The following is a 57,293-nucleotide window of genomic DNA, read 5'->3' as shown; positions in this document are numbered from 1 at the left end:
TAAGCACCGCGCGGCGAGACAACATTGACCTGCTTGTCCTGGAAAAACTCGGAGGCTCCTCCGCCGTCCCACCACAGTGCGTCCTCGCCTCCTCCGGCGCCACCGAGCAAGTAATAGGTCGGGCGGGGCTGAGTATTCTCCAATCCACCCGGCGGGAGAATGATGTCGTTGGTGATGACGCGGTCCATGGATGGTGAGTAGGCCTTGAACTGCCACACGTTGTCCTGGATGTGCTGCAGCTCGCGCAGCTGTGCCGGCGCGGCGGTGGCCGGTGGGCGCGTGGCTTCCGGCGCCACGACGGGAATCTTTAACAGCTGGAGTAGCGGTCCCCATACGGGAAAGATGTTCTCCGCGAAGAGCACCGGCGCCAACGGACCCAGCGCGATGGGATCGAGAGCAGAGGAGTGCTGATCAATGTTGGTGACCTCGCTGCTCAGCGAGTCTGCTGAGTGTGCGGAATCAACTGAAGACTGCGCGTGTGCGAGATGAGTGTGGGGAGGAGAAAGAATCAGCCCCACCGAAAGAATGCCCGCGAGCGCGGTGCGAGAGGAAAGCATTATCTCAGAATATCCAACAAACATTGCATCGACTGCATTAGTGCATTAGTACATAACAGCGCTAGTGGGGCTGGGCGCTCCAAACCGGAGAAACGTAAACCCCCGACCGCATGGGGGCGGTCGGGGGTTTACGCACTCTCTCGCAGCCGGACTAAGCGCCGGCGTGCTGCACACTCGTTATGTAGAGGAGGGGGCTGTTATTTAGAACAGGCCCTCAGCCTTCTTGCCGGTGTCCTTGACGGTGATCTCGCGGGAATCAACGTTCTGGTCGTTGTGGGTGGACTTGTCACCGTCGAGGCGGGAAATCTGGGTGACCTCGATGTAGTTCTTCAGGCGGCCTTCCTTGGTGTTGCCGTCGCCGAAGTCCAGGTTGGCAACGCGAGCGGACTCGCCAGCGTTAATCGGGTTGGCCAGGGTGACCTCGAAGGAGCGGGTGGAGGTCTTCTCGTCGAAGCCAAGGTCGCGGATGTGCGCACCATTGGAGGAACGCGGGGTGATCAGGCGGTCAACACCCTTCGGGCCCTCAGCGGTCTTGACGTCAACGCGGTACTGAACTGCCGGGTAGTTGCCGTAGTAGCGCTCGGTGCCGACGTTCTCCAGGCGGAGAGCAACGGTGCCTGCGAAACCTGCGTGCTTAGCGCCAGAGGTGGTCAGAACCGGCTTCAGGTCCAGCTTCTGCTTAGCCTCATCGGTCTTGCCGTTCTCGACGTCCTCCTGGACCTTCTTGTCGGCTTCCTCTTCCTTCTTGCCTTCGGCCTCGGAGACAACCTTCTCCTCCGGAGCAACCTCGTTGTCCTTGATGACCTCAGCGTCAGCCTCCGGGGACTTCTCCTCCTCAACAACCTTCGGGTCGTTGACGTCGGTGGTGTTCTGAGCGTCCTTGTTCGGAGCGTAGGAATCAGCGATGTCGTCGTAGAGCTTGACGCGAACCTCGTTCTTCATCGGCTGCATTGCGGACCAGAAGGTCGGGGTGGACCAGGTGCCGTTCGGCTTGCAGTACTGCTGGGTACCGGTCATGTTCAGAACGCGGAAGCCGTAGGTGGCCTCACCGGTGTGGTTCGGCGGAACATCGTACGGGCCGATGGACTGGCCAGCCTCCCAGGACAGGGAGTAGGACGCGGAGGCGCCGAGCTTGGTGGCGATCTGGTGGGAGATGCCGAAGGAGCCCTCGGAGTTCTTGCCGGAGCCCTTGCCGCCCGCGTTCATGGAGGTGGTCTCAGTGCGGTCACCGTTGACGGACAGGGTGATGGACTGGGACTTGGACAGGTCCTGCTGCAGCGGGATGTCCTTCTTGGTCTGGTTGGTGGTGGAGATGGTGCCTGCCGGCATGAAGTTATCGGTCACCTTGTAGACCACGGTGCGGTGGTCCTCCCACGGGTTGCAGACCGGACGCGGGTTGAGCACGTTGGCCTTCATGTGGTCGGAGCCGTGGCTGGTGTGGACGATGGGGAGCTTGGCGTTGACGGCCGGGGTCTCCGGGTAGGACTCGGTGTGGGTTGCTGCGGATGCAGCCGGTGCGATGAGGGCGGTGCCCGCAATCGCGAGGCCGGCGATGAGGCCGGCGGTACGACGACGCTTGGTCATGGTTGTTCTCCTGGATGAAAAAGTTTGGGGCAATATGGTGACGCACTGTGGTGGCGCTGCGTATGCGCTGTAGCGCTCAGTGCGTGACGTGAAGCAACGATAAGGTGACTTTCAGGATCGCGCACCCTAAGGATTGTTTATATTTTTGGAGAGCGAAGTATATGTCGATAGGGTGACGCGAAGGTGAACAATTGGCTAAGAAATTTGCGCCGACCTTGGTTTTGTCCAACTAGACCGTATTCTGGGAAAACGTCTCTTTGACCATTTGGCCACAAACTAAAGAATGACCCCATACGGGGTAGGAAAAGGTTGCGTGCAGCGCTTATTGCCAGGCCATTTTTAGCCCCAGAGGTGCGCGCGGGATTGCATGCAGGCCCGCGGCTTACTTAAAAAATTCTTAGGGATGGCGCGTTAATCTTCTTCAATTTCCGGATCTTCGGCGCGCGCTTGCTCGAACACCTCAGCCGCTGCGCGCAGGTTAATGGTGCCGATGATGAGGCCCACCACGATGTCCGGCCACGGGCTTGCCCACACCAGCATGAGTAGGCCGGCGCCGAGAATGAGGATATTGGCGGCGACATCATTGCGTGCCGCCAGCCATGCGCCGCGCGTAAGCGCGCTGCCGTGGCGAAGTTGTATGAGCAGCACCGCGCAGAGCAGGTTGATGAGCATCGCCGCCACGGCCGTGCCCGATAACGTAAGTGGCTCAGGTACGGCGCCGGTGATGATCTTCCAGAGCGCCATGCCATAGGACGCCAATGCCGGAATCAGGATCAGCCCGGCTAGGCCATAGCTTGCTTTGCGACGTCCCTCCGCCGACCACCGCAGCGCGAGCAGGACGAGCGCATTGATGAGAAAGTCCTCGAGGAAATCGGCGGCGTCAGCAAACAGTGCGGCCGAGCCGATGATGGCGGCGATGATGAACTCGCCGAAGAATCCGAGGAGGTTCAGCGCGGCGACCCAGGCGACAATGTGCCGGGCGCGCGCGTTCAGGGTAGAGGAGGAGAGTTCTTGAGACACGGCACCTGAGCTTAGTGGGCTGAGGTGCCGTGTCCTAATTTGTTTTTCTTATGAACCGTTTCGGATTAGTCGACGATGGCGACGTCGTCTTCTCGGCGGTGTTTCTCGCCAGCGAAGCCGCCGAAGGCTGTGATGAGGGCGGTCGCGGCCAGGATGATGATTCCCGGTGTGGAACTGGGGGTCTCGTTGGAAGCGTTCAACGCGGTGGCAAGGAAGGGGAGCAGCCCCGATACTGCTGACGCGATATTGGCGGAGATGGCCACGCCGGAATAGCGGACGTTGGCGGGGAAGACCTCTGAGAGCAGGACGTCTGACACGGAATAGGTGATGGTGACCAGGGACAGCCCAATGCAGACCGCAAGCGTGAGGAGAACGGCATTGCCGGTATCGATCATCGCCCACAGCGGCCACGCCATGATAGCGGTGGCAAGCGCGCCGTATCCGATAACACGACCCGGGCCAATCTTTTCACCGATGCGTCCGAAGATGATGTTGATGAAGATTTGGCACACAGCGCCGAGGAGGGTGGCGTTCACGACGGTCTGGCGTTCGAAGTCCAGCGTGGTTGTGGCGTAGGAGAGGACATAGGTGCTCATGACGAAGAAGCCGCCGATGCCGAGGAAGGCGGCCGCGGAAGCAAGGCACAGTTGTGGGAAGTGCTGCGTGAAAAGTTCCTTCAGTGAGCCTTGGTGCGCAGCCTCGTCGGCCTCAGCTTCCTCTTCGAGGGCTTTGTAGACAGGAGATTCTTCAGCCTTTGTGCGAATCCACAGTGCTACTCCAAGGAAGGGGAAAGCGATGAGGAAGGGAACACGCCAGCCCCAGGAGCTCACCGCGTCATCATCAAGCATGAGCACAAGCGCGAAGGCGCCGGAGGAGAGCAGTGTGCCGGCGGGGGAGCCGATCTGCACGCAGGCCGCGTAGCGGCCGCGCTTTTCAGCCGGTGCGTGTTCGATAGCCATGGTCGTTGCACCGCCCCATTCGCCGCCGACGGCGATTCCTTGAAGCAGGCGCAAGATGACGAGAGCGATGGGTGCCCAGATGCCAATGCTGTTAAAGGTGGGCAGAAGGCCGATGATTCCGGTGGCCACACCGATGACAACGATGGAGATGATGAGTGCTGGTCGGCGGCCCATCTTATCGCCAATCTGGCCGAAAATGACTGCACCGAGAGGGCGGGCAAGGAAGCCCACGCCGAAGGTGGCGAAGGAGGCTAGGGTGGCGCCGGTGCCTGACATTCCCGAGAAGAAGAGATCGTTGAAGACGAGCGCGGCCGCGGTGCCGAAGAGGAAGAAATCATACCATTCGAGGGCTGTGCCAACGAACGCGGAACTGGCGATACGGAAGACATCTTTTGACTCGACCTTGATTTGCTCGGGGTCAGATTGGACCGGGGCAGCCGGGGGTGGATTGGTAGTCATATCCAGGTGCTCCTTGTGTGAAGTGCGTTACCTTTCCTGGAAACGATAGGTGTAGGTCACCTGAAGGGGGATGTTCTGGCAGCATTTATATGCATCACCCCATCGACTGGGCGGCAGAAGTGTGCGGTTGCACAGGACTTAAGGTGTCGCGCGGTGCAGTGCGAGCAGCACTCGGGCCGCGTCCTTGGGCCGGGTGATATCAAGGCCGGTGAGCTCAGTAACGTGTCGCAAGCGGTTGAGTACGGTGTTGCGGTGGCAGTTCAGCGCTTCGGCGGAGTCCTTGATGGAGCCGCAGTCCAGGTAGGTGGTGATGGTTCGGTACAGCGGCGCGTTCTCAAGGCGCATTTGGGCAATGGTCTGCGTCAGCTCCGTCATGCCGCTGGCTGTGAAGTCTGCGAGGGCATCTCCTGCGACAGCCCAGAGTGCATCCGCCGCTTCGGTGAGTTGGCTCAGCGGGCCGGTGGAGTCGAAGATGCGCGGCGCTTGCTGCGCCGCCGCGCGAACTCCGGCTAAGCCGATGACGTCGCGGAAAAGTATGCCCGAGATCGTCGTCAGCCCTGCGCCGGTGTCCTTTGCGGTCTGTTCGCTGGGCCTTTGGTCTCTAGGCCAGAAGGTAACGAACATCCCGCGCACAGGGTGGCCGAAGGCCTCGCCGGAGGAGATGGGGGCGTCGAGAAGCGCGCGCAATTCCACCGCCGCGGTGGGGTGCGCCACCACGACGTCGAAGTGGGTGCCAGCATCGATGTTGAGTGCGCGGGCGATCTCCGCGATGCCGAGCGTGCCCAGGGACTCGGCAGCGAAGAGCCGTTCCAGGTGCCGGGCGTGAGCGCGGTGCACGTTGTGCTGCCCGCGCGCCTCCTCCAAGCGGTAAGCATCGCGCACCACGAGGTTGTACATCGTCACAACCGAATGCACCTGCGCCACGTGGTCGATGAGCACCTCCTGGTCCACGCCGGCCGCGCGGCGGAGGTGTTCCCAGAGGACCGTGAAGTCGAGCTGGATGGCGTCGATCAGTGTGGCTAGTTCCACCCCCTGGTGCGCGCGCCGCCGGCCGAGGCTTTGCGCATGGGCGCGAAGCTCCTCCTCATCCATCGCGCCGACCAGCACGTCAGTGATGCGCGCAAAAACCTCGAAGGCTGTCAGGCGCAGCTCATCTTCGCTCACTAGGGAGTCGCCGTAGCGTCCGGAACGAGAAAAAGCGGCGAGGAAGTCCTCCACCAGCCGGGGGATGGTGCCGTGGACCTCCGCGACGATGTCGCGCCAGCGTTTTTCGTGCATATGCACAACGCTACACGCCTAGCGGTGGTGGATTGCCCTGCAGGTAGCGAGGTGGCTCACCGATCTGGCTAGCATGTGGTGACAAACACAGCACGGTCCCCGTGCAGTTCGTCAGAGAAGCAGGAGGACGCATGATCACGCGCATCGACAACGCCCATATCCTGACCCAAGACCCCGCGCGGCCGGTCACGGATGCGGTGGCCTTTGCCAACGGGTGCATCCTCGCGGTGGGGGAGGACGCCCGCGCGCTGCCCGCCGATGAGACGTGGGACGCCGGTGGCCGCACGCTGACCCCGGGCTTTAATGACGCGCATTCCCACACCGTGTGGTTTGGCCAAACGCTGCTGGAGGTGGATCTATCCCGGGCCACAACGCCAGAGGAGGTCTATTCAGCGTTGCACGATGCTGAGCCAAACCCCGATGGTTGGGTGGTGGCCGCAGGGTTCCGCCCCTCCGGGCTGGATGCGCCGGTGGAGATTGCGCAGCTTGACCACGCCACCGGCGGGGCTCCGCTGCTGATTAAGCACAACTCGGGCCATGCTTACACGGTCAACACCGCGGCACTGCGCGCGGCGGGCGTCGATCCCGCCAACCCACCCGAGGTCGAAGGCGGCGAGTTCGTTCGCGATGCCGACGGGCACTGCACCGGGCTGCTCGATGAAAACGCCATGCGCGCCATCCAAGAGGTAACCCTGCCGGAATCGGGCGAGGAGATCGCCCGCGCCCTGGAGCTGGCCACGCGCCGCTACCTAGAGCGCGGACTGACCTCCGTCACGGATGCCGGGGTGGCTGGCGGCTGGATCGGGCACAGCCCGCGCGAGATTGCCGCCTATCAGAACGCCACCCTGCATACCCGCATGCAGGTGATGGTGACCATGGATGTGCTCCACGAGATCTCCGGACACGCCTCCGACGGCCCCGGCTGGGGCCTGGATGGTGGCCTGCGCACCGGCTTCGGCGATGAGTGGCTGCAGATCGGCCCCATCAAGATCTTCAGCGATGGCTCCCTACTAGGTACCACCGCCGCACTGACGGAGAATTACGCCTGCTGCTCCCATCACGGATACTTCCAGGGTGACCCGGAACAGATGCGCACCCGTGCGCTGCAGGCGGCGAATTCCGGCTGGTCACTGGCCATCCACGCCATCGGCGATGCGGCGGTGGATTTTGCGATAGAGACGCTGGAGGAGGCCGTCGACAAGCATGGCGTGCCCGCCATGCCACACCGCATCGAACACGGCGGCGTGGTGCGTCCCGATCAGATTGAGCGCCTGCGCGGCCAGCCCATCGTGGTGGTGCCGCAGCCGCTGTTCATCCGGGCTTTCGGCGACGCGATGGCGGATGCCCTCGGCCCGGAGCGCACCGCGTGGAGCTACCCGGGCAAGCGGCTTCTCGACGCCTCCCTCATCCTCCCCGGCAGTTCCGATCAACCCGTGGCACCCGGGGTACCCCTGGAGGTCATGCAGGCCTTCGTGGAGCGGCGCACCGCCTCGGGCCGGGACTATGGGGCGGAGGACCGTTTGACCCCAGCCGAGGCTCTCTATGCCTACACCGCAGGTTCGGCCGCGGCGACGGGCTGGGCCGGGCGCAAGGGGCAGGTGATGCCGGGGCAGCTGGCGGATTTCGTGCTGCTTTCCCAGGACCCGCTGAATACTGACGATCTATCCACCATCGACGTGGCCGCCACCATCGTGGGCGGCGAGCTGCGCTACGGAAGTTTTTAAGGAGTAGAAATGCGAGCAACCACCAACGAACAATTCCTGTCAGATTTCCAGGCCATGTCCGCCAACGGCGCCACACCGGGCGGCGGCGTGGAACGTCAAGCGGCGAGTGCCGGCGATAATCTCAACCGCGCCTGGTTCCACGAGGTTCTAGAGTCCCTCGGGGCGCGCGTCATCTACGACGAGATTGGCAACCAGTACGGACTTTTCGAGCTTGCCCCGGGCGCCGAGTACGTGGGCCTGGGCTCGCACCTGGATTCGCAGCCCTTGGCCGGGCGCTTCGACGGTGCCTATGGCGTGTTGGCCGCAGCTCATGCCGCCGGGCGCGTGGCGCAATCGGGTGCCAAGGCGCGCTATAACCTGGCGGTCATCAATTGGTTCAACGAGGAGGGCTCGCGCTTTGCGCCTTCCATGATGGGCAGCTCCGTGTTTGTGGGAACGTTGGCGCTTGACGACGCCTACTCCGCCACCGATCTCAGCGGCGTCACCGTCGCGGAGGCTCAAGAAGAGGCCGGCTGGGCCCCGCGCGGTGAAGCTCCGAAGCTCGCGGCCTATGCGGAGATCCACGTCGAGCAAGGCAAGGAACTCGAAGCCGCCGGCAACACGATTGGTTTGGTCACCGCCACGTGGGGCGCGAAGAAATTCCAGGCGGTGGTCTCCGGTGAACAGGGCCATACCGGCTCTACTCTGATGGCCGATAGGAAGGATGCGCTCTTCGGCGCCTCCCTTATTATCTCTTCCGTGGAGCGCCTGACCCACGAATTCGCAGCAGGCCAGCTGCAGGCCTCGGTCTCGCAGCTGACGCTGGAACCGAACTCGCCGGTAACCATCGCGCGCGAGGTGCGCTTCAACGTCGATGTGCGCTCGCCCTCCACGGAGGTGCTGGACAAGGCCCAAGCACGCCTGCAGGAGATCATCGCTGCGGCGGAAGAGGAGTCCCGCACCTCAGTCGAGCTATCCCCGACGCATGAGTGGGCTCTCAACCCCTACCCGGCGGCCGGCGTCGCGCTGGCCCGCGAGGTAGTAGAGGAACTGGGCTACTCGCACCAGGAGATCTATACGGTGGCCGGCCATGACTCGACCAACCTCAAGGAGGTGGTGCCGACGGTCATGCTCTTCATCCCGTCCGTCGACGGCATCTCGCACAACGAAAAGGAGTTCACTACGGCGGAGGACTGCGTGGCCGGCCTAGACGTGCTGACGCACGTGGCGCAGCGCCTCGTGGAATCCGGGTGCGGGGAAGGCTAGGCGCCCAGCGCGCCGCCGCGCAAGACGCGCTAGTTGCTATCGGTCTTAGTCGTTATCGCTCCACGGCTCGTAGCCAAAGGCCTGTAGTGCGACCTCGAATCCGCGCTTCATCGCGGTGAGCTCTTCCTCGCTGAACTCGTAGGTGCGTAAGCGCACTGGGCCGGTAAGCGGGACATGGAGCAGGAAGCGACGGCCTTCTTCGGTGATGTCGCACAAGCGGCGGCGCAGGTCCTCCGGATCGTCGTTGAGCGCAATGAGATCATCACGCACTAAGCGCTTGACAGCCTGCCCGATGGTGGCGGGCTGCCATCCCAGTTCCTTGCGCAGCTGAAGGATCGGGATGGGGCCCTTCTTATCGATGAGCCGCAGAAGCGAAAGATGGGAACCGGTGATTCCGTACTCGCGGCGCGCTTCTGTGTCGAACCTAGCCCGGGCGCGTTCGAAGCGGCGGTACTCCGCGATGGTCTCAGCGATTGGATCAATATCTGTCACGTAATCAAGCGTAAAAGTTCGGGGAGGGAATCTGCAACCGAGTTCCAAGAACACACTTTTAGCCACCTTATTGGTGTTAGGCGGGGGTAATATAAAGGAAATTTATGCCGCTAGTCGAAAGAGTTTGATCCATCCAGCGGAAGCGGCGGTAAATAGCAGATGAAAAGGACTTTTATCGGGTTCGGAATGCAAGAGGCGGCTGTATTCTTTGCCCGTCCGCGGGGGTGAGTTTAAAAACTGGTGACACGAGACGCAAATGTGACTATTGTTAACGTGCAGTCAATCTTTGGCTCCCTACATTTTGTATGACTCCTAAGGAGAATCCATGAAGATTTCCCGTTCCCTTGCAGCAGTAGCCCTGTCCGGTACCCTCCTCCTCGGCGGCACCACCGTTGCAATCGCCCAGATTCCGGACGCAGCAGACAGCATGGAAGGTATTCCGCTGCCGGAAACTTTCGACGTTGATGGTGTGACCTACATCAAGAAAACGAAGACTGGCAGCAATGGCGAAGCGGAGGTGTACTACGAGTCTGCAGATGGCAAGCAGCTCACTGCTTTGCAGGTAAAGGATCTCCGTGACAAGCGTGATGCTGCAAAGGAGTCAGACTCCGAGTCCTCCACCTCTGAGACGACGAGCGCCGAGGCTTCCGCGTCGGACACGACCACCACTACCAAGGCCACTGACCCGGCGGGAAGCGAGACCTCTAAGACCTCCGAGCCGAAGGAATCTCCCACCAGCTCGAGCGCGACCTCGTCCTCCAAGCCTGCTGACAATTCCGAGAAGTCCTCTACCTCCGCCACCACGACTAAGACTGCAGAGCCGTCTACTTCCAAGACCGCGGAACCAGGCGACAAGAAGAGCTCCGCTGAGGGTGTACTGTCCTCCAAGGACGGCAAGCCGACTCCGCTGGCTATCTTCGGCATCGTTGCCGGCGTTCTCGCTGCCGTTGCTGCTGCCTTCCCGGCTATCGCGAAGGCCCTGAACCTCAATATCAAGCTGCCTTTCTAGGCTAAGTAGCTTCTAGGTTCTTTTTGCCCCTGCCTCGTTGAGGCAGGGGCTTTTGTCTTGGGTTAAACCGGCGCGGTTTCCTGTAATAAGAACTTCAGCGCCCGGGCCGCTCACACTGAGGGCCACAGGGCGCTGAAGTCTCTCTATCTCTCTCTGTGTGCGTTCTCTCCAACGCACGACATACAGTATGCAACTGATCGGCAGACAATGTGAAGCTTAGACTCGCCTAAAAGGCAGAGGTGAGCTGTGAGTCTGCTGTGCTGGTTGAATTCCGCTGGTTATCGCCACCAAGACGCAATGGAATCTGTGCGGGGAGTTGCCCCCGGGGTTAATAATCGGGGTTATGGAGAGCCAAAATCGGACGGATTAATGGGGCGTTGTGAGCGGGGGAGCTTTTCCACCACAAGGCGGTAGGAGTCCGTTACAAGTTCGTTGAGTAGCTGCGGGGTGAGGTGGGGATCTGGGTGAACAGAAACCCAGTGTCGCTTGTTCATGTGGTAGCCGGGTGTGATGAAGGCGTGCTCGCTGCGCAGTGCTTCGGCGTCTAGGGGCTCAGCTTTGAGGATGGCCTGCTGGCGGCCAGTTGCCGCGGTGAGAAGGAGGAAGACCTTGCCGCGTACCTTGAACACGTCCCAGTCAGGGCCGAAAGGGTGCGTCAACATAGCGCCGGGGAGTTCGGCAGCGCGGGCGCTAGCGCAGGCGTGGAGATCCAGTGGAGAAGAAGAATCCATGTGAACCAGGCTAGGTGAAAAACACCGCTGGGCCCCTCCCGCGATTCCTCGGGGAAGGGCCCAGCAGCGTCTCTATCAAGTTCCTCCGATTATCAGCCACTGGCCGCCCTCCGGAGGATGAGGGGTTCTCTCTCTCGCATGCGCTCTCTCAAACGCACAACACAGAGTATGGCGGCCAGTGCTGGCACCGCCATGAACTCCGCCTGGCAGTTTTCTGCTAGTCGATTTTTTGCTAGTCAAAGCGCGCGGGGCGCTTCTCCAGGAAAGCAATGACGCCCTCCTTGTGGCCAGCTGAGGCCATCTGCGCGTACTGCGTCGGCTCCTCCCAAGCCAGCTGCCCATCGAGCTGCCCCAGAGCCGTGCGGTTGATGGCCTCCTTTGCTTTGGCCAGGGCATCGCGCGGTGCGATGTGCAGGCGCTGTGCTACCTCCAGTGCAGTGGCCAGTGCGTGGCCCTGGGGCGCGCGTGTGGCTACGAGACCTGCAGCCTCGGCCTCGGCAACGCCGAGCTTGTCTTGTAGCAGTGCCAAGGCGAGCGCGCGGTGGCGCCCCACGGAGGCCAGCGCAGTGAGGCTCACCCCGCCATCAGGGATAAGTCCAATCTTGCCGAAGGGCAGCGTGAAGTAGGACTCTTCGCCGGCCACGATGAGATCGCAGGCAAAAGCCAGCGAAGCACCCGCGCCAGCGGCCGCACCTTCGACTGCGGCGATGACGGGAATTTCGGCGGCCTGAATCTCAGTCACCAGTGCGTTGAGCTGGGGAAGCATGGTGGACTCGGCCGGGTTGGGAGTCTCGCCCGCAGCTTGCGCGGCGGCTGCCTCTTGCGCGGCGACAGATCGCTCCGGACAAACGTCTCGATAGAGTGATGAGCGCGTGGAGGAAGGCGTCGCAAGCGCGGCGAAAAACCGCAATGGTCCTGGCAATGGCGTTGCGGCGCGCGGAGTTATTGATGCGTGCGACGAGGACGGAGCCTTCGCGGCGGGTGAGGATGGCATCGGTCATGGTTTAGTCCTTAACAAGCTCGGTGAGGGAGGAAATGATGCGCTCGGCCTCAGCGGAGATGCGGGAGACGATTTCGGAACAGGGTGCCACATCGTGGATTAGACCCTGCGACGTTCCGCAGGTCCACACGCCTGCATCCAAATCACCGGTTTCGTAGACTGCACGGCCGCGCTTGCCTGCAACGAGGTGGCGGATATCCCCAAACTCGGCGCCCTGGGCAAGGCGCTCGGCAACCTCATCGCTGACAGCGTTCCTGGCCACGCGGGTGGAATTGCGCAGCTCGCGGAGGATGAGCTGGGTATCCAGCTCGCTGCGCTCCACGATGGCCTGCTTGACGTTCTCGTGCACTGGGGCTTCCGTGGAAGCCACGAAGCGGGTTCCCATGTTGATGCCCTCGGCGCCCAGTGCCAGGGCGGCAGCGAGCCCGCGGCCATCCGCGAAGCCGCCTGAGGCCACGATGGGGATGTCCAGCTGGTCCGCGGCGGCGGGAATGAGCACGAGTCCCGGAATGTCATCTTCGCCGGGGTGGCCGGCGCACTCGAAGCCGTCGATGCTCACGATGTCGACGCCCACCTTCTGTGCGCTCAGCGCATGCCGCACGGAGGTGCACTTGTGGATGACAGTGATGCCAGCATCCTTGAAAGCCGGCATGTGGTCCTTGGGATTGTTGCCGGCGGTTTCTGCAATCGTGACGCCTTCCTCAATGATGACGTCGCGGTATTCCGCATAGGGCGGTGGGGTGATCGCCGGCAACATGGTGAGGTTGACGCCAAAGGGCTTGTCGGTCAGCTCGCGCGTGCGGCGAATCTCGTGGCGCAAGTCTTCCGGGGTGGGTTGCGTAAGCGCGGTGACAACGCCGAGGCCGCCGGCGTTAGATACCGCGGCGGCGAGTTCGGCGCGGCCGACCCACTGCATGCCGCCTTGGATGATGGGGTGAGTGATGCCGAGCATGTCGGTGACGCGGGTGGAAATCATGAGTGTTGTGCTCCTTGGTGGTGCGAAATTATGGGGGAGGAGGGTGAATGAGAAGGTGAATGGCTATTCGGAAAAATGGGCGTGCAGGCGGTCCTTGAGGTCATCGGGCAGGGCGATGGGGCGGCGCTCAGAGGTATCGATAAGCACCAGTGTCGCTGTTGCGAACACGCACGACGTTCCGTCCTGAATCAGTTCGTGGGAAACCTGGTAGGAGGTGGTTCCGATGCGCGAAATCCATACCCGTGCCTCGATGGAATCGGTGTAGGTGAGCTCGGCGTCGTACTGCACTTCGAGGGAACGCACCACGTGAGCATAGGAATTGGTGGCAATTGGGCCGCTCAGTTTGGCGGCCGCACGGACGCGCGCTTCCCCTAAAAGCGTGACCATCGTGGCGTTATTGACGTGGGCGTTCGCGTCCTGGTCGGACCACCGCAAGGCAAGGGTTATCGGGATGGCGTTGGCGGGCGCGCGCATTGTTCCTCCTGGGGCGAGCGGGTAGAGTGATGCGTATTACTATACATACGAATTGTGGTTCGTTGCTCGAATCGTGAGGAGAATGCCATGACAGATCTTCTGGGGATCGATGCTCTGCTGAGCGAAGAAGAAAAAGCTACCCGTGACCGCGTCGCCGCACTGGTGGATGAGCACATCCGCCCGCACGTGGGGCAGTGGTACGAGGACGCGGTGCTGCCGGAGTCCATCTTCCCGGTGCTGGCGGAGGCTGGCCTGTTCGGGATGCATCTGGAAGGCTATGGCTGCGCCGGGCGTTCCGCGGTGGAATACGGGCTGGCCATGCAGGAGCTGGAAGCAGGGGACTCCGGTATCCGCACGGTGGTATCGGTGCAGGGCTCGCTGGCGATGTCGGCGGTTTATAAGCATGGTTCGGAGGAACAGAAACAGGAGTGGCTGCCCAAGATGGCAGCCGGTGAGGTCATTGGCTGCTTCGGCTTGACAGAGCCGACCGCCGGTTCGGACCCGGCAAGCATGGTGACGGTGGCGCGCTACCGCTCCGGTGAATGGGTGCTGGACGGTGCGAAGCGCTGGATTGGCCTGGCGAGTGTGGCCGGGGTGGCCATCATTTGGGCCAAGGTTTCTGAGGAGGACGCGGCGGCTGCCGGGGTGGAGGCGGGCGTGCGCGGGTTCATCGTGCCGACGTCCACGCCAGGCTTTAGTGCGACCCCAATTACCCGCAAGCTGTCCATGCGTGCGTCCATCCAATGCGATATTGAACTGGAGGGCGTTACCTTGCCAGCCGACGCTCTACTGCCCAAGCACGCGGGGCTTAAGGGGCCGTTTATGTGTTTGAACGAGGCGCGCTTCGGCATTAGCTTCGGCGCTTTGGGCGCTGCCCGTGATTCTTTGGAGGTGGCTCTGGAGTACGCCAAGGAGCGCAAGCAATTCGATCGCTCGCTGGCGTCCTTCCAGCTCACCCAGCAGAAGCTGGTGGATATGGCGGTGGAGCTCAATAAGGGGCAGCTGCTGGCGCTCAACCTGGGCCGCGCCAAGGATGCGGGCACCCTGGAGCCCTACCAAATCTCGGTGGGCAAGCTGGCCAACTGCCGCACCGCCATCGACATTTGCCGCCAAGCCCGCACCATCCTGGGCGGCAACGGTATCACCGCGGACTACTCGCCGCTGCGCCACGCCGCCAACCTGGAATCAGTGCGCACCTATGAGGGCACGGATGAGATCCACACGCTGATTCTGGGGCGGGTGTTGACGGGGGAGCAGGCGTTTAGCTAACCGCGTGGCGTCGTACCGGTGAGGCCACACGGGCTCTACTGCGCAGATGGTCTTATTCGTTTGGTCCCTTTACTTTGGTCCCTCATCTGGGATGAGGGACCATCTGTGTGCTGAAAACCAGAGAAAGATGGTCCCTTCACTCTGCTAAGAGACCAGAGTAAAGGGACCATCTAAAGAGGAGAGGCTAAGCAGTGCGGGCGCCGTGTTCGGGGCCCGCGCACTGTCTTGCACTCAGGCCTGTTCACAGGCACTGTGTCGCGCTGTTTAGTTTCTGGGTGTCTAGCTTCTGGTGTCCTTCGGCTTCGGGGCGTTCGGATCGATCGGGCGGCCGTCAGCATCCAGATCGTTGAGCTCGGCCAGCTCGGTGAAGTCGGCCTGGGCGTCGGCGAATCCTTCCTCCGGATCGATTTCATCGAAGCTGCGGATGGTGCCGTCGCGCTCGTCCTTGAACATGTCCTTGCCATAGACGACGAGCACCATGATGATGCCGGCGGCGAAGCCCCACGCGGCACCCTGGGTGGCCAGCACGCCGGCGGTGACACCTGCGATGCCAAGATCCTTCTGGTTCTTGGACTCCATGATGCCCACGCGCACCGACACGAAGCCCTGGATGATGAGAGTCAGCGCCAGACCCACCGGCAGGATGGGCTCGACGAAAGAAGTAATCGGCAGCAGCAGGAGACCCACGTTGGTACCCCAACGGAAGGAGCCCGCGCCGCCAAAGATGGTACGCATGGCGCGCTTGCCCTGCTTGTAGCGCTCGACGATGACCACGTGCATCGCCGCCCACAGCGGGCCACACATAGCGACGTCTGGGCCGATGATGGACATCAGCATGTTGCGGCCACCGAAGAGCAGGTGTGCGCGCGACGGGCTGTACACTACGGCCTCGTCCGTGCGGACGTGATCGGCTTCCTTAAGCACTGCGTTGGCCTGCAAGACGTCACCGAAGACGACGATGTAGGCAGCCAGCACCGTGGGGATGGCGGTGAGGAACATATGTGCCGGCGGAAGACCGATCCCGAAGACGGTGTACTCAGACCACAGGGTCATGAAATCTGGTTTGGAGAAACCCCACTCCACGTCCGGCCAGGGAGCCTCGCCAGCTAGTGGTGCGACGAAGACCGCGACGAAGATAGCAGGCAGGATGCCTAGCGAAGCCAGGAAGCGCCAACCGGCGGCCTTCTGTCGTAGGGCTTGGAAGCCACGGGAGTACATGAGGAAGAAGGCCACAGCCACCGCGATGGTGATGGTAATGGGGAAGGAGTGGAAACGTCCGCCTTCCTGGAACACCGAGACGATGGCAGCGATACCGGCGCCAAGGACGATGCCGGAGCGCAAGCCCGAGGGAATGAGTCGGACGACCTTCGATGCCCATCCCGTTATGCCTAGCGTTAATGAGAATATGCCTAGCAAGAGCTGGAAGCTGATGAGCGCCCACACACGCTGCTCACCCTCCGGGAAGGTCTGGATATAGACCGTCAGCAACGGAATCGCCGGGGTAATCCAGCCCGGGACAACCGGGTCACCCAAGAGGTGGTGGGTGAGGTAGAGAAGGCCGTTGAGCATAACGACGGCCAGTGCCGCCTCGTAAGGCATGCCGAGGGCCTCAGTCATCAGGGGGATAGCGCCCAGGTCGACCACGCACATGAACAAGCCTTGGGCGAAGTCCGGCCATTCCATGCGGTAGTGCACGAAGGGCAGGCGGACATCGAAGGGCCCCATCTTCCAGTGGGGTGAAGCTTGACCGATGCCCTGGTCTTCGGGTTCGGTGGCTTCGGTGGTTTCGGCCATGACGGCCTCCTTTCAAAGAAAAGGGACCAAGCCCAGCGGGCGTGAAGCGCGCAGGGCTTGGTGAGGAAAGGTGAGAGGTTCGTTGAGGTTTAGCGCTTGAGGTTTAGTCGAACCTTGGTTAGTCGAACTCGATGATCTGGCGCAGTGCCACACCGTCGGACAGGCGGTCCATCGCGGTGTTGATGTCCTCGAGCTTGATGTGGTCGGAGATGAGGGCCTCAGCGTTGAGCTTGCCCTCGCGCCACAGTTGCTCGTACTTCGGGATGTCCTTCGACGGGACGGAGGAGCCCAGGTAGCAGCCGTGGACGCGGCGTGCTTCGGCGGTCATTACGAGCGGGTCGATGGTGATGGTGGAGCCCGGTGCCGGCAGGCCGACGGTGACGGTCAGGCCGCCCGGTGCGGTGACCTTGTAGGCGGTCTCCAGTGCCTTCGGGTGGCCGGCGGCCTCCACGACGGCGGTGAACTTCTTGCCGGACTCCTCAGCTTCCTGTGGGGTCATCGCGGAGGTAGCGCCGATTTCGATGGCCTTCTCGCACTTGTCCTTCTGCATGTCGATGCCCACGATCTCCTTCACGCCGAGCGCAGCGGCGGTAATGATGGCGGCCATGCCAACGCCACCGAGGCCGACGACGGCGATGCTGTCCTCCGGCTTTGGATCGATCTCGTTGAGCACGGCGCCGCCACCGGTGAGGATGGCGCAGCCGAGAATAGCGGCGATGTCCGCCGGGACATCGGAGCCCACTGGCACGACGGAGAGCTCGGAGACCACGGCGTGGGTGGCGAAGCCGGAGACACCGAGGTGGTGCTGGATCGTCTCACCGTTGCGGGTGAGGTGGCGGGTGCCGCGGATGAGGGTGCCCTCGTTGTTGGTCTTGGAGCCGACCTCACACGGCATCTTGCCGTCGGTCTTGCAGCCGGCGCACTCACCGCAGCGCGGGAGGAAGGTCATGACCACGTGGTCGCCGACCTTGACGTTGGTAACACCCGGGCCGATCTCTTCGACGATGCCGGCGGACTCGTGGCCCAGCAGCATCGGCAGCGGACGGGGGCGGTTGTTGTTGACCACGGAAAGGTCAGAGTGGCACAGGCCAGCAGCGGTGATCTTGACCAGGATCTCGCCCTCGCCGGGAGCGGAGAGCTCGAGCTCGCTCACGGTGATCGGCTTGGAGTCGGCGTAGGGGCGCTCGTCGCCGGAGCGCTCCAGAACGGCGCCGCGAATGGTAATCGTGTCAGACATAGATACCTCCAGACATGAGATGGGGTTAATGCATCGCAATGTACGCCACCGGGCGTTAAGGAGGGGCGGAACGGTATGGGAAAAACTACACCGGGCCGTTAAGCGGATGGGGAATTCTCTACCTGCTGAGGGAGTGGGCGCGCAACGCCACAAAGACATCGAGGCCGCGCTGGCCCACGGCCCACTCCTCACCCATGAGCTCAGCGATCCGATCGAGGCGTTGGCGCACTGTGTTGGGGTGGATGAACATCGCCCGGGCGGTCTGCGGAATGCTGTGCCCGGAGAGCAAGTAGTGGTGCGCGGTAGCGGTCAACTCGGTGGAGTGCTCCTCGTCGTAGCGCACCAGCGGGCCGATGGTGCGCGTGGACAGCGCGTTCAGCGCCTGCGGGTCCGCGCCCAGGATGAGGCCTACCGTGCCCAGGGAGTCCTCGGTGACCAGCTGGCTGCGCAAGCCCAAAGCGAGTGCTGAATCCAGGTAGGCCATGGCGGAATCGTGGGCGCTGCGCGCGGAGCTCAGGCCGTCGAAGCCGATGGCGGAGACCGTCAACTCAGGGAATTCAGACAGCAGAGGGGCCAGCGCCTTATCGATATCCCGATCCGGTTGGTACAGCACGCACACGTGTTGGTCGTGGTGCGTAATGGCGGCGTTACCTGGCAGGAGGTGCTCCAGCTGGGGGCGGGTGGGCAGGTTCTTGGCTGAGTGCAGGCCTACGAAATACAGCTGTGCCGAAGAGTTCAGGCTGATGCCTGTGAGGTGGCGCAGGCGGGCGATCTCCTCGCGCCCGGCGTTGCCTAGTGCTACGGCGTAGACGAGGTCGTCGACTTTGCGCGCGGTGGCGTCGACAAGCGCCTCAGCAAAAAGCGCAATCGCGGTAAAGGCCGCAGAGGCGTGGCTGATGACGCGCAATTCGGCGTCGCTGAGCTGCTTGTCGACACCAATCGTGCCCAGTGCCCGCCCGTTAAACTCCACGGGGAACGTGCTGGTTGGGGGAGTGTCCGGGGCATCCTCCGCGGTCCACAGCGTGACCGGCGCATCGAGGCTTTTAGCTAGCACGCGCTCGAGCTCCTCGAAGCTGGGATTGTTCATCAGCACGTGGAGCAGCTGCGTGTTGACGTCGTTGAGCCACTGCAATTCGTCCACGTGGCGGCTCAGCGCAATTTGGGAGCGGGTAAGCTCCGCGACGGATTCGCCCTGGCTCTCAATGACTTGGGCATTCTCTAGCGCCACGGAGGTAATAGAGCCGAGCACCTCGAGCGCTGCGATTTCCTCGTGCGTGTAGTGACGCGGGTGGCGATCCCCCACGAGAAGCGCGCCGATGGTGCGCCCAGAAATGCGGATCGGGGCGCCGAGGATCCCGCGGATTCCTTCGGCTTCTACCGCACGGTCCACGTAATCCACGTGCGTGACGTTGGGATCCACAGAATGGTCATAGGTCCACGCCGGGCGGTTAGTGGCGGCCACGATGCCGAGGATTCCGGAGCCCATGGGCATGTTGATGGTGCGGAATTCCTCGGTGACCACGCCGCTGGTGGCCAGCACCTTGGTAAAGCCGGTGTCCTCATCGTTGAGGCTGAGGTAGCCCACCTCCGTGCCGATGGTGGAGCGTGCGTGGCGCACAATCGCCTGGAGGATGTCGGTGGATTCGCGGCCCGAGTTGAGCATCTGGGAGACGTCGAGCAGTTTCGTCGACATCACCCGCCACGTGTGGTTGGCGCGCATGGTTTCCTCAACGGCCCGAAGCGCGCCAAGCTCCTCGGCCGCCAGTTGCTCGCGCAGCTCGTCGGGGACGCGGGTGCCGCTGGCGAGGTGGGAGAGTACGGGGCCGAGGAGAGACATGCCCCCTAGCTTAGGGGGCTAGCCGGGGCGCTACCTACTTCCAGTGGGAAGAGGAACGCTTGGTCATCTGCTCGCGGTACTGCTGGGTGGTGGTGGGCAGGAGCTCACCGGTGGCCCAGTCGAGGATGACGCCGTAGTGGCGGACCAGGTCGAGCTGGTCCAACTCGCCGGCGTTGTAGCGCTCAGCCACGGACTCCGGGGACTCCGCCAGCTTGTCCAGGCGGGTAGAGCGCAGCTCCTCACGCAGCTTCGCGGTTTCCTCCTCGTCGAGCTCGTACTCGTCGATCTCTGGGTCAACGGGGTGGATGACAACGCCGTAGTCCTTGGCGGCACGGCCCACGGAGACGTAGCCATCGATGACGTCCTCCAGCACGGCCTTCGGGTCGCGCTCCAGGGCATCGCCGAAGCCGCCGCCACCGGCGGAGGGGCGCTCGAAGGTATCGCCCGGGCCCACCGGAACGTTGGAGAACAGCGCGCCGAGGTACTGCTCATCCGGGGTGCCGCGGTTGAGCCACACGCCCTGCGGGATGGAGGGCAGACCACCCTCGATGCCCCAGGTCACGGAACGCGAGCGGTCACAGCAGTAGCTCATGACGGTCTTGTTCGCATCCGTGAGCACACCGCCCTTGGTTACACCCACACCGCCGCGGAACTTGCCGGGGCCCGCCGAGTCAGTCACCAGTGCGTGGTGGCTGGTGATAACGGGGGAGAGACGCTCCTGGCCTTCGACCGGCTGGACCGCCAGGCCCGGGCCGAAGACCGGTGCGGTGGCGGAGGAACCGTCGCGGTCGACGCGGCCGCCCCAGCCGCCAGCCATCCAGTCGTACCACATGAAGAACTCGCCCTTGTCCTCTGGTTTCTTCGCGTCACGGGTGTCCCAACCACCGATGAGCAGGTACTCCAGGTTGAAGGCACAGGCCATGGCGCGCTCTTGCATGAGTTGGGACCACAGCTCGAAGACCGCGTTCATGATCTTCTCGAAGGGGCCGGAACAGAAGCCGGTCACCGCGTGCGGCATTCCGGCGTTGACCACGGTTCCCTCCGGGCCGAGGTCGATGTCCATAGCGCGGTAGAGTCCGGAGTTTAGTGGCACGTCGGGGAAGAAGGTTTTGGTACCGGCGACGATTCCGGAGAACGCGGAGCCATAGCCCGCGTTGAGGAAGCTGGCCACCGCCGGCGCGGAACCGTCCAGCGAGTAGGAGAGGCGTCCGCCCTTGATGCGCATCGTTACCTTGATGGGAACGAGGCCCTCTTCCTTGGCCGGGTCGAGGTCGATGTAGTCGATGGTGGACCACTCGCCGTCGTCAAGCGCGGCCACACGGGAGGTGACGATGTCTTCCACGTAGTCCTGGACCTCACGCAGCGCGGTGCGCACGGTGTCGAAGGAGTACTTGTCCACGAGGCGGTGGATTTCGCGCTCACAGACCGCGGTGGCCTCGGCCTGGGCCTTGAGGTCGCCCATGACGATCTCGGGGCTGCGGGTGTTGCCAGCCAGGAGCTTGGCGACGTCCTTGAGGAACACGCCCTTGGACCACACGCGCACCGGGGTGATGCGCAGGCCCTCGGTGTAGTAGTCGGTCGCGGAGACGTCGAAGGAGCCCGGGACGGAGCCTCCGGCATCGGCCCAGTGGCCCTTGTTCTGCGCGAAGGCCAGTAGGGTGCCCTCGTGGAAGATGGGGCGCAGGAAGGACACGTCATTCATGTGCGTGCCGCCCTGGTAGGGGTCGTTGATGGCGAAAACGTCGCCTTCGTGGATGTCATCGCCGAATTCCTTGAGCACGGCCTGGCACTGGAAGTGCAGGGTGCCGACGTGTACGGCGATGTCCTGGTTTCCCTGCATCACGGTGTTGCCCTCGGCGTCACACAGCGCGGAGGAGAAGTCACGCGAGTAAATGACGAAGGAGTAGCAGGTGCGCAGAATCTGCTCGGACATGAGGTTGACCGAGGTGGCAAAAGCGTTCTTGAGAACCTCGAAGGTAACCGGGTCGAGCGTGCGGCGGCCGGAAGAGGACGGCGACGGTTTCTGTGGCTGTGTATGAGTCGTAGTCATGTCGATTCCTTTCAAAGGAGAGTCTGAAGGCGAGGGTCTTAGGCGTTGGTGGCCTTGCCGATGTGGATACGGATGTTGGACCACTCATCAATTTCTGCACGGTCTCCAGGCGGAATGACGGTGGTGGCATCGAACTGGTCGATGATGGCCGGGCCGTTGAGCTTGGCACCGGCCTTCAGGTCGGGGCGGTGATAAATCGGGACATCGGCCCAGCCGCCGTGCGCGGAGAAGTAGACGGGGCGGGTGGTCTCCGGGAGCTCTGCCTCGTGCTCTTCGACCTCGTAGTGCTTGAAGGGCGGGTTCTCAAGCTCGCCGATGGCGATGAGGCCAATCTGGTAGAACTCCACCGCGCCGTCGCGGTCGGCGAAGGAGTACTCGCGCTCGTGCTCATCGTGGAACATGGCGACGGCATCATCGAGCGGGTTATCGGACTCGGGGATTTCCACCGTCAGGGAACGCCACTGGCCGCGGTAGCGCATGGACGCGGTCAGCTTGAACTTCATGCGCTCCTCCGGGACGTGCTCCTTCTCCAGGCGCTCGCGGGCCTCGGAGATCAGCGCCTGGAATTCCTTGCGCAGTTCGGTGGTGTCCACCTCGTCCACCGGTGCTTGGTACATCTTGGTGATGTCGTGTCGGATGTCCACGAGCAAGCAGCCCTGGGCGGAGGTCACGCCTGGGTGCGGCGGGACCACGACAGTGGGGATGGACAGATCGCGGGCGACCTCAGCGCCGTGCAGGGCGCCGGCGCCGCCGCCGACCACGAGGACGAAGTCACGCGGGTCGTAACCGCGGCGGATGGACAGCAGGCGAACCGCATCGGCCATGTTGGCGTTGGCCACCTGGATGATGTTCTCGGCTGCGGCTTCGAGCTCAAGGTTGAGCGGCTCTGCAACCGTCTTGTTGACGGCCTCGCGCGCGGCATCCGGGTTCAGCTTCAGTGCACCGCCGATGAGCTCGGTGCCGAGGCGGCCGAGGGTGACGTTGGCATCGGTGTTGGTGGCATCGGTGCCGCCGCGCTCGTAGCAGACCGGTCCCGGATCCGCGCCCGCGGACTGCGGGCCGTTGCGCAGGGAACCTGCCTCATCGATCCAGGCCAGCGAGCCGCCGCCGGCGCCGATGGTGCCGACCTCGATGGACGGGAAGCAGATGGGGAAGCCGTACTCGACCTGCCACTGCTTGGTGATGCGGATGTCACCTTCGTAGACCAAGGCGATATCGGTGGAGGTACCGCCCATCTCCAGGCCAATCGCGTTGGAGTAGCCACAGCGAGTGGCGATGTCCTGCACCGCGATGGCGCCGGCCGCAATGCCGGAGGCAGCCAGGCGGACCGGGTAGCGGGTCACCATCTCCGGGGTCATGGAACCGCCGCCGGAGTGGAGGAGGAGCAGGTCTCCGTCGTAGCCGCCTTCCTCGAGCTGGCGGGACAGACGGTTGACGTAGCCGGAGACGAGCGGGGCCAGGACCGCATTGGCGACGGTCGTGGAGAAGCGGTCGTGCTCGAAGATCTCCGGGAGGATTTCGGAGGAGGTGGAGACGGTGGCGTCGGGAAGCTCCTCGCGCAGGATCTCCGCCATGCGCTCCTCGTGGGAGGCATTGGCATGGGAGTTGATGAAGCAGACCGCGACGGTCTCAATCTTCTTGCGGCGCAGGACCCCGGCGATGCGGCGAGCCTCTTCCTCATCCAACGGGGTGATCTCGGCGCCGTCGAAGTCGATGCGCTCTTCGACCTCGTAGCGGTCGCGGCGGCGGATGTAGGGATCCGGAACGTCCTTGTAAGCATCCCACAACTCATCCTTGGTGCCGTCGCGGATTTCCAGAACATCGCGGAAGCCCTTCGTGGTGATGAGCGCTGCCGGTGGGAAGCGGCGCTGGATCAGCGCGTTGGTGGCCACCGTGGTGCCGTGGGAGAACACTTCGACCTGGTTGAGCTGGACGTCGGCCTGCTTGAGGCCGTTCATCACCGCCTTCATCGGGTCGTCCGGGGTGGAGGGAACCTTGGACACCGACAACTCGTGGGTCTCGGTGTTAACAATCGCGACATCGGTGAACGTTCCTCCGACGTCGACGGATACGCGAAAAGGTTTATTTCCCGTCATGGTGGGAACCTCTCTTTCAAAGGCTGGTGAATTCGGTTGAGAGGAATCTTCATATGGCACGAGGAGGGGAGCAATGGAGAAACGGTGAATTGAGAGCGGAGAAGGTGGAGGAAACTCCAAACAAGCAGGTTGGGGCATACTAGAATTAGCCGGAGAAAAGTAAGATAGGACACTATTTTTCGGAGGGATAAGTGGCGTCACAAGATAATCCGGTGCTGCGGATCACCGATCTCGTCGTGATGGAGCCGCGGCTGCGCCGCTTGAGCAGGGCGCTCGAGGATGAGAATTTTGTGGGGCTGTGCGCCGAGGGGGATGGGGATGTGGCGGACTGGCTAGTCCTTCCCCGGCCGGAGGGAAACCCGCGTGCCATCCAGCGCCGGCTGGTCGACGCCGCCGGGGTCATCTTCCTCGACTCCGAGTTCGATGAGCAGGAAGTCCTGGACTCGGTGGAGGGAACCGGCGCCGTCCTGTACGGCACCGACGGGATCACGCGCCAAGATATCCGGCGCGCGGTGGATGAGCTTTTGCGGCGCCAACCCAACCTGGCATCCTGGCGCAAGCTCAGCACCATCGGGCAATTAAGCCCCGGGTTGGTCAACCCGGCGCCGGAATCCGAGATCCTTGCGCGCTTTGCCAGGTTCAGCGGGGATTCCTTGCTGCTGTTGACCGTTGATGGCCGGGTTATTGCCGCCGCCGGCGAGCTGCCCGCGCGGAGTATCGCGCGTTCCCTGTCGGTGGTGATAAACACAGCACACGACATGCGTGGGGCGAACTTTGCGGCTGACTGGGCGAACTCTCTCGACCAGCGCGTGATCTGGGCAGCGAATAGATGCTCGACGACCCGCTGCGGCTGGAGGAGCTGCTCACCGCTTCCCTGGTGGCGCAGAGAAACATCCAGCGCAACCACGTCGCCGAATCGAGCGCGCTGATGGTGGCGTTGTGCGATGAGAATTCGAATAGGGAAGAAGTGGCCACCACGTTGCGCAGGCGGGGCTTTTCGGAGCAAGCCAAGATGCGGCTCCTTGTCTCCGATTCCGTCAAGGACTCCTACCGCAGCGACGTGCGCGATAAGGCCTTCGCCTTGGCCCAGGACGCGGGCGTGCCGCTGGTGCTGGGCTACGTGTCCGGCCGCACCTGCGTGTTGACTACCCATTCGGGAGCGGAGGGGAAGATCGCGGACGTGCTCTTCGGCTCCGTCGGGCTTTCTGATCCCTTCGATACCGTTGAGGAAGGCCCGGCAGCGTGGCTCCAGGCCCTGCTTGCCGCCGTGGTGGTAGAACGCATGCATTCCTTGCACCTGCAGAGCCTGGAGTTTGCTCACTGCAGTGCCATCGAGAAGGCAGCGGCCTACCTGGGCCAGCGCGGCTTGGAGGACGCGGTGGGGGAGCTCGACCGCGCGATTGAGGGGATTAAGGATGGCGAAGAGATCTTTCGCGCCTATGAAGCTGAAAGCTTCTCCGTGGCCCGGGCCGCGAAGGCCGTGGGCGTGCACGCCAATACGGTCCGGCACCGGCTGGAAGCTCTGGAGGAACGGATCCGGTTCTCCGATGCGGATCTGGTTTTGTGGGCGCTGTGGAAAGCGCTGCGCCCCCGCTTGCAGCGCTAGGCGGCTGGATGCGGGGGCACGGAGAAGGTGTGAGAGTAGAGAGTGAGAGGGGGAGTGGAGAGAACTACACCTTCTTCTTGCTGCGCGGGATGGGCTTGCCGGTAATCAGCGCGTGGAGCTTGCCGTCACCGATCTGCAGCTCTTCCGGAATGTCCTCGGAATCAACCTCGGTCATGATCTCCTTGATGAAGTCAGATTCCGGGATGGAGGAGTTACGAGCGATGGCCACTAGCTCACGAGCCTCCTCATCGGAGAGGTGGTTGTCATTCTCAAAGCGCTTCTTGAGTAGCTCACGCGCGCGGCGGCGCAGGTCGGCCTCAGATTGCAGGTCCTTGCGGTTCTTCAACCATGCGAAGCCGATGATGAACATGATGGCAATGCCCATGTATCCAAGAATCGGGTAGACCCAGCCGATGAGGTTGGAGAAGCCGATGAAGGAAAGCACGAAGCCGATGAGCACGGAGATGACATAGACCTTGTAGAAGTTCTGCGGCTTGCCGCGGGTGAGGCGCTTGGCAAAGGCATAGAACATACCAATCGCGGTGTTATAAATCATGCCGTAGATGGCGACGGACATGGCGATACCGAGCGCCGGGTGAATCTGCTCAATCATGGCCAGCGTTGGCATCTCGGCCTCGGTGATCGGGCCTACGGAGACGTAGAGACCGCCGACCAGGACCGCCAGCAGGAAGAGGAAGCATGCGCCGCCGAGAATGCCGCCGTAGCCCACCTCCTTGGCGTCGAGGAAGTTGCCGCCGATGACGATCATCATGGAGACCACCACGATGACGTTCAGTCCCAGGTTATTGATGGCGGAGACCCACCAGTTGGGCAGCGTCGTAGGAAGCTGCTGCGCCTGCTCATTGAGGTGTGACCAATCTGGGTTGGAGGTGAGCACGGTGTAGACCGTGCCGATGGTCAGCAAGACGATGATGAACGGGGTGATAGCACCGATGGCGATGGTCACCTTGTCCACGTCGAGCAAACCAGTCAGCAGGGTGAGGACGAGCATGAGGACGGCGCCGATCCACACTGGCCAGCCCCATTGCTGGTTGAGGTTGGCGCCGGCACCGGCAAACATGGCGAAGCCGATGCAGAACAGACAGGTCAGCGTGGCGATATCGAGGATCTTCGACACAATGGGGGTGGACACCGCGTTGAACACGGAGGTGTGCTCTTTGGCGCGGTGATAAGAACCTAATTGGAGAATGGTGATGCCGGAGATGGTCATGGCCAGTGCCGTTACGATGGCGCCGACGACGCCCATGTTGCCGAAAGCAACGAAATACTGGAGGGCCTCGCGGCCCGAAGCGAAAGAGGCACCCGCGAGCACGCCGATGAATGCCATCGCGATACCAAATGAGCGCTTGAGCATGGTGAACCTAACTTTAGATGGATAGAAAAGTGTACTTATGCAAACGGGGCAGGCGGCCTAGGTAAGGTGCCTGCCCCGTGCGTGATGGAGCGGAAGCTTTTAGTTCGCTGCCGCCTTGATGAACTCGGCGATGCCAGCGAGCTCCTCCTCGCCGCGGTCAATGATCGCAGCAGAGGTAAACAGCCCGTGGTGGTAGCCCAGAAGGTGCTTGTGCGTGACGTCGACGCCTGCCTTGGCCAGCTTGCCGGCGTACTCGATTCCCTCGTCCGCCAGCGGATCGTTATCCACCGTGATAACGAGTGACGGGGGCAGGCCCTCCGGCAGCTCGTGCAGCAGCGGGGAGAGGTCCTTCGCCGTGCGCTGCGATTCCTCCGTAACGAAGGTATCGATGAACCAGCGCATGGTGTCAGAGGCCAACGGGAAGCCTTCCTCCAGGCGCTTGTAGGAGGCACCGTTCTCGGTTCGTTCGCGGGAGCAATCCGTGATCGGGTAGAGCAGGATCTGGGAGCTGAGCTTGGCGACGCCCTCCTCACCCACGAACTCGTTCGCCATCACGGCGGCGAGCTGGCCGCCGGCCGAGTCGCCGGCCACCGAGATGGAGCTGACGGTCAGGCCGTGCTCTGCCTCTGGGTTGGACAACCAGCGATAGGCGGCGCGGCAATCGTCGATAGCTGCCGGGTAGGTGTGCTCCGGGGCGAGGCGGTAGTCCACAGCCACAACCGGGAACCCGGTGAGCACCGCGATACGGCGTACCGAGGAGTCGTGGGTCTCCAGGTTACCCATGAGCCAGCCACCGCCGTGCATGTAGAGCACCGCCGGGGTCTCCTGGCCGCGCTCCGCCTCCGGGCGGGGGTCGTAGAGGCGAACCTGAAACTCCTCGACCTGGAAGTCGGTGGTTGTCGGTTCCTTCTCTTCGTGGAGCGGGTTGGCGTGGGCCGAGGCTACGTAGTTCTCACGCACCTGCGGGATGGGGAAGTTATGGAAGGACTTCGCCCCACCATCGCGGAATGGCTTCAGCGCCTTCCACGCATCCTCAGCGACGGGACGCCCGGAGAATTCGTCGTGCAGAGTGTGCATTGTGAAACTGCCTCCTAGACCAGCTCGTAGTCGTTGAGCTCGAGCTTGTCGGTGAGCTCGTAGTACTCGGCGACGTTGCCGGACCAGTTGTTGATGACGCGGCCTTCCTCGTTCTTGTACCAGGAGGAGCAGTCAGCGGAGAACGCAGATTCCTCAAGCTCCTTCTGGATGCGGGTGTTGAACTCGTCGATGACGTTCTTCTTCACATCCAGGGCTGCCTCCGGGTTCTCGCGCAGGTACGCAACGGCCTGGGAGATGTAGCGGTCCTGTGCCTCGAGCATGGCCACCACGGAGTGGTGGTTGAGGTTGGTGTTCGGGCCGTAGAGCATGAAGAAGTTCGGGAAGCCGTCCACGGTCATGCCCAGGTACGCCTCCGGGGAGTTGCCCCAGCGCTCGCGCAGGTCGATGCCGTCGCGGCCAGCAATCGGCAGGTCACCCTGGAACTCCTGGGAGTAGAAGCCGGTGGCGTAGATGACCACGTCGAAGTCGTGCTCGGCACCGTCATCGGTGCGGATGCCGGTCTCGGTGAACTTCTCGATGCCAGCGGTGATGAGCTCTACGTTGTCGCGGTTGAAGGTGGGGTAGAAGTTATCGGAGCGCAGGATGCGCTTGCAGCCGAAGGCGAAGTTCGGGGTGAGTTTCTCCACCAGCTCCGGGTCGTTGACCTGGGAGCGCAGGTGCTCCATGGCCTGCTCAACACCCTCGGCAGCGGAATCGGTGCCCTTACGGGTGCGGTCGAAGCCTTCCTCGCGAACCTCGTGGATCTCCTGGCGGATAGCGCGGTAGGAATCCGGGTTCTCCTTGAACTCCTTGAGCTCTTCCTCGGTGAAGATGACCTGGTTGCGCGGCAGGATGTAGTTAGCGGAGCGCTGGAACACGGAGAGCTTCTCCGCGACCTCGGCGACCTCCGGAACCAGCTGAACTGCAGAAGCAGCGTTGCCGATGACAGCAACCTTCTTGCCGGCTAGGTCAACGTCGTGGTTCCACTCAGCGGAGTGGAACTGCACGCCCTGGAAAGCCTCGCGGTTCGGGAAGTTCGGGATCTTCGGCTTGGAGAGCTGGCCCCACGCGCCAACGAAGACGCGGCCGTAGTAGGTCTCGCCGTTAGCCTCGATCTCCCATGCCTTGAGGTCTTCCTTCCACTCGGCGCGGGTGATGCGGTGGTTGAACTTGATGTGGTCGTAGAGGTTGAACTCCTCGGCGAGAGCCTTGAGGTAGCCCTGCATCTCGTCCTGGCCGGCGAACATGCGGGACACGCCGAGGTTGAGGAAGTAGGAGTAGCAGTAGATCAGAGCCTGGGTATCGCAAGCAGCGCCCGGGTAGGTGTTGTCGCGCCAGACGCCGCCGACCTCATCGGCGGCCTCGAGGATGAGGAAGTCCTTCTGCTCGTCGCGGACCAGCTGGGCGCCCATGCCCAGTCCGCCGTAGCCGGTGCCGAGGATGATGCAATCGTAGATCTTCATGGTGATGTGTCTCCTTTAAGACGGTGGTGGTTCGGGTTAGTTTGCGCGGATGGCTTCGGCCAGGACCTGGAGGCCGTCGCGCAGGGTGGACTCGTTGATGACCAGCGGCGGCAGGAGGCGGATGACGTTGCCGTCGAGGCCGCAGGTGAGGATGAGCACGCCCTGCTCGCGGCAGGTCTTGGCCACCTTGGCGGTGAGGTCAGCGTTCGGCTGGTTGTTGTCGTCGACCAGCTCGATGGCGATCATGGCGCCGCGGCCGCGGACCTCGGCGACGGTGGTGAGCTCGAGCAGCGGCTCCAGCTCTTCGCGGATGATGGCCTCGATCTCGCGGGCGCGGGAAGCCAGATCCAGCTCCTCCATCTCCTCGAAGGCTGCCAGGGAAGCAGCACAGGCCACCGGGTTACCGGCGTAGGTGCCGCCCAGGGAGCCCGGGTCCGGGGCATCCATGATCTCGGCGCGGCCGGTCACCGCGGACAGCGGCATGCCGCCGCCCACGCCCTTGGCGGTGGTGATGAGGTCTGGGATGATGCCCTCGTCATCGCAGGCGAACCAGGAACCAGTGCGGCAGATGCCGGCCTGGATCTCATCGGCGATGAAGACGACGCCATTGTCGGTGCACCATTCCTGCAGTGCCGGGAGGAAGCCCTTGGCCGGCTCGACGAAGCCGCCCTCGCCCTGCACCGGCTCGATGATGACGGCAGCCAGCTCCTCGGTGCCGACGTACTGCTCGATGTAGCGCAGGGTGCGCGCTGCAGCCTGCTTGCCGTCGAGGCCGTCGCGCAGCGGGTAGGACATCGGCGCGCGGTAGATATCAGCGGCCAGGGTGCCAAAGCCCTGCTTGTAGGGCTTGTTCTTGGCGGTCATGGTCATGGTGAGGTTGGTGCGGCCGTGGAAGGCACCGTCGAAGACCACAACGCGGTTCTTGCCGGTGTAGCGGCGAGCGATCTTGATGGCGTTCTCCACTGCCTCAGCGCCGGTGGAGAAGAGGCAGGTCTTCTTCTCGTGGGTGCCCGGGGTCAGCTCGTTGAGCTTCTTGCAGACATCAATGAAGCCCTGGTACGGAGCGTTGAGGAAGCAGGTGTGGGTGAGGTGGCTGGCGGCCTCGGCGACGGCCTTGGCAACGCGCTGGTTGGAAGCGCCGACGGAGGTCACGGCGATGCCGGATGCGAAGTCGACGATGGTGTTGCCGTCGACGTCGACAAGCACGCCACCGTCACCGTCGGTGATGTAGGAGGGGTAGCCCGGGATGACGCCAGCGGCGACGTCTGCTTCACGGGCGGCATTCAGCTCCTGGCTGCGGGGGCCAGGGATTGCGGTGGAGACATTCCGCTCCTGGGGGAGGCGGTGCTTGAGATCCTGCATGCTGTCTGCTCCTTAATACTCGGAATTTTTTATGACGTGGGTCATTCTGACGGCTAGACTTCAGAAGGGCCATAGACAATCTGGTGAAAGAATGGTGAGAAATTGTCCACATTGGATAAGGGGGTAGCTGCCGGACTAGAAGAAGGAAACGTTTCTCTCAGATGGTTGGCTAGCCAACCCGATCTGGGGATTGACGTGCTGCACGATTGCGAGCGGCCGTTTTCCGTGATGCACCCATGTGAGCTGCGTGATCCCCGCGAGTTTGTGGGCTCGGGGCGTCATCCTGTCACTGGTATGGCCTTTGAGGGCAACCCGATCAGCTGGTGGAGTACGTTCCAGGGTGGCCGCGGGGAGGACGGGGTGGGCTTGGCTGGTTTAGCTCTCGCTGAGGTTCCACCCGGCATGGTGGAGGCCGCCCGGGACTGCGATATTTCACTCTTCACGGTGGCGCGGCGCGTGCCTTTCGTCTCCGTGCTCGCGCGTTTGCACGACGAGTTGCAGCGCCAGCGGGAGGAAGGCTTGGAGCTCTTCATTGCTCAGCAGGGCGCGCTCAACGACGCCGCCGTGTCCGGCCTCGACGCCCTCGTGGACAAAACCAGCCGACTGTTGGGCGCGCATACCTGCCTCGTAGATAAGGATGGGCGGGTCTTCGCGCAGTCGAGCCACCCCGGGCTCCCACCGGTGGAGTGGGGTCCGGTGATTGCCGATACCCGCGCCCAGAACTTCTATGCCGCTCGCCGCGTGGGCGGGTGGAATGTCTTGGCCCAGCGCTTGGCCGACCACGGTGCGCGCTCCTTCGGGCTGCTGGCGGTGGCGCGTGAGAGTTTCGGTGTGAACGAGCGCGCGCTGCTCAAGCAGGCCGCCGGCCTGGCGGAGCTTACCGTGAAGCGCCCGCAGGAATTACGGCGCACCCAAAACGAACTCAACTCCATGGCGATGGCCATTCAGTTGGGTATGGACCAGCCGGAGGATCCCATGCGCCGCATCTTCCGGCTCGTGGGCGATGCACAGGGCCGCGTGCGTCCGGTCTTGGTGAAATCGGAGGGCGAGCGCGCCCACCAGCGCTTCCTCCACGCCCTGGACGCCCGCCTGCAGGACCACGGGCGCTTGCTTTTCGAATACACGCTGGATAAATCCTCCAGCCTCCTGCTTTTCAGAGGAAGCCGCACGATGAAGAACCTGCAGGACTTGTTGCGCGATATCCGCGGTAGCAAGCGCATCGTCGTGGGTCAGCCCATGCCGTGGGCCGAGCTGGGCGTAGGCATTGTCCGCGAACTAGAGTCCTTCGCTTTCGGGCTTCAGCCCGGGATGTTGGCGGGGCCAGAATCGCGGACGTTGAGCTGGACCAGGGATCCCAGGGTCAAGGGCGCGGTGCACAACCGCGCCGAAGAAACCTGGGGCAAGGTGCGCGCATACGACGCGGAGCACGGCACCGAGTTGGCGGAAACCCTGGAGGTCTACCTGCGTGCGGGCGGGCACGTGAGCCGTACCGCTGAGGAGCTGCAGTCGCACCGGCATACCGTGCGCAAGCGCATCGCGGACTTGGAGGATCTCCTCGAGGTAGATCTCAAGGACCCGCTCGTGGCAGCGGAGCTTCTGATTCTCGGAGTGAGTGTTACGGACTGAAGCCCTAAGAGTCGATGCTGAGTAAGAGGAGTTCCGCACGGGTGACGGGATTGCTCAGGTCCACCCCGCAGAGGTTTTCTACCTTGTCTAGCCGGGCGCGCACGGTGTGGCGGTGAACGCCCAGCTCCGCCGCAGCGGTGGCCAAGTTGGCGTTGCCCACGAGGAAGGCGCGCAAGGGAGCGAGCAGCTCGGTGTTGTGCTGCACGTCGTGGGCGGCCAAGCGGCTGACCGTGGCCGCGCGCCGGGCGCCGAGGGCCTCCGAGACGCCGGGTTCCACCAGCCAGGTAGGCGCAGCAGAATCAAAGGCCGCTACGGTGCCAAGGGGCAGGCTGCGCGCATGGCTTTGAAGAGAAGACAGCAGTGCTGGGTTCAGCTCCTGCCACGCAACACCCCGAAGGGCGGAGACGCGAAGGTAGCGCGACTGTTTCTTGAACAGGTGTGAGGTTGCGGTTCCCGGAGGGAGCATGAGAAGTGCAGAATCCTGTTCCGGGCGGACGAAGCTGTGCGGCTCGGCCTTGCCGATCTCACTCACTGTGCGCGCGAGGCGCGACGGGGTCGAGGCCGTGACATAGAGAACATCCACGAGATCGTGGCCATCAATCAAGTGAAAGGCCGCGTGCAGGGCGGGGGAGTCAACGCCGGCGAGCTGGGCATCAAGCGCTAGCGCCCCGAGAATAGCGTGGTTGTTGCCATCGGGGTGATCAAGCAGCAGGCTGGCCAGACCCGATAGATGCCGGATGAGCGCGCGCGAATAGGAATCGAACTTCTCCGAGCGCCTGGCGGCGACGGCCCAACGCCGGCCCGCGGAGCCGAAGGTGCTGGTGATGGTAGCACCTGTGCTTGTCGACGTCCCCGTGCCCCGCCCCGTCTGCTCCGTGGCCTCCACCGCGGCGCTGGCTGCGCTGAGCTGCTCCTGATCTCTCTGGCTGAGTACCGCTCCGGAAGAACTAGCTACTGCTACAGCGGCGCTGAGTTGATTGCTCGCCTCATCGATGAGCGCTTGGATGCCCGACACAGCTGCGTGATTGAGGCGCTCTTGTTGGCGGTGGAAGGTGAAGTGCGCATTGTTTTCGAGGCGGGCCTGTTCCTGGGCTACCGCAGTAGTGATGGACACGAAGCGGGTGGCGCGCGGGATCTCGAAAAGGGTGAGGTGGTGCTGGGAACAGGCGCGGGTCAGCGCGGGTGGTACCTCGGCGAAGGCGAGACCGGTACCGAAACCAATGCCGTGTACTCCGGCTTCGGCGAGAGCAGCGGCATAGTGCTCGAAGCCTTCTGGGTCGTCGCGGAAAACGAGCCCCAGAGTGAGCATGAGCGCGCCGGGTGAGGTGAACTCGGTGGGGTCCGCGAGCTCTGAAGCATGGATGGTGCTGAACGCGGGTTTGCCCTCAACGAGCGGGCGCAGGTTCAGCGAGTGCTGGTTGGTGAGCCAGCGGAAGGAAATCTCACTCATGGTGGACAGGCTACACAGTTGTGGGCTCAAAATTTATACACCCTGTCGATAGTGCCGCAAGGGTGGTAGGGGCCACACTAAGTGGCATCCTATTCATCCCAACACAAAAGGAAGACCATGCAGGAACTTCAGTACCACATTGAGCAGTCCCGCCGCCTGGGCCAGCAGGTCCCGGGTCCGAAGAGTGCCGCCCTGGATGAGCGTCGCAAGAATGCCCTTCCCGCGGGCATGGCGCCCTCGCTTCCGGGCTACGTGGTGGATGCGGATGGCGGCATTCTTGCCGACGCCGACGGCAACCGCTTCATCGATCTCGCTTCCGGCATCGCCGTGACTTCTGCCGGCGCCTCTAACCCGGCCGTCGTGGCCGCGGTGCAGGAAGCCGCCGCACACTTTACCCACACCTCCTTCACCATTTCCCCGTACGAGTCCTACGTGGCCGTGGCAGAAAAACTCAACGAGGTCACCCCGGGTGATCACCCGAAGAAGACCGCGCTGTTCAACTCCGGCGCGGAGGCCGTTGAGAACGCCGTGAAGATTGCCCGTAACTACACCGGCAAGCGCGGTGTTGTCGTCATGGACCGCGCCTTCCATGGACGCACCAACCTGACCATGGCGATGACCGCCAAGCAGTCGCCCTACAAGAATGGCTTCGGTCCCTTCGCGCCGGAGATCTACCGCGCCCCGATGTCCTACCCGCTGCGTGACGGCCTGAGCGGCGCCGAGGCTGCCCAGAAGACCATCACCATGATTGAGCAGGAAGTCGGCGCAGCCAACCTGGCCTGCGTTGTCGCTGAGCCGATCCAGGGCGAGGGCGGCTTCGTCGTTCCGGCGGAGGGCTACCTCGCAGCAATCCAGAAGTGGTGCAACGACAACGACGTGGTCTTCATCGTCGACGAGATCCAGGCAGGCATGATGCGCACCGGCACCTGGTTCGCCTCCGACCATGAGGGAATCGTTCCGGACATAGTGACCATTGCGAAGGGCATTGCCTCCGGCATGCCGCTGTCCGCAGTGACCGGCCGTGCGGAGATCATGGATGCTCCGCAGCCGGGCGGCCTGGGCGGTACCTACACGGGTAACCCGGTGGCTTGTGCTGCTGCGCTGGCAACCTTCAAGGAATTCGAGGAGAAGGACTTCGGTGCACGTGCCCAGAACCTGGAGAAGATTGCCCGTGAGGAGCTGGAACCCATCCTGGGCGATGAGCGCGTAGCAGAGTTCCGCGGCCGCGGCGCCATGCTCGCCCTCGAATTCGTCACCGCTGAGGGCGCGCCGGATTCCGAGCTGGTGCACAAGATTGCCGACGCCGCCAAGGCCGAGGGCGTTCTCATCCTCACCTGCGGCCTCGACCACAACGTCATCCGCTTCCTGCCTTCCCTGGCTATCCCGGAAGACTTGTGGCGTGAGGCGCTGCAGGTCGTCGTCAAGCAGTTCAACGAGTACAAGTAGCTCACTCTTTCGCTCACCCGGTTCTTTCCGGGTGAGCTCCTGTTTTATTAGTCCTTAGTTATCGGAGAAGTTTTTGTCCAACAACATTTCTGTGTCGCAGAAGGATGAGTCCACGGCGGAGTTCAAACCCGCGCTGTCCTTCGTGCAGGGCATCGCCCTTATCTTCGGCACCAACATCGGTGCTGGAGTCCTCTCTATTCCTTATGCCGCCCGCAACGGAGGGTTCCTCGCACTCGTTATTGCTCTGCTGATAGCAGGTACCCTCACGACCATTTCCATGCTGTACGTGGCGGAGACAGCCATGCGCACCAAGGCGCCGCTGCAGGTTTCCGGATTGGCGGAGCATTACCTGGGGCAGTGGGGCCGCTGGTTGGTTTTCGTGGCCATCATCGTCAACGGCATCGGTGCGCTGATTGCCTATGCCGCTGGTTCGGGTGACTTGATCAACAACATCTTCGGGTTGCCGCCGCTTCTTGGCACGTTGATCTTCTTCGGCTTCGGTTCGTGGGTGATGTACCGCGGCCTGCACACCACGGGTGCAGCTGAGGGAGCCATCACTGCCGGTATGGCGATCATTATCGCGGTGCTGTGTGGATGGACAATCCTGGGACCGGGTATCAAGGCTGAGAACCTGCTGGTTCTTCATCCCTTCTTCATCGTCCCGATTCTGAACCTCGCGGTGTTCTCTTTCCTAGCGCAGTATGTGGTTCCGGAACTGGTGCAGGGCATGGACCCGGCCAAGCCGCAGCAGACCGCGCAGGCAATTGTGCTCGGCATGGTGGTGACGGGCTTTACCTTGGCGTTGGTTCCTTTTGCCGCCCTTGGTCTGCTTGGCATGGAGGTCACCGAGGTGGTGACCATTGCCTGGGGTGAGGCACTGGGCCCGGTGGCCTACTACTTGGCCAATATCTTTGCGCTGGCGGCCATGCTGACGTCGTTCTTGGCGATTGGTTTTACCACCATGCGCAACGTCTTGGACATCTTCCACTGGGAAGGCGTGAAGGGACAGCGCATCGTGGCAGTGGCGCTGACGGTTGTTCCGCCACTGGTGATTTCCATTGCTGGTCTCGGAGGCTTCGTTGCGGCGTTGTCCTATGCCGGTGGCTTCGCAGGCGCCATCATGTCCGTCATCCCGGTGATGCTGCTGCACGCCTCCCGGAAGAAGGGAGACCGCGACCCGGGCTGGAACGTGGGCGGACTCGCTCACCCGGTAATTCAGGGCACCATCATCGTGGTTTATGTCTTGGCCTTCATCTACTCGATCATTTCCATCCTCGGGTTGGTGCCGGCAGGCTGGGCTTAGAGCCGGCTTTAGATGCGGCACTTTTAGACGCGACGAACTCGCCTAGTTGCCAAAGTTCGGGCCAGATCTTGAGTCAGGAGCGAGGGTTTTGGCAGAACGGGCAGTTTCGGCCCGGACCTGGTTCCAGATCGCGCCGAAAACACGAAAAGGCTGGGCTGCTCCCCGTATCAAGGAGCGGCCCAGCCTTTCGGCATGCTGCCTAGGTTTGCAACCGAGGCTATGGCCTAGAAGATGCCGTGCTTATGAAGCGCCTCGTCGTCGGACGGGACCTCAGAAATGGCATCCCACATTTCGACGAGCTTGCCGTCCTCGACGCGCCACAGCTCGCAATAGGAATGGCGCGCACCAGCGATGCTGCCTTCGGAATGGGTTAGAACGAACTGTCCTTGTGCAACCGTGCGGTGGATGCGCTCATACTCCAGCCCCTCGCCGTCTTCCTGCAGCTTGGTGAGGAAATCGACGCAGTTCTGGGCGCCATCGGCGATATCAGGGGAGTGCTGGGCAAACTGATCATCACGGGTGTTGTCGATGAAGCCGGAGTAATCGGCGCCGATGAGCGAGCGGGTGAAGAACTCGATGACGAACTCTCGGTTCTGCTCGGTGAGGCTCTCATCACCGATCTCGGTAGCGCCATCGAGCTGCGTGCGGCCGCTTGCGTTCGGTTCTGCCAGGGGAACGAGGTTGTCCCAGTGCTCGACAATCTTGTCGCCCTCGACGCGGTAGATATCGAAACCAACGAACGGCTCATCCTCGATGCCGTCGAAGCGACCATGTAAAGCGACGAGGCCGTTGGCTTCGTCGGCAATCACCCGGGCGTTGGTGTACTTCAGACCCTCGCCCAGATCCGTGACAAACTTCTTGAGACCTTCTGCATCATTAGCGATGAGGGGAGAGTGCTCCACGAAGTTGTCGGCGAAGTGCTTGTCCAGGACGGAGGTATCGTGGCCGTCGAAAAGCGCGGTGTGGACCTCGAGAACGAAGTTTCCTAGTGACGTCATGGGATCTCCTTAGTTGGCCACGAAGTAGGTGCGCTTGTTGACAAACTCATCCATGCCGTAGGGGCCCAGCTCGCGGCCGTAACCGGAGTTCTTCACACCACCGAAGGGGACCTCGGCGCCCTCCGCCGCGTAGGTGTTGACGTTGGACATGCCGACCTCCAGGCGCTGGGCAATCTTCTCAGCGCGCTCGACGTCCTTGGAGAAGACGCAACCGCCCAGGCCGTACTGGGTGTCGTTGGCCAGCTCGAGAGCCTCTTCGTCGCTGCTGACCTTGAACACGGTCGCCACGGGGCCGAAGAGTTCTTCGTAGTAGACATCAGAGCCAACCGGGACATCGGTCAGCACGGCGGGGCTGAAGTAAGAAGACTTCTCATCCGCCAGCTCACCGCCGACGTGCAGGGTGGCGCCGGCGGCCACGATGCGGTCGATCTGATCCTTGAGGTTTTCTGCCGCGCTGCGCGAAGACAACGGGGTGTAGACGGTTTCGGAAGCCTCCTGCGGGGTACCAGGCTTCATAGCCTTTGCGAGCTCGACCAGCTCAGCGACGAACTCGTCGTAGATATCGTCCATCACGATCAGGCGCTTGTTGGAGTTACACGCCTGGCCGGTGTTGTACATGCGGGTCTCCCACGCGTCCTTGGCTGCCTGCTTGACGTCATCGGTGTCGAGGATGACGTACGGGTCGGAGCCACCGAGCTCGAGAACTGCCTTCTTGAGGTTCTTCGCAGCCAGAGAGCCCACCGCAGCACCAGCGCGCTCGGAGCCGGTGAGGGACACACCGCGCAGCTCCTTGTGCTCGATGATCTTCTCTGCCTGCTCGTGAGTAGCGAAGACGTTGGTGTAGACGCCCTTGGGAACACCGGCATCATCCATGATCTTCTGGATGGCAAGCGCGGAGCGCGGGCAGATGGTGGCGTGTTTCAAGACGATGGTGTTGCCGAGCATCAGGTTCGGGGCGGCGAAGCGCGCGACCTGGTAGTAGGGGAAGTTCCACGGCATGATGCCCAGCAGAGCGCCGATGGGGCGGCGCTGAATGTAGCCCTTGCCGTCCATCTCGACGGGGATTTCCTCGTCGGCGGCGAACTTGGGGCCGTTGTCGGCGTAGTAGCTAAAGATAGCGCCGCTGAACTCAGCCTCCTCGACGCCCTCGGAGATCGGCTTGCCCATTTCGGTAGCGATGATCTCTGCGAGCTCATCCTTGCGCTCTTCGAAGAGCTCGGCAACGCGTGTGACTACCTTGGCGCGCTCCTCGATCGGGGTCTCGCGCCAGCTGAGGAATGCCTCGTGCGCGGAGTCGACGGCGGCCAGGACCTCCTGGTCAGTAGCGTGATCAAAAGTCTCGAGAACCTCACCGGTAGCGGGGTTTTCTACGCGAAATCCGGACATTGCTTCATCCTCCAATGATTGAAGTGTGTATGGGTTGCGCCCCATTATGGGGTTGTATGTGACTTATTGCAAGTTTCTTGCGTTTTATGTCATTTGTCTCAGTATGGGCTTATGGGGCACTTGGGCTGAGGGGGTGAAAGAAGGAGGCCACCTAGCCCCGCCAAGGCTCAATGCCTGCGCGGCGCCAGGCTTCCAAGAACTGGGTGGTCTCGGCTTCGTCCGTGATGGACACGCGCACGCCTTCGTCGAGATAGCGGCGGATGACCACGCCTTCATCGAGCATTTTCGTCTCTACCTCCGCGGCATCCGCGCGCGGCAGCCACACAAAGTTGCCGTAGGACTTCTCGGCTCCCAGCTCCGCGCAGACGCGGTCGCGTTGTGCTTTGGTGATCTCGACGGCGTCGGCAAGCTCGTCGTGGCGCTTGAGCACCTCCACCGCGGCAGTTTCCGCCATGGCGGTCACCGTCAGCGGCAGGGAGAGCAGCTGCAGCGCGTTGATGATTTCCGGTCCTGCCACCGCGTAGCCCACGCGCATGCCGGCCAAGCCCCACGCCTTGGAGAAGGTACGCACGCCGAGCAGATTGGGGTAGCGCTGGTATTCCTCGACTGAATCTGGGGTATCGGGGGCGTCGTTGTACTCCCAGTAGGCCTCATCCAGCAGGACCACGACATCCTCGGGCACCCGGTCCATGAAGGCGCGGAATTCACCGCGCGTGATGACGGTGCCCGTCGGGTTGTTGGGGTTGCACAGGATGATGAGCTTGGTCTTCTCCGTCAGGGCGGCAAGGACTGCCTCCAAATCGACGCGGTAATCCTCCGTGAGCGGGACCAGAATCGGTTCCGCGCCGGCCATGCGCACGTAGAGGGGGTAAGCCTCAAAGCTGCGCCAAGGCACGATGACCTCATCGCCGGTGTGGCAGGACGCCAAGATGGTGGCCTGCAGGATGGGCGTGGAGCCCGCAGAGACGAAGATGTGATCCGCCGGAACCCCCAGGTAATTGCACAAGGCGTTGGTGAGCTCCAGGCTGCCGGGCTGCTGGTAGCGGTTGGTGGTGCGGGCGGCGTCGGCAACCGCGGCAATAATGTCCTCGGCGGGTGGGAAGGGGACCTCATTGGATGAGAGCTTGAGCGCGTTGGGGAAGTCCTTGCCCACCTTGTACTCGGGGAAGCTTGAGAGATCATTACGAAGCATTTTCACGTCCTTTCTAAATCATGTCCCAGATGGTCACGGCCATAATTAGCAGGCCCATACCGAAGACGAAGTAGTTCCACGGGTCATTGCGGAATTGCTTGTACACGTCCAGTTTCTTGAACATATACACCGGAACCAGGTAGACGATGAACGCCACGAAGACACCGGAGACAACCGAAATCATGGAAATGATGGAGGGGTTGAAGATTGCCACGAGCGTGGTGCACACGAAGGCGATGAGATAAATGATGTTGAGCAGCGTGCGGTGCGAGACCTTCTCCGCCAGCTTCGGCGCGGCGTTCTTCAGCAGGTACTCCGTGCCTTCTTCTGTACCGAGCATGTGGCCGAAGTAGGAGGAGACGATGGCGCAGATGACCACGATGGGGGCCATGTAAGCCATGAACGGAGTGCCAGTGACGTTGGCGAAATAGGAGAGCACCGGGATGTTTTGCTCGAGGGCCTCATTCATGCCGTCGGCGCCGAGTGCGAGGACGCAGGACCACACGAAGAACATGGTGAACACGACGAGCAGGATAGCGGTGTAGAACTCCGTGCGGGAAACGCGCTTTTCGGTCTTCTCGCCATACTGCGGCTGCATGTCGATGGCGAACTGCGACAGCGCCGCCATGTGGGAGAAGGAGAAGACCAGCACCGGCAGGATGAGGAAGATGCCCTTGATGATGCCGCCGTAGCCATTCGAGCCGTCATCGAAATGGATGAAGCTCTGGAGGTCCCAGCGCGGGATGAGGTAGATGGAGGTGACGGCCAGGGCGATAATCAGCGGGTAGACCAACACCTGGGCCAGCCAGATCATCGGCTTGCGGCCGATGGCGAAGGCACCGGTCATCACGCCCACGCAGAGCATGGCCAGCAGCCACCGGTCGAGCGACGGCCCGCCCAGCTGGTTGACAATGAAGCTATCCACCGCGTTGGTGATGGAGACACCGTAGATGAGGACGGTGGAAAAGACCGTGATCCAGTACAGCACCGCGAAGACGATTCCTTGGCCCTTGCCCAGATACTGGGAGACCAACTCGAGGATGTCCTTGCCGTGGTCCTTTGTGGGCGCGCCCGCAACAATCCGCGCGTAGGTGCGGTGCGAAAAGTACACCAAGGGGAAGATGAAGACCGTGGCAAAGACCAGCGGCCAGAACCCGAAACCGCCGGCATTCAGCGGTAGGAAGAGGATGCCAGCACCCACGGCGGTGCCGAAGAGCGTAATGATCCACGATGCAGTGGAGGCAGCGGGGCGCTGCTTGGCGACGACCCCATCGCCCACAATGTGCTCGCCTTCCTTCAGCTGGCTAGCGGGTACGGCATTCGAAGTTGGAGGAGTATGTGTCGTGCTCATGGTGAGCCTCCTTTAGCTGGTGGGCGTTTCGTCGGTGTGTAAAACCGGGGAGGGCGGGATAGGCAGGGAATGGGCCTGGTCGGTGATGACGTTGAGAAGCGCTGGTACGCCGTCCTCGGCGATGGCGCGCAGGGCGCGGGCCACGGCCTCCGGCACCTGAGCGTCATCTGTGATGAGTTCGCCGTGGGCGCCGAAGCTGCGGGCAACCGCCGCGAAATCCGGGTTGACAAGCTGCGTGCCGGAAACGCGGTCGGGGAAGTGCTTCTTCTGGTGATCGCGGATGGTTCCGAACTCGCCATTGGACATGACGATGATGAGAAAAGGCGCACCGTATTGCAGCGCGGTGGCCAGCTCTTGGCCGTTCATGAGGTATTCGCCGTCCCCGGCAACGGTGACAACGGTGCGCTCCGGGAACTGCAGCTTGGTGGCTACTGCGGCCGGGATGGAATAGCCCATCGAGCCGTTGCGCACGCTGAACTGGGAGGGGTAGACCTGCGAGCGCAGGAACTGCTGGGCCCAGATGCAGTGGTTGCCGGCGCCGAAGGTATAGATGGAATCCGTTGGCAGCTGCTCGTGGAGTGCTGCGAAGACGGCCTCCATGTGGGCGGTGCCTTCTTTACCGGGACGGTAGTCCGCGGGCTCGGGGAGGGTGGCGAAGTCGAGGTGGTTCGCGTGCGTGGCGTCGAACCATTCGCCGCGCTTGTCCTTGCCCTCGACGCTTAAGCGGTCCAGGGTGTGAGCGAAGGCCACAGGGCTCGCCACGATGTGCTCTACCAGCGCCACCGAGTGGCCGCGCAGGCTGGTATCGGGGTTGATGGCGATGTTGCGTGCCTGCGGTGACTGGCGCAAGGTGTAACCGTCGGTAGGAACATCACCGAGAACGGCACCGATTTCGATGACGAGGGAGGCTGCTTCCAAAAGTTGCGCCGCGCGTGGGTCGCGCCCATAGCCGAGCCAGCCGGCGTTGGCGGGGGAGTCGAAAGGTACACGGTCAGCGGCGCGGAAGTCTTGAATGATCGGGATGCGGTGCTCTTCGGCGAAGCGAGTGATCTTTTCAGCGGCCTCCGGGGTCCAGCGCGGACCGCCGGCAAAAATGAGTGGTCGCTCTGCGCGGCTCAGCTCGCGGGAGAGGAGGTCCAGGTGATCGTCGGAAAGCGCGCCTTCCGACACCGGGATGGGTGGGTGGATGCTGCCGGTGAACTCCTGGTGGAGAATATCCTCCGGCAGGCCCACGATGACGGGGCCGGGGCGGCCCTGCTGGGCTTGGAAGAAAGCTTCGGCCACGACGCGGGAGGCGCGCGACGGATCGTCGAGGACAAAGACCTGCTTGGCCTGGGTGCCGAACCACGCCTTGGGATCGAACTCCTGGAAGGACTCGCGGTCACGATCCGAGATGGGGATAAGGCCAACGAAGAGAACGAGCGGGGTGGCATCCTGCCAGGCGGTGTGGATGCCCACGTAGGCGTTGGCTGCGCCGGGGCCGCGCGTCACCATGGCGACGCCGGGCTGTCCGGTGGCTTTGCCGTGGGCTTCGGCCATGTAGGTGGCACCGCCTTCGTGGCGGGTGACGATGGCCTTCACGGGGGAATCGTAGAGGCCGTCGAGCACGGGCAGGAAGCTTTCGCCGGGCACGAGGAAAGCGCGGGTGACGTTGTGCGCGGCGAGGGATTCGGCAATGGCGGCGCCGACGTGTGACATGGAAACCTCCCTGGTGTTGTTGTGGTAGTGGTCTCATTATTCTTTGGTGATGCCATGTTGTCTAATGTCGAAAAAGCTGGAAAGCCATACCCTCAAGGTATTGGTAGTGGTAGAAGTAAGGGAATGGACATGGTGAAGGCCAAATATTTCCTTGCGGTCGCCGAAGCTGGCACGGTGACCGCTGCCGCGGCGCGCCTGGGCATTACCCAGCCGGCGCTGAGCCGGCAGCTGCGGCGCTTTGAAAAAGAGCTGGACCTGGAGCTTTTCGTGCGGGCTGGTTCCGCACTGGCGCTCAGCGACGCGGCACACGCCCTCATTCCGACGTGCCGCCGCCTCCTCGCCGAATCCGCGCGCGCCGGGCAGGCAGTAGAGGCACTTCGCGCGGGCAGTATCCCGGCGCTGCGCGTGGCTGCTACGCCGACGACGATTTCGACGCTTCTCGCTCCCTTTATTGAGGCCGCTGGCTCGACTATCCCTCTGCTCACCACGACCCCGGTTACGCACTACGACGTGTTCGACGCGCTGGAAGGCTCCGCCGACGTGGTGATTGCCACCATCCCGCCGGGCAATGACGTGGCCTCGCTGGCTTTGGGCACGATTCCGGTGCGCGCCTGGGTGCCGCCGACGCACCCCTTGGCGCTGGAGTGCGCGGGTTCGACCAGCGTGGAGGCTAGACGGTTATTGCAAGAAAAGGTGGCTCTGCCCTCGCGGCGCAGCGTGTCCCGCGGGGTGGTGGATTCCTTCGTGGGCACGGCCGGCTATGCCCTGGGTTCGCACGTGGAGTGCGATGATACGGCGACGTTATGCGCCTTGGCGCGTGCCGGACGTGCCGTAGCTTTAATGACGGAGCTGCAGCCGGCGCGGCTGGTGAGCTTTGATGTGGTGGACGGCGAGCGTGCTCTGGGCGGGGTTCCACTCGTGGCGGCATGGTCCCCGGGCCACTTCGCGGGGCAGGAAATTGCGCAGATTGCTGAGCGCTTCCGTAGTTTTATTGCGGGGTCGCTTCGCTAGGGTCTGGTTCTTGGCGCTGAGCGGTGTGCGCGCTTGGTGGGCGGTGGATAAATCTGCCCCAGTTGCCAAAGATTTGGTGCAAAAGGGCGGCAGGTTCATCTTTGACGGCTCCTGTGGCTTGGGTGTTCAGGTGCTCGTGCCCGGCCAAGTGAAAACTCGCTCATGCAATCTGGCTAGGGAAGAGTCCCACAAACCCTATAGGGCACCGGCCAAAACCGTTCAATGATCTGTGTAGGAAAGACTCAATTGGCCATTCAGGGGACTCGGCAACTCTTGTAACCGAATGGGCTGAAGGTTATCGCCGGTTCGTATGGTTGGCATTAGTTACCAAATCAGGGGCCAACTCCGGTGAGGGTAGCTTCGCCCATTCACACAGTGACTTGAATACTCGTCAACACTATTTTCTTGGCAAGATGAAGTCAGTGTAAGCTACAGTGCCTTCTCCCGATTTGAAAACCGGTGTGAGGCAATCTCGAAGTGCTCACGCAATTTCTCTTCCCAGCCCGATCCATCAGCAACAGAGTTGAGTAACTCTTCATGAATCTTGACCTCATTTTGAATGTCGTCATCCTGAGCGCGGTTGACCAAGAGCAATGCTTTGAAATTCCTTTCACAGATTTCCCACATGCTCAAAGCGAGTCGACCTTCGGAAGCTGATAAGAACGATTGATGGAATCGAAAGTCTGCATCTCTTGCGCTGTCCAAGTCATTATTGTTCGCTGCCCGGGCAAAAGCATCCAAAGCTTCTGTCGTCGCGGACCAGTCGGCATCTCTTTCCAGCGCTATCTCAATTGCACGGCGCTCCAAAAGAAACCTAAGCTCATACAGCTCTTTGACCACTTCATTAATGCGATCGCTCACTTTGTAGCTTCGCCCATCTTGCTGAATTAAGCCATCGGCTTCAAGCTTTGCAATTGCATCGCGTACCGGCCCCCGGCTCACCTCAAATTCGCGAGAAAGCCAAGGCTCCGTAAGTGGGGTCCCCTCTGGGAGAGCCCCTGAAAAGATCTCGATGCGTAGTGACTCGGCTACCTGAACACCCAGCGATTGTTGCCTTACGATCATTTTTTCTCCTATGACTCTTGACTCAGTTGTAGCACCTCCGTATTGTATCCCACAATTAACTGTTAACAGTAAACAGTTAATTGGCTCTCACAAGACAAGGAAAGGAGGGTTCAGGGTTGCGCATTTCGACCAAGGCCCAAGGCGTCTTAAACACAAGGATTTCTAGGCGTGGATTCCTAGGAGCCATGGGCGCTGCGGCTCTATCCAGCACTTTAAGCTCTTGCTCTGGTTCGCGTGCGGCTGGTTCCTCAGCCAAAGCAGAGTTCGATCTCGTCATTGCTCATGCCACGACGACCGATCACTTTACGCATCGTGCTTACATGCTTTTTGCAGATCACATCAATAAGGGCAGCGAGGGAAGAATCAACGCAAGGGTTTTCCCCAATGGAGTTTTCGGCGGAGACCGACAGCTCATTGAATCCGTCCAGCTCAACAACATTCAGGCGACCGCACCGTCAACCTCTCCGCTCGCCGCGTTTTCCAAGAACATGAACGTCTGGGATTTGCCGTTCAAGTTCGATTCCCGGGACGAAGCATTTACAGTGCTAGACGGTGAATTCGGACAAGCACGGCTGAAGGAACTCGAGGATGTTCAAATTGTGGGGTTGGGTTACTGGGAAAATGGATTCCGGAATCTGACACACAAAGTTAAAGACTTGGAACTCCCCCAAGGACTCAAAGGCCTCAAAGTTAGAACACTGGAGAACCCGACGCAGATCCGAGCATGGAACGCCACCGGTGCCAGTGCAACACCGATGGCTTTCACTGAGGTGTACACAGGACTTCAGCAGGGAACGATTGACGCCCAAGAAAACCCACTGGCTCTCATCGCCTCCCAAAAGTTTTATGAAGTTCAAAAGTATATGGTGATGTCCAACCATGTGTACACCCCCATGCCGCTCCTCTTGAGTAAGAAATTCTTCGATGAACTTCCTTTAGAACTTCAGGAGTTGGTCAAGGAAGCAGGCACGCTTTCCACGCAATACTGCCGAGAAGAAGCAATCAAAGACGAAGAGAAGTCGAAGAACGCCATCCTTGAGGGTGGAGTGGAAATCCGCGATATCTCGAACCATGAACGCGACCAAATGCGCGAGATCATGTCCGCCGCAGCGGAGCCATACCTCCGTGGGTTGCTTGGAGACCAAATTATTGACGATATGAATAAAGCAGTGGAGGCCAGCCGTGCATAGCGAAGAAACACGTGGCACGTCCCACCACAAGCTTTACGTTGATGAATACATTGGCGCCGGAATCCTCGGCATCATGACCATTCTCTTGTTTGTCCAAGTCTTTTCACGATTCATCCTTCAAAATTCGCTCTCGTGGAGCGAGGAGCTTTCTCGATACATGTTCATTTGGATGAATTTCTTGCTCCTGGGAATCGTGACGCTTCGAGGAGAACACATTGCAATTGATGTGCTGACGTCCAAGCTTAAAGGCGGGGTCAAGAAGATTGCCATGCAGTTTGTAATCATCGCCTGCTTCATTGTCAACATCATCCTCCTTGTTTTTGCAATACAGATTGCGACTACCCTCTTTCAACTCGGACAAACGTCTGCAGCACTTCAGCTTCCAATGTGGGTCGTCTACTCGGCTCTGCCGTTCGGCCTCGTGCTGTGTTGCCTCCGCATGTTGCAAACAAGTGGCCAAATCTGGCTAGGAACGTCACCCCTCTTGGATGACAACCTTGAGCTAGAACTTGCCGAAAGGACACAATCATGAGTCTGGCTTGTCTCTTGATAACGCTTTTCGCAGCACTTGCCCTAGGTATTCCGATTGCGTACTCACTGCTTGCAGCAGGATTGCTCACAATCTTCTTGTTCAATCCCGGTATCTCGTACGGAATGATTGCGCAATACCTGACTACTGCAAACGACTCGTTCCCAATTCTCGCCGTTCCTTTCTTTATTCTTGCCGGCCTAATAATGGGTAAGGGCGGCATTTCCCGCCGCCTGTTCAATGTGGCGAATTCCTTCGTGGGGCATATTCCCGGTGGTGTCGGAGTTGCAGCGGTCTTGACCGCAATGTTCTTCTCTGCGATTTCTGGGTCGGGCCCCGCAACCGTAGCTGCAATCGGCGGCATCATGATTCCAGAGATGATCAAGATAGGGTATTCCAAGCAATTCTCCGCGGCTCTCATCGCCTCGGCTGGAACGATTGGCGTTGTCATTCCCCCGTCCATCCCCCTCGTTATCTTCGGCGTCGTAACAGGCACGAGTATCGGGGATCTCTTCCTTGCAGCGATCGTCCCAGGAATCTTGATGGGTGTAGTGCTTATTGGATGGGCTATCTACTACGCCAAGAAGAACAACGTTGGTCGTACCGAGAAGTCCACATTGAGAGAGCGACTGCACCAAGTAAACGGCGCAAAGGCAGGCCTCTTCCTACCAATTATCATTCTCGGAGGAATCTACGGCGGCATCTTCACGCCTACAGAGGCAGCTGTCATTGCAGTCGTCTATGCAGTCCTCGTCAGCATGGTTATCTACAAGGAACTGGACTTCCGCGGCATCATGGAAACCTTCAACTCCGCTGCGCTGACGTCCAGCGGCCTGATGATTATTGTCGCCGCAGCTGCAGTATTTAGTCTCTTCCTCACCATCGAAGAAGCTCCTCAGGCTATCGTAAATGCCTTGAGTCACCTTTCAGATAACCCACTGGTGATCATTATCATCGTGAACCTGATTCTTGTTTTGCTCGGCACCTTCATGGAGACAATTGCTGCGATCACAATTATCAGCCCCATTCTTGTTCCCGTCTTATCACTGGCAGGAATGGATCCTATTCAAATTGGTGTCATCGTCGTTCTCGTTCTATCGATCGGCTTCATCACCCCGCCCCTTGGCGTTAACTTGTTTATCGTCTCCGGCGTTGCCAAAATTCGACCACAAAAAACAGTGGTCGCAATCATCCCCGGGTTCCTCCTCTTGGTTCTCGTGGGCCTCATCGTAAGTTTCATTCCGGCGCTTTCCGTCGGCCTACTTTAAGGAGTTGTACACAATGACTAACCATCGCGAAAATCTCGCAAACGGCGCAATCTACCACGGCCAGTGGCTGATGACTACCAGCACCGACCTCGCTCGGGCTTCGTCTGCCATTGGATTCGATTACGTCTGTATCGACATGCAGCATGGCTTCGCCCGCAATGAAGACATCCTCCGCCTCAGCGACGCGATTCGCGCCGGCGGTGACTCTCTTGTGACGGCACGAGTCGCTGACAACCGATTCACTGAAATTGGAATGCTCGCCGATGCTGGGATCGAAGCCATTATCGTTCCTCTCGTCTCCAACAAGGAACAGGCGAAGGCAGCTGCAGACGCTCTCCGTTATCCGGATCACGGAGGAAACCGTTCCTTCGGCCCTACCGCTCCGATTGTCAAAGGTGACCCCGTGAACACCTCTGATATCAAGCCTCCCCTTCTTTTCGTCATGATTGAGAACGCTGAAGGATTTTCCAACGCAGAAGAAATCTGTGGTGTCGAAGGAGTCGACGGAATTTACATTGGCCCATCGGACCTAGCACTAGCTGTCGGCTCGACTCCGGGACCGGAAGAGCAAGTTACAACTGATGCTATCGCCAAAGTCCTCGGAATCATCCAGGACGCTGGTAAAATTCCTGGAATCCATTGCAGCCACGGTACTGAAGCTAACAAACGCCGAGAGCAAGGGTTCCGTTTCATCACCACGTCCAGTGATATCGCAGCAGCACGAGCCGGTTTCATTAACGACTTGAAGAACGGACGTGGCACCAATGACTAACAAGCGTGTAGTAATCACCGATCATGAATTTCCCAACCTAGCTGACGAAGAGCGAATTGCTGCTGAAAACGGCGCAACGCTTGAGGTACATAGCGACGTTCTCCAAGAAGACGAAGTTATCGCAGCTACCAAGGGTGCTGATGTCGTAATCCTTGCTTATGCCCAAATCACCCGTAAGGTACTCGAAAGTCTTGCCCCCGGTGCGACCGTGATTCGATATGGAATGGGCTACGAGACAATCGATATGCAAGCAGCAACCGAACTTGGGGTCCGAGTCTGCAACGTTCCAGATTACGGTGCTGACACAGTCGCAGACCACACTGTAATGCTTGCCTTGGCAGCGGTCAGAAAGGTTTTGACCTACCACTCGAATATTGTTCGTGCGAATGACGGGTGGATTGCTGCTCCAGAAGTTGGGCGGATTCCGGCAGTCTCGGATCTTACTTATGCCACTGTCGGGACTGGACAAATTGGTCTCAAAGTTGCAAAGCGCATGCAAGCTTTTGGAGCGACCACCATTGCCTACGATCCTTTTGTTGACAAAGATCTGTTGTCAAAGGAAAACGTTGAGGTTGTCGAACTAGATGAACTGCTTTCGCGAGCAGATGTTGTTTCAATCCACGCCCCGCTTACTGACAGCACGTATCACATCATTGGTGACGCTGAGATTGGCAAGCTGTCGAACGAAGCAATCATCGTGAACACCGCCCGCGGAGCGCTTCTTGACACTGAGGCGGCAGCACGCGCAGTGTCCGAAGGCCGCTTAGGAGGCCTAGCACTCGACGTCATGGAAAGTGAGCCCCTCGAGGAAGGCCACCCGCTTCGGACCGCTCCGAACACTATCCTCACCCCTCATGCCGCTTATTACTCCGAACGGTCTTTGGCCAATCTTCAGTTGTTCGCAGCTGAGGAAATGGGGCGCGCCTTGAGTGAGCAGCCTCTCCGATGCCAGCTCAACCGCTAACCAAACTGGAGTAACGGACAAAAGCTCGCCTCGAGCCCACGCTAGGGCTTGAGGCGAGTTCTTTGTTTTGTTAGCTAGGGCTGTTGGGAGGGGTGAGCTGCGGTCCTAGCAGTCGAGCAAGAAAACTCACGGCATGTTGCGGATACTAGGCAGCAACCAGCCCCTCAACAATGAGCGCTAAGGCCGCGCTGATAGCTACGACGAGGACGATGCGGTTGAGAACCTTGGCGTTGATGAAACGGTTGAGGTAGCCGGCGGCGATGAGGCCCACGATGGCTACCGGCAGGTAGGCCGCGGCGGCGGTGAGCTGTACGCTAGTGATTTGCCCGCTCAAGCCCAAGATTGCCAGCGAGATGGTGCAACCGATGATGAAGGTGCCCGACAGCGTGCCGCGTATGCGGGCTGGGTCGTAGCCTTTAAGCACCAGCGCCATGGGCGGTCCACCGATGGACGTCGACGTGCCCAGAAACCCGGAAGCAGCACCCGCGACAGCGATGTTGGCAGTGGTGCGCTTGGGAGACCAGCCGAGGCTGGACAAGGTCATGGCAAAGATGACGGCGCAGCCGATGAAAAGGGAGAGCCCGCGGTGGGAGAGGGAAGCAATCGCCCACGCACCCGCGAGCGAGCCGGGGATGCGCGCGATGGAAGAAATGGCCACGATGTCCCAGGACACCGCCGAGCGTGCCTTGAGCATCGTGGTAGTTGAGATGACGAATGCCAGCAGGAGGATGAGCGTGGGAACCAGCTCCGGCTTGATGAGCGCCAAGATGGGGGTGGCGATGGTGCCCAGCCCAAATCCGATGGTTCCCTGGCAGATTGTGCCCACGAGGATGAGCATGCCGATGAAGATATAGAGCCAGCTGAACATTGCTCTACTATCTCATGACGGCGTTTAGGAGCGGACGGTGACCTTCTCGTTGTCTGCGATGTCCTCCAAGCGGTCGGCCGAGCACAGGCCCGCCACAATGACGGCGGAGCCGCCCGCAGCCAGTGGTTCGAGGACGGCCCGCTGGAAGGAAGCGCTGTCCGTCCAACCCTGTGAAAGCACGCGCTCAGCGCCCAACTCGGTGGGGAAAAGCTCCGGTAGTGGGGTAGTGGTGCCATAGAAGTGATCGCCATAGAAGCGCACGGTGGGGCCGAAGTCGATGGTGCCCAGCGGCAGCTCGCCGCCGCTTTCGACAACGCCGCGGCCAAAAGGATCCTGCGTGACGAGAACCGTGTCGACCAGTGGGGCCGATGCAGAGCCGGTGCCCGCGTCCGCCGCAGCCTTGAGGTAGGCCTCCGGAGAGGTGAACACCACGGCGATATCGTCGGCGTGCGGCTCTGTAGCGGCCGCACCGTCGGTTATGTCGAAGGAGATGCCCGTGGCTAGAGCCCCAAGTGCAATGACGGCTGCCTGCCAGGACACCGGAAGGTCGATGAGGATGCGGGAATCCGTGTCTGGTTCGAGGTCGAGCTCTTCCAGCAGCATGTTGGCGATCTTGGAGGTCCAGTTCTCCAGCGTTTGCGCCGAGAAATCCATGCGGGTGCCGTCAGTTTCGTTATAAACACTGAGCCGGGGAGCAGAGGCATCGGCGGACAGGAGATGCTGTAGGAGTTCCATGTCCGCCCATCGTAGGGGGCAGGCACTCGCCCCGCCACGACGCTCTTAATTCACGCAGCGCGGGCCATCGCCGCCCGCGTCGATCTCAGGCGAAACCTCCGCGGTACCGAAGTCATCGCCTGGGGTACCTACCTGCTGAGTATCGCCGCCTTGGTCGGGCTCCGCAGCAGCCTCTTCTTCCTGCGCGGAGTCGTCCTTCGGACCGGAGTAGTCATCCGTAGCCACCACGATGAAGGTGTCCGGCTCGAGCTCCTCGTTGGCCGTGACCGGCAGGCCACCTAGCTGCTCGGCTAGGGCTAGAGCGCGCTCGTCGTTGGCATCTGCGGCAACAATCTGCGATTCGGTGTATAGACCCGACTGCGCGTTGGCGGTGCGCTCAACGGTGTAGCCCACGTTCTTCAACCAGGCGCCGATTCCACCGGCCATGCCGTCGACGGTGCCAGCGTTGAGGACGTGCAGGTTGAGGTCCTCCGCCACGGGTTTCTCGCCTTCCTCGGCAGCCTTGTCGGTGGCGGCGTCTTCGGACTTCTCGTCCTCCTCAGCCTTCTCCTGGGACTTGGCCAAATCATCCATGAAGCGGTGTACCTCCGCGGTATCGATGGTCACCACCGATTCGCCGTAGTCGCCCACGCCGGTAATGGAGGTCACCGGGATCGTTGTAAACGTCACGTTGCCGCCGGCTAGCCCGGCCAGCTGGGTGACAAAGCCCATGATGTCCCAACCGTCGTCGATGACTACGGAGCGCTCAACGGCATCAGCAATCTTGTTGAGCTTGCCCGGAGAGGTCAACGTGCCCGAATCCAGCACCTTCGACGTCAGCGATGCCATGTAGGCCTGCTGGCGCACGATGCGGTCAAGGTCACCGCGCGGTAGCTCGTAGCGCTGCCGCACGAAGGACAGGCCCTCGGAGCCCTGCAAGGTTTGGCGCCCAGCCGGGAATTTGGCGCCCGACATCGGATCATCGACGGCGTCGTTGAGGCAGACGTCGACGCCCCCGACGGCGTCGGTAAGCAGCACGAAGCCCAAGAGGCCCACCTCAGCATAGTGGTCGACGTTGACATCGGTGAGCTTGTGCACCATCGAAATGAGACCAGCGCGGCCGGCCTCGGTGCTCTCCTTCTCCATCTCCTTTTCGGTGTGGGGCGGCTTCTCACCAGCTGCTTCGGCTTCCGCGTTTTCCTGTTGCAGCTGTTCCATCTTGTCTGCTTTGTGCAGCGCAAAGACGGCGTTGATTTTGGTGTTTCCGAAGTCCTCGTCGTGGACGTAGGTGTCGCGCGGGATGGATACTGCAGTAGCTCGCGAGCCATCATTGGGGATGCGGATCACCATGATGGTGTCGGTGTTTTCCTCGCCCTCATCCACACCGGCATGCAGGTCCGCCAGCTCCTGCTCGGAAAGCGGATTCCCCTTGGCATCGGTGCGCGAGTCCTTGCCCACGAGCAAGATATCGACCGCGCCATCGATGCCGTTGTCCTTAAAACCGCCCTGATTGCCGAGTGCCAGATTGGAGGCGGAGGAGATGTCATTTCCCAGCTTGCCCACGGTGAAGTAACCCACGCCGGAGAGCACGAGGACCACTGCGGATAGGAAGGCGACGACGGCCTTGAGTGGCGTCGATCCTCGTTGGGCGGTGGGCGCGGACTGCGAGGGCGCGGCCTGAATGTGGCGGGCGGCGCGCGGGGAATTCGGGGAAGTCACGGGACTAGTTTAAGTGAGCACGCTGCAAAACCGTGAAGCAGTGTCGCGGGCGCGTGCGCACGCCGGCGTTGGGTACTCTCAAGAGCATCGTGAAGAATTTACAGAAACCCCTGGCCGTGGTCACGGTGACCTTTTCGCCTGGCCGCTACCTCAGCGACTTCCTGGAGTCGCTGCGCTTGGCGACGTCCCTTCCTACCCTCACCGTTCTCGCCGACAATGGCTCAACCGATGGGGTGCCGGAAGCCGCCGCGCGGGAGCATGATGACGTGGAATTCCTCGATACTGGAGGAAACATCGGCTACGGCGCTGGAATGAATGCCGGCGCACGCTTCGCCCGTGCGCACGGCGTCGATGACGAGTTCTTCCTCATCGCCAACCCGGATGTGACCTTCAGTGAGGGTTCCCTCGATGAGCTGATTGCGTGCGCGCGCCGCCACCCGGATGCCGCGGCGGTAGGCCCGCGCATCGTGGAGCCGGATGGTAGCAACTACCCCTCGGCGCGCGCCGTACCGACGCTGCTCACGGGTATCGGCCACGCGCTGTTCGGAACTATTTGGCCGTCCAATCCGTGGTCGCGCGCCTATCGCGATGACGCCGATATGAACAGCGAGCGCCCGGCAGGTTGGCTGTCTGGATCCTGCCTTCTGGTGCGGTGGGAGGCCTTCGAGCAGATTGGTGGCTTTGATGAGCGCTACTTCATGTATTTGGAGGACGTGGACTTAGGGGACCGCTTCACTCGCGCCGGCTGGCGCAACATCCTGTGCCCGACGGCGGTGATTACCCACGCTAAGGGTCACTCGACGAAAGCGCATCGTGGCGCGATGCTGCGCGCCCACCACGATTCGGCTTACCGCTTCCAGGCGGATAGGCACCCGCACTGGTACCAGGCGCCGCTGCGCGCGGCCTTGTGGTTGGGGCTGCGGGTGCGCGGGCTGATTTTAAGCGCGTGCCGCGACGGCTCCTGAGTCAGGCGCGCCTATACACTAACGGTGACTTATCTGAAAGAGATTAAGGAACGATATGACTGAATCAGCGCCCCAGTGGGGATCGACGGCCGATGCCGTCATTCTGGTGGGAGGTCGCGGCACCCGCCTGCGCCCGCTGACGATTGGCACGCCGAAGCCGATGTTGCCCACGGCCAACTACCCATTCCTCCAGCACCTGCTCGCCCGTATCAAGGAAGCCGGGATTGAGCACGTGGTGCTCTCCACTTCTTATAAGGCGGAGGTCTTTGAGGAGTACTTCGGGGATGGCTCCGATCTGGGCCTGGAAATTGAGTACGTGGTGGAGGAGACCGCGCTGGGTACCGGCGGCGGTATCCGCAACGTCTATGACAAGCTGCGCCAGGACACGGTCATGGTGTTCAACGGCGACGTTTTGTCCGGCATGGATCTCAACGGCATCCTCGATACGCATCATTCCAAGGACGCCGACGTGACGATGCACCTGCTTAACGTTGCTGATCCCCGTGCCTTTGGCTGCGTTCCTACCGATTCCGAGGGCCGAGTAACGGCCTTCTTGGAAAAGACCGAGGATCCGCCGACGAACCAGATCAACGCCGGTTGCTACGTGTTCAAGAAGGATGTCATCGAGACGATTCCGGCTGGCCGCGTGGTCTCCGTGGAGCGCGAGACCTTCCCGCAGCTGCTGGAGTCCGGCCGCCTGGTGGTAGGCCACGTGGATAACTCCTACTGGCGCGATATGGGCCGCCCGGATGATTTCGTCCGCGGCTCCTCCGACTTGGTGCGCGGTATCGCGCATTCGCCGCTGTTGGTGGGGCGCACGGGTGAGTCTGTCGTGGATGAGTCTGCGGGTATCGCCGGTGGCGTACTGCTGCTGTCCGGCACGGCCGTGGGCCGCGGTTCCGTGATTGGGGCGGGCTGCCGCTTGGACGGCACAGTGGTCTTCGATGGCGTCACTATCGAGCCGGGCGCCATCATTAACAACTCCATCATTGCCTCGGGCGCGCACATTGGTGCCAACGCGCACATCGACAACTGCGTCATCGGCGAAGGTGCCACCATCGGCGCGCGTTGCGAGCTGCAGGGCGGCATGCGCGTCTTCCCAGGTGTCAGCATTCCGGACGCCGGCGTGCGTTTTAGCTCGGATGCCTAAACACCTCAGCTAGCTGGGGCAAAGCCAGGGGATAGACACAGGTCTTGGCGCTGGGAAGTTATCTTCCCGGCGCCTCTTTTCATGCCGTGACGCATGGTTTTTATGGTGCGAATGAGATCCATGAGTTTTGCCCGACTGGGTGGCGACACGCCGAACAAACCTTGGAATTGTTCACAGGATCGGGGGTGGCCACTACATGTAGTACCCCCGATGATCACCCCTTAACTAGGAGATCTGTGACTGATGTGAAAGTTGAGGATGCTGTACAGCGTTTTCGCTGGAGCCCAACAAAAATCTTCCGCGACAGGTTGACGATATTTAGTGATCCGGTGTGAAATGACATCAGTGTAATCAACGGCACGGCGGGCGTGGCACCGAGAAATTGTTTCGGTGTAGGGTCGGTGCCACTGAATCAAGAGAGAAACGACCTCGGAGAAAGGAAGCGGCGTGGACAATACAACGAATAACAGCGCTATTCTCCGTGGCGGTGCTGCTGCAGAGATGTCGCTCGATGAACTCTTTGGTGCCGTCGAGCAGGAGTGGCAAGACCAGGCGCTGTGCGCCCAGACGGACCCGGAAGCCTTCTTCCCCGAAAAGGGCGGATCGACGCGCGAGGCCAAGCGTATTTGCCAGGCCTGTGCAGTGCGGGATGAATGCCTCGAATATGCCTTGGAGCACGATGAGCGCTTTGGAATTTGGGGCGGCTTGTCAGACCGTGAGCGCCGCCGATTAAAGCGTGAGATCGGTTAAGCGCAGCGGATCTAGTAGTGCAGCGTCATCGCTCCCCCTTATCGTTTGGGCCCTCAGCCCCAGCGGTGAGGGGGAGCGATGGGTTTTCAGGAGTGGTTTACCAGGTAAAGCGCGGATCGATGTCTCCGGGATCGACGTTCAGGTAATTGGCCACTAGTGCGGTAAGCACGGTCGATAGCAGTTCCTCGCGCTCCTGTGCCGACTGCACGCGCTCCTCAATGGGCATGCGGAAAATGACCAGGCGGGCGCGCGTAGGCTGACCGGCGGAATCCACGCCCGCAGGCACGATGCGCCCTAGTGGAACGGGGCCGTCGGCGATGATCTCATCCGGCATGACCGTCATGTCTACCGACAGGCGCATCCGGGGCACGGTATCAACGGCAAGGTCGAGCCCGGTGAGCTGTTCAGCAAAGGCGTTATGGATGGCATAGCCCGGCGCGCCATCGAGGCGCTCGGCGCTGCTGCGATAGCGCGGCGTGTTGTGTGGCAGCAGCGGCTCACGCACCGCGGCCGTGGCGGTGGCGGGCCGGGCGGATATGCGGGCGGGGCGTGCTCATGCGGCTTAGTTTAGGCCGGGCTGAAGGAGGGTTGTGTCGAGGCGCCGCGTTGGACTATCTAAATCTCAAGTTAGGGTTTAGACTTGGGCGCGTGACTAGCTCTCGCCATTGCTCCCGCCCCGGCTGCGGCCGTCCGCCGTGGCGACGTTGACCTATGCCTACGCGCAGCAAACCGCCGTCGTGGGCCCACTGTCCGAAGAAACCGATCCCCACGCTTGGGACCTGTGTGAAAAACACAGCGCCCGCATCACCGCCCCGCAAGGTTGGGAGATGGTGCGTGTTGACCGCATCGAGCTTGATGAGGATGACGACCTCACAGCGCTCGCCGAAGCCGTTCGGGAGGCCGGGCGAGTGACCACTGGCCTGGTGGATGATTCCACGGCCGGCTCCGGTGCCGATCCCATTGACTACTCCGCTACCTTCGACGGCGCCGATCCGCGGAACTCGAATCACCCCGTGTTCCGCACACGCCGCGTCCACGACGCCCGCCAGCGCCGCCGCGCACACCTGACGGTGGTGCCGGACGCCGAGTAATCGGTCGGAGACTGATTAACCCGTCGGACATTAACTAGCTCGTTAGTTGAGTTTTAGCCCGTCGGACGCGGATTACCGCGTCCGACGCGGGTATGCTTGTGGGCTATGCGAAC

General features: G+C 61.5%; 48 protein-coding genes and 2 pseudogenes (2 of these 50 only partly in view). 20 read left to right on the top strand and 30 right to left on the bottom strand.

Features of this window, described 5'->3' with window-relative positions; translation table 11 throughout:
• The 5 genes from HWX44_RS09400 to HWX44_RS09380 form a co-directional block, all read right to left on the bottom strand.
• Nucleotides 1-557 carry the beginning of an alpha/beta hydrolase gene (locus HWX44_RS09400; RefSeq protein ID WP_175974346.1) on the bottom strand. Its footprint begins 619 nt before the window's first position, so only the first 557 of its 1,176 coding nucleotides appear in the window; the start codon lies at nt 555-557; the stop codon falls past the left edge of the window.
• Between the two features lie 201 nt (nt 558-758).
• Complete coding sequence (locus HWX44_RS09395; protein ID WP_070545273.1) at nt 759-2,141, bottom strand: hypothetical protein; 1,383 nt, start codon at nt 2,139-2,141, stop codon at nt 759-761.
• Between the two features lie 411 nt (nt 2,142-2,552).
• The gene (locus tag HWX44_RS09390; RefSeq protein WP_175974344.1) at nt 2,553-3,161 is read right to left on the bottom strand and encodes a cation transporter; all 609 of its coding nucleotides are present in this window, start codon (nt 3,159-3,161) and stop codon (nt 2,553-2,555) included.
• Between the two features lie 65 nt (nt 3,162-3,226).
• Nucleotides 3,227-4,579 (bottom strand): MFS transporter, encoded by a 1,353-nt coding sequence (locus tag HWX44_RS09385; protein ID WP_175974342.1) that lies wholly within the window; start codon nt 4,577-4,579, stop codon nt 3,227-3,229.
• Between the two features lie 138 nt (nt 4,580-4,717).
• Nucleotides 4,718-5,857: a PucR family transcriptional regulator gene (locus tag HWX44_RS09380; RefSeq protein ID WP_071407309.1), complete on the bottom strand. Its 1,140-nt coding sequence runs from the start codon at nt 5,855-5,857 to the stop codon at nt 4,718-4,720.
• A 131-nt stretch (nt 5,858-5,988) separates the two neighbouring features.
• Here HWX44_RS09380 and HWX44_RS09375 point away from each other — a divergent pair, with 131 nt between their 5' ends.
• Together HWX44_RS09375 and HWX44_RS09370 are read left to right on the top strand one after the other, a co-directional pair.
• Nucleotides 5,989-7,581, top strand: a complete 1,593-nt coding sequence (locus HWX44_RS09375; RefSeq protein WP_175974341.1) for an amidohydrolase — start codon at nt 5,989-5,991, stop codon at nt 7,579-7,581.
• Nucleotides 7,582-7,590: 9 nt separating this feature from the next.
• Nucleotides 7,591-8,826 (top strand): M20 family metallo-hydrolase, encoded by a 1,236-nt coding sequence (locus tag HWX44_RS09370; RefSeq protein ID WP_175974339.1) that lies wholly within the window; start codon nt 7,591-7,593, stop codon nt 8,824-8,826.
• A gap of 45 nt (nt 8,827-8,871) precedes the next feature.
• Here HWX44_RS09370 and HWX44_RS09365 read toward each other — a convergent pair whose 3' ends face one another.
• Nucleotides 8,872-9,318, bottom strand: coding sequence for a MarR family winged helix-turn-helix transcriptional regulator (locus HWX44_RS09365; RefSeq protein WP_049156188.1), 447 nt, complete (start codon nt 9,316-9,318; stop codon nt 8,872-8,874).
• A gap of 325 nt (nt 9,319-9,643) precedes the next feature.
• Here HWX44_RS09365 and HWX44_RS09360 point away from each other — a divergent pair, with 325 nt between their 5' ends.
• Nucleotides 9,644-10,327 (top strand): hypothetical protein, encoded by a 684-nt coding sequence (locus HWX44_RS09360; protein WP_175974337.1) that lies wholly within the window; start codon nt 9,644-9,646, stop codon nt 10,325-10,327.
• 341 nt (nt 10,328-10,668) lie between these two features.
• Here the strand turns inward: HWX44_RS09360 and HWX44_RS09355 are convergent, their stop codons facing one another.
• The 4 genes and pseudogenes from HWX44_RS09355 to HWX44_RS09340 form a co-directional block, all read right to left on the bottom strand.
• Nucleotides 10,669-11,058, bottom strand: coding sequence for an MmcQ/YjbR family DNA-binding protein (locus HWX44_RS09355; RefSeq protein WP_175974335.1), 390 nt, complete (start codon nt 11,056-11,058; stop codon nt 10,669-10,671).
• 232 nt (nt 11,059-11,290) lie between these two features.
• Nucleotides 11,291-12,052, bottom strand: a complete 762-nt coding sequence (locus HWX44_RS09350; RefSeq protein ID WP_254868163.1) for an enoyl-CoA hydratase-related protein — start codon at nt 12,050-12,052, stop codon at nt 11,291-11,293.
• 10 nt (nt 12,053-12,062) lie between these two features.
• Nucleotides 12,063-13,079: pseudogene (locus tag HWX44_RS09345) on the bottom strand (NAD(P)H-dependent flavin oxidoreductase); the annotation flags it as partial.
• An 18-nt stretch (nt 13,080-13,097) separates the two neighbouring features.
• Complete coding sequence (locus tag HWX44_RS09340; RefSeq protein WP_175974331.1) at nt 13,098-13,508, bottom strand: acyl-CoA thioesterase; 411 nt, start codon at nt 13,506-13,508, stop codon at nt 13,098-13,100.
• Nucleotides 13,509-13,595: 87 nt separating this feature from the next.
• Here HWX44_RS09340 and HWX44_RS09335 point away from each other — a divergent pair, with 87 nt between their 5' ends.
• Entirely contained in the window at nt 13,596-14,777 is a 1,182-nt protein-coding gene (locus HWX44_RS09335; protein ID WP_175974329.1) for an acyl-CoA dehydrogenase family protein, read from the top strand.
• 279 nt (nt 14,778-15,056) lie between these two features.
• On the opposite strand, the gene HWX44_RS09330 is transcribed toward HWX44_RS09335, so the two are convergent.
• The 5 genes from HWX44_RS09330 to HWX44_RS09310 form a co-directional block, all read right to left on the bottom strand.
• Nucleotides 15,057-16,571 (bottom strand): hypothetical protein, encoded by a 1,515-nt coding sequence (locus HWX44_RS09330; RefSeq protein ID WP_175974327.1) that lies wholly within the window; start codon nt 16,569-16,571, stop codon nt 15,057-15,059.
• Nucleotides 16,572-16,689: 118 nt separating this feature from the next.
• The gene (locus HWX44_RS09325; protein WP_070512342.1) at nt 16,690-17,808 is read right to left on the bottom strand and encodes an alcohol dehydrogenase catalytic domain-containing protein; all 1,119 of its coding nucleotides are present in this window, start codon (nt 17,806-17,808) and stop codon (nt 16,690-16,692) included.
• A gap of 118 nt (nt 17,809-17,926) precedes the next feature.
• The gene (locus HWX44_RS09320; RefSeq protein WP_175974325.1) at nt 17,927-19,645 is read right to left on the bottom strand and encodes a helix-turn-helix domain-containing protein; all 1,719 of its coding nucleotides are present in this window, start codon (nt 19,643-19,645) and stop codon (nt 17,927-17,929) included.
• A 34-nt stretch (nt 19,646-19,679) separates the two neighbouring features.
• The gene (locus tag HWX44_RS09315; RefSeq protein ID WP_175974323.1) at nt 19,680-21,695 is read right to left on the bottom strand and encodes a hydantoinase B/oxoprolinase family protein; all 2,016 of its coding nucleotides are present in this window, start codon (nt 21,693-21,695) and stop codon (nt 19,680-19,682) included.
• Between the two features lie 38 nt (nt 21,696-21,733).
• Entirely contained in the window at nt 21,734-23,791 is a 2,058-nt protein-coding gene (locus tag HWX44_RS09310; RefSeq protein ID WP_175974321.1) for a hydantoinase/oxoprolinase family protein, read from the bottom strand.
• Nucleotides 23,792-23,982: 191 nt separating this feature from the next.
• On the opposite strand from HWX44_RS09310, the gene HWX44_RS13335 reads away from it, so the two are divergent.
• Complete coding sequence (locus tag HWX44_RS13335) at nt 23,983-24,720, top strand: hypothetical protein (protein WP_254868162.1); 738 nt, start codon at nt 23,983-23,985, stop codon at nt 24,718-24,720.
• The gene (locus HWX44_RS13330) at nt 24,621-25,397 is read left to right on the top strand and encodes a helix-turn-helix domain-containing protein (RefSeq protein ID WP_254868161.1); all 777 of its coding nucleotides are present in this window, start codon (nt 24,621-24,623) and stop codon (nt 25,395-25,397) included. The genes HWX44_RS13335 and HWX44_RS13330 overlap by 100 nt, the downstream gene beginning before the upstream one ends.
• Nucleotides 25,398-25,461: 64 nt before the next feature.
• Here the strand turns inward: HWX44_RS13330 and HWX44_RS09300 are convergent, their stop codons facing one another.
• From HWX44_RS09300 to gabT (HWX44_RS09285), 4 genes are all read right to left on the bottom strand, one after another.
• On the bottom strand, nt 25,462-26,772 hold the full coding sequence (locus HWX44_RS09300; RefSeq protein WP_049156025.1) for a YkvI family membrane protein: 1,311 nt from the start codon (nt 26,770-26,772) through the stop codon (nt 25,462-25,464).
• 99 nt (nt 26,773-26,871) lie between these two features.
• Complete coding sequence (locus tag HWX44_RS09295; RefSeq protein WP_175974319.1) at nt 26,872-27,849, bottom strand: alpha/beta hydrolase; 978 nt, start codon at nt 27,847-27,849, stop codon at nt 26,872-26,874.
• A 14-nt stretch (nt 27,850-27,863) separates the two neighbouring features.
• On the bottom strand, nt 27,864-29,312 hold the full coding sequence (locus HWX44_RS09290; RefSeq protein WP_046647718.1) for a flavin-containing monooxygenase: 1,449 nt from the start codon (nt 29,310-29,312) through the stop codon (nt 27,864-27,866).
• 36 nt (nt 29,313-29,348) lie between these two features.
• On the bottom strand, nt 29,349-30,674 hold the full coding sequence (gabT, locus tag HWX44_RS09285; protein WP_046647719.1) for a 4-aminobutyrate--2-oxoglutarate transaminase: 1,326 nt from the start codon (nt 30,672-30,674) through the stop codon (nt 29,349-29,351).
• A gap of 165 nt (nt 30,675-30,839) precedes the next feature.
• Here gabT (HWX44_RS09285) and HWX44_RS09280 point away from each other — a divergent pair, with 165 nt between their 5' ends.
• Nucleotides 30,840-32,300 carry a helix-turn-helix domain-containing protein gene (locus HWX44_RS09280; RefSeq protein WP_254868160.1) on the top strand — a complete coding sequence of 487 codons (1,461 nt, stop codon included), beginning with the start codon at nt 30,840-30,842 and terminating at the stop codon, nt 32,298-32,300.
• Nucleotides 32,301-32,304: 4 nt separating this feature from the next.
• Here the strand turns inward: HWX44_RS09280 and HWX44_RS09275 are convergent, their stop codons facing one another.
• Nucleotides 32,305-33,750, bottom strand: a complete 1,446-nt coding sequence (locus HWX44_RS09275; RefSeq protein ID WP_175974317.1) for a PucR family transcriptional regulator — start codon at nt 33,748-33,750, stop codon at nt 32,305-32,307.
• Between the two features lie 117 nt (nt 33,751-33,867).
• Between HWX44_RS09275 and gabT (HWX44_RS09270) the strand changes: the two genes are divergently transcribed.
• Nucleotides 33,868-35,196 (top strand): 4-aminobutyrate--2-oxoglutarate transaminase, encoded by a 1,329-nt coding sequence (gene gabT / locus HWX44_RS09270; protein WP_175974315.1) that lies wholly within the window; start codon nt 33,868-33,870, stop codon nt 35,194-35,196.
• Nucleotides 35,197-35,269: 73 nt separating this feature from the next.
• The gene (locus HWX44_RS09265) at nt 35,270-36,499 is read left to right on the top strand and encodes an aromatic amino acid transport family protein (RefSeq protein ID WP_049156031.1); all 1,230 of its coding nucleotides are present in this window, start codon (nt 35,270-35,272) and stop codon (nt 36,497-36,499) included.
• Between the two features lie 224 nt (nt 36,500-36,723).
• On the opposite strand, the gene HWX44_RS09260 is transcribed toward HWX44_RS09265, so the two are convergent.
• The 5 genes from HWX44_RS09260 to HWX44_RS09240 all read right to left on the bottom strand — a co-directional run bounded on the left by HWX44_RS09260 (nt 36,724) and on the right by HWX44_RS09240 (nt 43,124).
• Nucleotides 36,724-37,497 carry a nuclear transport factor 2 family protein gene (locus HWX44_RS09260; RefSeq protein WP_046647723.1) on the bottom strand — a complete coding sequence of 258 codons (774 nt, stop codon included), beginning with the start codon at nt 37,495-37,497 and terminating at the stop codon, nt 36,724-36,726.
• Between the two features lie 9 nt (nt 37,498-37,506).
• Nucleotides 37,507-38,883 (bottom strand): NAD-dependent succinate-semialdehyde dehydrogenase, encoded by a 1,377-nt coding sequence (locus HWX44_RS09255; protein WP_102233990.1) that lies wholly within the window; start codon nt 38,881-38,883, stop codon nt 37,507-37,509.
• Nucleotides 38,884-39,034: 151 nt separating this feature from the next.
• Nucleotides 39,035-40,075 carry a histidinol-phosphate transaminase gene (locus HWX44_RS09250; RefSeq protein ID WP_175974314.1) on the bottom strand — a complete coding sequence of 347 codons (1,041 nt, stop codon included), beginning with the start codon at nt 40,073-40,075 and terminating at the stop codon, nt 39,035-39,037.
• 13 nt (nt 40,076-40,088) lie between these two features.
• Entirely contained in the window at nt 40,089-41,426 is a 1,338-nt protein-coding gene (locus HWX44_RS09245; RefSeq protein ID WP_158381366.1) for an aromatic amino acid transport family protein, read from the bottom strand.
• A gap of 12 nt (nt 41,427-41,438) precedes the next feature.
• Nucleotides 41,439-43,124, bottom strand: a complete 1,686-nt coding sequence (locus tag HWX44_RS09240; protein WP_175974312.1) for a thiamine pyrophosphate-dependent enzyme — start codon at nt 43,122-43,124, stop codon at nt 41,439-41,441.
• A gap of 129 nt (nt 43,125-43,253) precedes the next feature.
• Here HWX44_RS09240 and HWX44_RS09235 point away from each other — a divergent pair, with 129 nt between their 5' ends.
• On the top strand, nt 43,254-44,135 hold the full coding sequence (locus tag HWX44_RS09235; protein ID WP_254868159.1) for a LysR family transcriptional regulator: 882 nt from the start codon (nt 43,254-43,256) through the stop codon (nt 44,133-44,135).
• 429 nt (nt 44,136-44,564) lie between these two features.
• Here the strand turns inward: HWX44_RS09235 and HWX44_RS09230 are convergent, their stop codons facing one another.
• A complete protein-coding gene (locus HWX44_RS09230; RefSeq protein ID WP_175974308.1) occupies nt 44,565-45,200 on the bottom strand; it encodes a GntR family transcriptional regulator in 636 nt (211 codons plus the stop codon).
• A 185-nt stretch (nt 45,201-45,385) separates the two neighbouring features.
• Here HWX44_RS09230 and HWX44_RS09225 point away from each other — a divergent pair, with 185 nt between their 5' ends.
• Genes HWX44_RS09225 through HWX44_RS09205 form a run of 5 tightly spaced genes read left to right on the top strand, consistent with a single transcriptional unit; the run spans nt 45,386 to nt 49,923 of the window.
• Nucleotides 45,386-46,390: a TRAP transporter substrate-binding protein gene (locus HWX44_RS09225; protein WP_175974305.1), complete on the top strand. Its 1,005-nt coding sequence runs from the start codon at nt 45,386-45,388 to the stop codon at nt 46,388-46,390.
• Nucleotides 46,383-46,922 (top strand): TRAP transporter small permease, encoded by a 540-nt coding sequence (locus HWX44_RS09220; RefSeq protein ID WP_070512270.1) that lies wholly within the window; start codon nt 46,383-46,385, stop codon nt 46,920-46,922. The genes HWX44_RS09225 and HWX44_RS09220 overlap by 8 nt, the downstream gene beginning before the upstream one ends.
• On the top strand, nt 46,919-48,187 hold the full coding sequence (locus HWX44_RS09215) for a TRAP transporter large permease (RefSeq protein ID WP_175974303.1): 1,269 nt from the start codon (nt 46,919-46,921) through the stop codon (nt 48,185-48,187). Before HWX44_RS09220 ends, HWX44_RS09215 begins: the two co-directional genes overlap by 4 nt.
• A 13-nt stretch (nt 48,188-48,200) precedes the next feature.
• Nucleotides 48,201-48,959, top strand: coding sequence for an HpcH/HpaI aldolase family protein (locus tag HWX44_RS09210; protein ID WP_070512263.1), 759 nt, complete (start codon nt 48,201-48,203; stop codon nt 48,957-48,959).
• Complete coding sequence (locus HWX44_RS09205) at nt 48,952-49,923, top strand: C-terminal binding protein (RefSeq protein ID WP_070512259.1); 972 nt, start codon at nt 48,952-48,954, stop codon at nt 49,921-49,923. The genes HWX44_RS09210 and HWX44_RS09205 overlap by 8 nt, the downstream gene beginning before the upstream one ends.
• 145 nt (nt 49,924-50,068) lie before the next feature.
• Here the strand turns inward: HWX44_RS09205 and HWX44_RS09200 are convergent, their stop codons facing one another.
• The 3 genes from HWX44_RS09200 to HWX44_RS09190 are packed head-to-tail and all read right to left on the bottom strand — an operon-like array spanning nt 50,069 to nt 53,224.
• Nucleotides 50,069-50,791, bottom strand: a complete 723-nt coding sequence (locus HWX44_RS09200) for a sulfite exporter TauE/SafE family protein (protein ID WP_175974302.1) — start codon at nt 50,789-50,791, stop codon at nt 50,069-50,071.
• A gap of 24 nt (nt 50,792-50,815) precedes the next feature.
• A complete protein-coding gene (locus HWX44_RS09195) occupies nt 50,816-51,526 on the bottom strand; it encodes a TIGR03089 family protein (protein WP_175974300.1) in 711 nt (236 codons plus the stop codon).
• 45 nt (nt 51,527-51,571) lie between these two features.
• Complete coding sequence (locus HWX44_RS09190; protein WP_254868158.1) at nt 51,572-53,224, bottom strand: LCP family protein; 1,653 nt, start codon at nt 53,222-53,224, stop codon at nt 51,572-51,574.
• 53 nt (nt 53,225-53,277) lie between these two features.
• On the opposite strand from HWX44_RS09190, the gene HWX44_RS09185 reads away from it, so the two are divergent.
• The 3 genes from HWX44_RS09185 to HWX44_RS09175 all read left to right on the top strand — a co-directional run bounded on the left by HWX44_RS09185 (nt 53,278) and on the right by HWX44_RS09175 (nt 56,089).
• Nucleotides 53,278-54,189, top strand: a complete 912-nt coding sequence (locus HWX44_RS09185) for a glycosyltransferase family 2 protein (RefSeq protein WP_175974378.1) — start codon at nt 53,278-53,280, stop codon at nt 54,187-54,189.
• 55 nt (nt 54,190-54,244) lie between these two features.
• Nucleotides 54,245-55,339 carry a sugar phosphate nucleotidyltransferase gene (locus HWX44_RS09180; protein WP_049156050.1) on the top strand — a complete coding sequence of 365 codons (1,095 nt, stop codon included), beginning with the start codon at nt 54,245-54,247 and terminating at the stop codon, nt 55,337-55,339.
• Nucleotides 55,340-55,840: 501 nt separating this feature from the next.
• Entirely contained in the window at nt 55,841-56,089 is a 249-nt protein-coding gene (locus HWX44_RS09175) for a WhiB family transcriptional regulator (RefSeq protein WP_005528147.1), read from the top strand.
• Nucleotides 56,090-56,186: 97 nt separating this feature from the next.
• Here the strand turns inward: HWX44_RS09175 and HWX44_RS09170 are convergent.
• Nucleotides 56,187-56,646, bottom strand: a pseudogene (locus tag HWX44_RS09170) (metallopeptidase family protein).
• Nucleotides 56,647-56,784: 138 nt separating this feature from the next.
• Between HWX44_RS09170 and HWX44_RS09165 the strand changes: the two are divergent.
• Both HWX44_RS09165 and HWX44_RS09160 read left to right on the top strand, forming a co-directional pair.
• Nucleotides 56,785-57,180, top strand: a complete 396-nt coding sequence (locus HWX44_RS09165) for a DUF3499 domain-containing protein (RefSeq protein WP_029158935.1) — start codon at nt 56,785-56,787, stop codon at nt 57,178-57,180.
• A gap of 105 nt (nt 57,181-57,285) precedes the next feature.
• Nucleotides 57,286-57,293, top strand: partial view of a phosphomannomutase/phosphoglucomutase gene (locus HWX44_RS09160; protein ID WP_175974298.1) — the start only. Its footprint extends 1,360 nt past the window's final position; the window shows 8 of its 1,368 coding nt (coding positions 1-8); its start codon is at nt 57,286-57,288; its stop codon lies off the right edge, out of view.

This window comes from Corynebacterium sp. Marseille-Q2823 (genome assembly GCF_903645345.1).
Lineage (GTDB): Bacteria > Actinomycetota > Actinomycetes > Mycobacteriales > Mycobacteriaceae > Corynebacterium > Corynebacterium hiratae.
Note: the sequence above shows the minus strand (reverse complement) of the source record. Positions and strands in the feature narration are given on the sequence as shown.

What these genes read in the sequence shown, in the direction of transcription:
- HWX44_RS09375 (WP_175974341.1), top strand. Translation starts at nt 5,989, where the DNA reads ATGATCACGCGCATCGACAACGCCCATATCCTGACCCAAGACCCCGCG.
- gabT (WP_175974315.1), top strand. Translation starts at nt 33,868, where the DNA reads ATGCAGGAACTTCAGTACCACATTGAGCAGTCCCGCCGCCTGGGCCAG.
- HWX44_RS09335 (WP_175974329.1), top strand. Translation starts at nt 13,596, where the DNA reads ATGACAGATCTTCTGGGGATCGATGCTCTGCTGAGCGAAGAAGAAAAA.
- HWX44_RS09230 (WP_175974308.1), bottom strand. Translation starts at nt 45,200, where the DNA reads ATGATCGTAAGGCAACAATCGCTGGGTGTTCAGGTAGCCGAGTCACTA.
- HWX44_RS09300 (WP_049156025.1), bottom strand. Translation starts at nt 26,772, where the DNA reads ATGCTCAAGCGCTCATTTGGTATCGCGATGGCATTCATCGGCGTGCTC.
- HWX44_RS09295 (WP_175974319.1), bottom strand. Translation starts at nt 27,849, where the DNA reads ATGCACACTCTGCACGACGAATTCTCCGGGCGTCCCGTCGCTGAGGAT.
- HWX44_RS09395 (WP_070545273.1), bottom strand. Translation starts at nt 2,141, where the DNA reads ATGACCAAGCGTCGTCGTACCGCCGGCCTCATCGCCGGCCTCGCGATT.
- HWX44_RS09210 (WP_070512263.1), top strand. Translation starts at nt 48,201, where the DNA reads ATGACTAACCATCGCGAAAATCTCGCAAACGGCGCAATCTACCACGGC.
- HWX44_RS09195 (WP_175974300.1), bottom strand. Translation starts at nt 51,526, where the DNA reads ATGGAACTCCTACAGCATCTCCTGTCCGCCGATGCCTCTGCTCCCCGG.
- HWX44_RS09275 (WP_175974317.1), bottom strand. Translation starts at nt 33,750, where the DNA reads ATGAGTGAGATTTCCTTCCGCTGGCTCACCAACCAGCACTCGCTGAAC.
- HWX44_RS09255 (WP_102233990.1), bottom strand. Translation starts at nt 38,883, where the DNA reads ATGTCCGGATTTCGCGTAGAAAACCCCGCTACCGGTGAGGTTCTCGAG.
- HWX44_RS09330 (WP_175974327.1), bottom strand. Translation starts at nt 16,571, where the DNA reads ATGGCCGAAACCACCGAAGCCACCGAACCCGAAGACCAGGGCATCGGT.
- HWX44_RS09235 (WP_254868159.1), top strand. Translation starts at nt 43,254, where the DNA reads ATGGTGAAGGCCAAATATTTCCTTGCGGTCGCCGAAGCTGGCACGGTG.
- gabT (WP_046647719.1), bottom strand. Translation starts at nt 30,674, where the DNA reads ATGCAGGATCTCAAGCACCGCCTCCCCCAGGAGCGGAATGTCTCCACC.
- HWX44_RS09360 (WP_175974337.1), top strand. Translation starts at nt 9,644, where the DNA reads ATGAAGATTTCCCGTTCCCTTGCAGCAGTAGCCCTGTCCGGTACCCTC.
- HWX44_RS09240 (WP_175974312.1), bottom strand. Translation starts at nt 43,124, where the DNA reads ATGTCACACGTCGGCGCCGCCATTGCCGAATCCCTCGCCGCGCACAAC.
- HWX44_RS09350 (WP_254868163.1), bottom strand. Translation starts at nt 12,052, where the DNA reads ATGCCATCCTCACCCGCCGCGAAGGCTCCGTCCTCGTCGCACGCATCA.
- HWX44_RS09385 (WP_175974342.1), bottom strand. Translation starts at nt 4,579, where the DNA reads ATGACTACCAATCCACCCCCGGCTGCCCCGGTCCAATCTGACCCCGAG.
- HWX44_RS09215 (WP_175974303.1), top strand. Translation starts at nt 46,919, where the DNA reads ATGAGTCTGGCTTGTCTCTTGATAACGCTTTTCGCAGCACTTGCCCTA.
- HWX44_RS09355 (WP_175974335.1), bottom strand. Translation starts at nt 11,058, where the DNA reads ATGGATTCTTCTTCTCCACTGGATCTCCACGCCTGCGCTAGCGCCCGC.
- HWX44_RS09290 (WP_046647718.1), bottom strand. Translation starts at nt 29,312, where the DNA reads ATGAAGATCTACGATTGCATCATCCTCGGCACCGGCTACGGCGGACTG.
- HWX44_RS09310 (WP_175974321.1), bottom strand. Translation starts at nt 23,791, where the DNA reads ATGACGGGAAATAAACCTTTTCGCGTATCCGTCGACGTCGGAGGAACG.
- HWX44_RS09370 (WP_175974339.1), top strand. Translation starts at nt 7,591, where the DNA reads ATGCGAGCAACCACCAACGAACAATTCCTGTCAGATTTCCAGGCCATG.
- HWX44_RS09260 (WP_046647723.1), bottom strand. Translation starts at nt 37,497, where the DNA reads ATGACGTCACTAGGAAACTTCGTTCTCGAGGTCCACACCGCGCTTTTC.
- HWX44_RS09225 (WP_175974305.1), top strand. Translation starts at nt 45,386, where the DNA reads ATGGGCGCTGCGGCTCTATCCAGCACTTTAAGCTCTTGCTCTGGTTCG.
- HWX44_RS09245 (WP_158381366.1), bottom strand. Translation starts at nt 41,426, where the DNA reads ATGAGCACGACACATACTCCTCCAACTTCGAATGCCGTACCCGCTAGC.
- HWX44_RS09175 (WP_005528147.1), top strand. Translation starts at nt 55,841, where the DNA reads ATGTCGCTCGATGAACTCTTTGGTGCCGTCGAGCAGGAGTGGCAAGAC.
- HWX44_RS09200 (WP_175974302.1), bottom strand. Translation starts at nt 50,791, where the DNA reads ATGTTCAGCTGGCTCTATATCTTCATCGGCATGCTCATCCTCGTGGGC.
- HWX44_RS09180 (WP_049156050.1), top strand. Translation starts at nt 54,245, where the DNA reads ATGACTGAATCAGCGCCCCAGTGGGGATCGACGGCCGATGCCGTCATT.
- HWX44_RS09340 (WP_175974331.1), bottom strand. Translation starts at nt 13,508, where the DNA reads ATGCGCGCGCCCGCCAACGCCATCCCGATAACCCTTGCCTTGCGGTGG.
- HWX44_RS09320 (WP_175974325.1), bottom strand. Translation starts at nt 19,645, where the DNA reads ATGTCTCTCCTCGGCCCCGTACTCTCCCACCTCGCCAGCGGCACCCGC.
- HWX44_RS09205 (WP_070512259.1), top strand. Translation starts at nt 48,952, where the DNA reads ATGACTAACAAGCGTGTAGTAATCACCGATCATGAATTTCCCAACCTA.
- HWX44_RS13330 (WP_254868161.1), top strand. Translation starts at nt 24,621, where the DNA reads ATGCTCGACGACCCGCTGCGGCTGGAGGAGCTGCTCACCGCTTCCCTG.
- HWX44_RS09380 (WP_071407309.1), bottom strand. Translation starts at nt 5,857, where the DNA reads ATGCACGAAAAACGCTGGCGCGACATCGTCGCGGAGGTCCACGGCACC.
- HWX44_RS09315 (WP_175974323.1), bottom strand. Translation starts at nt 21,695, where the DNA reads ATGACTACGACTCATACACAGCCACAGAAACCGTCGCCGTCCTCTTCC.
- HWX44_RS09325 (WP_070512342.1), bottom strand. Translation starts at nt 17,808, where the DNA reads ATGTCTGACACGATTACCATTCGCGGCGCCGTTCTGGAGCGCTCCGGC.
- HWX44_RS09250 (WP_175974314.1), bottom strand. Translation starts at nt 40,075, where the DNA reads ATGCTTCGTAATGATCTCTCAAGCTTCCCCGAGTACAAGGTGGGCAAG.